This is a genomic window from Lacihabitans lacunae, from assembly GCF_042649125.1.
GTDB lineage: Bacteria > Bacteroidota > Bacteroidia > Cytophagales > Spirosomataceae > Leadbetterella > Leadbetterella lacunae.
Window position 1 is genome coordinate 3,863,989 of record NZ_JBHRYQ010000001.1, and the last position, 57,671, is coordinate 3,921,659.

Genomic DNA, 57,671 nt, shown 5'->3' on the forward strand with positions numbered 1-57,671 from the left:
ATATGAGCTTATTTCAAAAGCCTTTAAGGTAAAATATCCCAACATAAAACTGGTTTCAGGAACAGGCCCAGGTGCCGAAGGAGAACTCTTTGAGCAAGCCGAAAAGGCTTTGCCAAAACTAAACGCCGAAATAGTTGATGAGCACTACTACAAAGACCCAAAATGGTTTAGAGACAATGCAAACAGATACGACAAATACGACCGAAATCGCTATAAGATTTTTGCAGGAGAATATGCGGCTCAAAGTCATGGCGTAGTAAACCCAGACAACAAAAACAATTGGGAGTGTGCTTTGTCAGAGGCGGCTTTTATGACGGGTCTAGAACGAAACGCTGACGTGGTTTATATGACTTCTTATGCTCCGCTTTTTGCTCACGTTAACCGTTGGCAATGGACGCCCGACCTCATCTGGTTTGATAACCTAACGTCTTTTGGTACCGCTAATTATTATGTGCAAAAACTGTTTGCTAATAACCCAGGAACAAGCACATTGCCTATTAAATCAAATGGCGAGAATCTTACTGGTCAAAACGAAATTTATGCCTCATCTTCTTTTGACGAGAAAACAAATGAAGTTATTATTAAATTGGTCAATATTTCAACTGAAGCTAAAAGTATTGAATTAGACATAAAAGGCTTAGCAAAGCGTGCTTCCGGAAGAAATATTAAAATTGTTGAAAGTGACTTAAAAAAATACAATACCATAGATCAACCAAATAAAATCACGCCTTCGGAGTCTCTTTTTACGATAGAAAAAGGGAAGTCTATGCTTTCGTTGGCACCCAATTCGTTTCAGATTTTTAGAATAAAAAAATGAGTAAAAAATATACAATAGGCCTAGACTACGGCACTGACTCGGTGAGAGCACTTTTGGTCGATTCAGAAGGCAATGAAATCGCCACTTCTGTAAGTTATTATCAAAGATGGAAAGAGGGACAGTTTTGTTTACCTGCAGAATCGCAATTTAGACAACACCCTCTTGACTATTTGGAAGGATTAGAAAGTGCAATAAAAGGTGCCTTGGCGGAGGTTTCGACTGACGTTATCGAAAACATTGTCGGTATTTCAGTTGACACCACGGGTTCAACTCCAGTGGCGGTTGACCAAAACGGTACTCCCTTGGCTTTGTTGCCTGAGTTTTCTCAAAATCCCAACGGGATGTTTATCCTCTGGAAAGACCATACGGCAAATGCCGAGGCTGAAGAAATCAACACTTTGGCACATTCGTGGTCGGTAGATTATACTAAATACGTAGGAGGAATATATTCTTCGGAATGGTTTTGGGCTAAAATATTACGAACGCTACGCGTTGACCCAAGTATCAGAGAGAAGGCATTTTCGTGGGTGGAGCATTGCGATTGGATTTCGGCAGTTTTAACGGGAAATACCAATCCATTAACACTCAAAAGGAGTAGGTGTGCGGCGGGTCACAAAGCTATGTGGCATCCCGAATTTGAAGGACTGCCTTCAGAAGAATTTCTGATTACCCTAGACCCACTTTTGGCAGGTTTGCGTGAGCGATTATATTCCGAAACCTATACTTCAGATCAAGTCATGGGAACCCTTTCAACCGAATGGGCTAGTAAGCTAGGTTTGCCCGATCACGTTGTAATAGGAGTAGGTGCTTTTGATGCTCACATGGGTGGAGTGGGTGCCGAAATAGAGCCTTATTCACTGGTTAGAGTAATGGGAACCTCCACTTGCGATATGTTAATAGCACCAAATGAGGAAGTTGGGCATCTGTTAGTAAAGGGCATATGTGGTCAAGTAGACGGTTCCATAGTGCCCGGCATGTTGGGTATGGAAGCCGGCCAATCTGCTTTTGGCGATGTGTATGCTTGGTTCCAAAAAATGCTTTTGGGGCCAGTTTTTGAACTTTTAGAAAACCAAGAAGAAAAAGATAAACTATCTGAAAAACTTATTCCGCATTTATCCAAAAAAGCGAGCCATTTACCTTTATCCGAAAATGACCCGATAGCTTTAGACTGGTTTAATGGACGTAGGACTCCCGATGCCAACCATACTTTAAAAGGGGCTATTTATGGGTTGAACCTAGGATCAGATGCCGCTCAAATATTTAAAGCTTTGGTAGAAGCTACTGCTTTTGGCTCAAAGGCCATTGTGGATAGATTTATCTCAGAAGGTGTGCCAATTAAGCAAGTTATTTCGATTGGTGGGGTAGCAAAAAAATCAGCTTTTGTGATGCAAACTTTAGCCAATGTGTTGGATGTGCCCATCAAAGTCGCAAGTTCTGACCAAGCATGTGCCCTCGGTGCCGCAATGAACGCTGCCACAGCCGCAGGTATTTTTAATACCATAAACGAAGCTCAAAACGCAATGGGTTCAGGCTTTGACTCTACCTATTATCCTGAAAAAGATAAAGTTAAAATATATAAAAAAATGTATCAGAAGTACTTAGCTTTTGGTGCTTTTGTAGAAATGAAAGGGTGAGTTTTTAAGTAAAATTTTTTAAATATCGGGGATTTATTCCGAATGAAATTGATCTTAAATACTCTTCTCTCAAAATAATAAAGAAAATATACAATATATAAATACCTTAAGGCTATTTCCTTGGTTACTTTTAAAGAAAAACAATGACAAATTTAAAACAATACGAAATTTGGTTTGTGACGGGTAGTCAAGACCTGTATGGAGCGGAGACACTTAGACAAGTAGACGAGCACTCAAAAGTTATTGCGGAAACGCTAAATGCTTCCTCTGAAATACCGGTCTCAATAATTTTTAAGCCTGTTGTAAAATCTCCAGAAGAAATCCTGACGATTTGCAATGAGGCCAATTACGCTAAGAACTGTATCGGAATAATAACTTGGATGCATACATTTTCGCCCTCAAAAATGTGGATAAAAGGCCTTACAGCTTTGCAGAAGCCACTTTTGCACCTGCATACACAGTTTAATAGAGACATTCCGTATGCCGAAATTGACATGGATTTTATGAACCTCAACCAATCAGCACACGGCGATAGAGAGCATGGGTTTATTTTGACCAAAATGAAAATTAACCGCAAAACAGTAGTAGGCCACTGGGATGCTCCAAACGTAAAAGCCCAAATTGGCGTATGGGCCAGAGTATGTTTAGGACGCAACGAAATGAAAAACCTAAAAGTGGCTCGTTTTGGGGACAATATGCGTGAGGTGGCCGTTACAGACGGAAACAAAGTGACAGCAGAAGAGAAGTTTGGAATGTCTGTGAATACCTATGCAGTAGGAGATTTGGTTAAGATAATAAATCAAATTTCGGATGCAGAAATTCAGAATTTAATAAAAGAATACGAATCAACTTATCAAATGATGGCTTCGCTCAAGTCAGATGGAGCTATGCGTGCTTCACTTATAGAAGCAGCTCGGATAGAACTAGGAATCAAAGCCTTTTTAGAAGACGGAGGTTTTGGAGCATATACCAATACTTTCGAAGATTTACACGGCATGCGTCAGTTGCCCGGCATCGGCTCACAGCGTATGATGGCCGCCGGCTATGGCTATGGAGGTGAAGGAGACTGGAAAACTTCGGCCATGACACGAGTGATGAAAGTAATGGCGACTGGACTAAAAGGTGGCACCTCATTTATGGAAGACTATACCTACCACTTTGACCCCTCAAATCCTATGGTTTTGGGCTCACATATGTTAGAGATTTGTCCGACTATAGCAGATGGCAAAGTGCATTGTGAAGTACACCCATTAGGTATCGGAGGAAAAGAAGACCCAGTTAGGTTGGTGTTTAATGCCTGTGCAGGGCCTTCTATCAATGTCAGTTTGGTTGATTTAGGAAGCAGATATAGGCTTTTGGTAAATGAAGTGGAGGCGGTAGCTGTCACCGAGGCATTCCCGAAATTACCAACAGCAAGAGCCCTTTGGAAACCCCAGCCAAGTATGGAAGTAGGCCTGCAAGCATGGTTAATGGCCGGCGGAGCTCATCATACGGTATTTAGTCAAAATCTTACCACAGAATATTTGGAGGACTTCGCTGAGATGTTTGATTTGGATATTGTGGTGATAGACGCAGATACCAAAATCAGAGATTTGAAGAGACAATTGAGAGGATAATTTTAACTTTATTAAAGGAGTTGTAAGCATTAGAAAAGGAAGTTTTTAGGATTTGTTTTAAATAGCAAAAAGGTAAATTGAAATATTTATTAATCCTGATTATCACCTTTTCTAATGTCAATTTCTAAATAAGATACCACTAATAATTATGTATAAAGACCTTAGACAAGAATGTTTCGAAGCCAACATGCAGCTCCCCAAACTGGGCTTGGTACTTTTTACCTTCGGAAATGTAAGTGCGGTAGATCGGGACAAAGCTGTATTTGCCATTAAGCCGTCTGGAGTGCCCTATGAAAAACTTCGCTGGGAAGACATCGTGATTATGGATTATGACGCCAAAGTAGTGGATGGTAACATGAGGCCTTCGTCAGATACCAAAACGCACGCTTTGTTATACAAAACTTGGGATGACATTGGTGGAATTACGCATACCCATAGCACACATGCAGTAGCTTGGGCTCAGGCAGGCTTAGATATCCCGATTTTCGGGACTACCCATGCAGACCACACCCACCAAAATATACCCTGTGCACCGGCACTTTCTGATACAATGATTGAGGGGGACTATGAGCATGAAACCGGGAATCAGATTTTTGATATTTTTAAAGAAAAAAAACTTTCTCACAAAGAAGTAGAGATGGTGCTTTTACAAAATCATGGGCCATTTACTTGGGGAAAAGACGCCGAAAAGTCGGTCTACAATGCGGCGGTTTTAGAGGAAATTGCAAAGATGGCAATGCTTACTTTACAGATAAATCCTTTGACCCCTATTTTAAAAGATTCTCTTCGCAAAAAACATTATGAGCGTAAGCACGGAAAAGACGCTTATTATGGCCAGGGATGTTAATTTAACCATATTTTTTATAAAAAATCCACAAAAATAAAGCATATTTGATATTCAACCATATCTATAAAAACTATAATGAAATTAGGATTAGAATCGCTTGATTACGCCATCTTTGGCGTGTACTTTATTATCGTGTCCATGTACGGATACTGGGTTTACAAAAACAAAGGAAAACAGACCGCAGATGCCAAAGATTTCTTCCTTGCGGAGGGTTCGCTTACATGGTGGGCTATCGGAGCGTCGTTGATTGCTTCTAACATTTCTGCCGAACAATTTATCGGTATGAGCGGTCAAGCATTTCAGTTAGGACTTGCTATTTCGGTTTACGAGCTTTTGGGAGGAGTTTCGCTTATCATAGTGGCGGTATATTTTTTACCGATGTACCTCAAAAATAACATTTACACCATGCCGCAGTTTTTATCCAAAAGATATAACACGCGTTTGGCAACTATTATGGCAGTTTTTTGGTTGTTTTTATACATCACCGTTAATCTAACTTCTATCATTTATTTAGGAGCTTTGAGTCTTGAAAAAATGACAGGCTTTGGTTTTATGACCTGTGCCTTTTTCCTCACCATTTTTGCTATCATAATTACTTTAGGCGGTATGAAGGTAATCGGCTATACGGACGTTATCCAAGTGGTTTGTTTGGTTTTTGGAGGTTTAGCGACCACTTATTTGGCTTTAGATTTACTTTCTGAAAGGGTAGGGACAGGTTCAGGTGTTTTAGAAGGACTCAGTCTCATCAAAGAAAAAGCAGATAGTCATTTACACATGATTTTTAGTCCGGGTCAATATTCGGTTCATGACGGCAAAGGTGGCTTTATAGACGCTTATAAGCAACTTCCAGGTGTTATGATGTTTATTATTGGGGGGCAATTTGTAAACAACTTAAACTATTTTGGCTGTAACCAATACATCACTCAAAGGGCTCTGGGTGCAGACTTACGAACCGCCCGAAACGGTTTGTTATTTGCTTCGGGTCTAAAAATGATCATGCCGTTTATAGTGGTTTTGCCAGGACTTGCAGCTTACGTGCTTTTCCAAGAAAATGCTGATCCAGCTATCGTAAATGGTATTACTCAAAACGGCATAGTGAAACCAGACAATGCTTATCCAGTGCTATTAAATATTTTGCCAACAGGATTAAAAGGTCTTGCTTTTGCGGCACTTACTGCTGCCATAGTGGCGAGTTTGGCTGGCAAAGCAAATAGTATATCTACCATTTATGTTTTGGATATTCATCAGAAATTTTTTCAGAAAGAGATGACCCAAGCCCAAACTGTCAAAACAGGTAGAATCGCCATTTTGGTAGCTTTTGCGTTGGCTTTAATGATAAGTCCATTATTGGCTAATTTTGGTCAAGCCTTTGAATACATTCAGGTATATACGGGGTATATTTCTCCTGGCATACTTTCTATTTTCCTTTTAGGGTTTTTCTGGAAAAAAACCACCGCAAACTCGGCTTTGGTTTCTGCTATATTGAGTATTGCATTGAGCACGTTAATCGCCTTTGTTTGGCCAGAGTTTCCTTTCCTAAACAGAATGGGCGTGGTATTCTGGATATGTAGTGCAGTTATGGTAGCCATTAGTTTAGTAGAATCTCGTGGAAAAGAGAGCACAAGTGCTTTTGAAGTAAATAAAGAATGGTTTAAAGTTACGCCAGAGTTTAGATATGGAACCATAGCCATATTGGTGGTTTTCAGCGTAATCTATTATGTTTTTTGGTAAAAAATGAATTGACATCAAAACTTGAAAGAAATCAAAATGAAAAAAATACTAATTTTGGCATTGGCCATATCGATATGGTCATGCAACAACACAAAAAAAGAAGAATCGATGAATATTAAAGTAGAAGAAATGGGAGCTTTGGCTTCGGGCGATAGCGTAAAACTATATACATTAAAAAATGCCGCTGGCATGGAAGTAGCCATAATGAATCTAGGGGGAACCATAGTAAAATGGACTGCACCAGACAAAGATGGCGTTTATGCCGATATAACGCTAGGTTCAAATAACCCTGAAGACTATTTTGATAATACAAAATACTTGGGTGCATTGATTGGAAGATTTGGAAATAGAATAGCCAAAGGGAAGTTTTCGATAGATGGGCAGGAATACACGCTTGCCATAAATAACGGACCGAACGCACTTCACGGAGGGCTTAAAGGTTTCAATGCCGTTATATGGGATGTAACTCCAATAGAAGGAGCGGAGCCAGGTTTAAAGTTAACCTACGTCTCAAAAGATGGCGAAGAGGGATACCCAGGCACACTTAATGTGGAGGTTGTTTATCTGTTAAAAGCTGATAATTCATTAAGTATCACTTATACCGCCACTACCGATAAGAAAACGGTGGTAAATCTAACGAATCACGCATATTTTAATCTTAAAGGAGAGGGGAAAGGCGATATTTTGGATCATGAAATATCTATTAAAGCCGATAAGTTTTTGCCTACTGACGAAGGCTTAATACCAACTGGAGAATTAAAGTCAGTAGTAGGAACACCGTTTGATTTTCTAAGTTCGCATGTGATTGGTGAAAGAATTAACGACACCACAGATATTGACATATTACGTGGAGGTGGATATGACCATTGTTGGATTTTCGGAGACTCTTCGAACACGCTGAAATCTGTGGCGTTTGTGTTAGAGCCTGCTTCAGGTAGAACCATGGAGGTATTTACCACAGAGCCCGCCGTTCAGTTTTATACCGGCAACTTCTTGAATGGTAAAGCAACAGGGAAATCAGGCGTAAGGTATGATAAAAGATTTGGGTTTTGTTTAGAAACACAGCACTACCCAGATGCTCCTAACCAAGCGGCATTTCCAAGCACCATTTTATTACCAGGCGAGACTTATAAAACTACTACTGTCTACAAATTTGGAGTAAAGAAATAAGAATTGTAGAAATTCAATAAGGATAAAAGCGGGTTCACTTTTTTAGGAAGTGAACCCGCTTTTTTTATACAGATGCTTTATTGACGATCGGCGAAACTTTAGTTCCGATAAGTTCTATGGCATTTAATAACTGCGTATGACTCAAGCCGGCATTGTCCATTTGGAAAGTCAACCTCGCTATGCCGCCCAATGCTTGGCTATGGCGTAAAATCTTGTCTGCAACTTCTTCGGCACTTCCCACCAAAAACGCCCCCAAATAACCCGCTTGAGACTCAAAATGTGGTCGTGTTACGGGTGGCCAGCCTCTTTCTTTTCCTATTTTAGTAAACATTTCTGCGTAGCCTGGGTAATATTCTTCTTTGGCTTTGTCGGTGGTTTCGGCTACATATCCGAGTGAGTGTAATCCTACTTTTAGTTGGTCAGGAGTAAAGCCTGCTTTTTCACCTGATTTTCTATATATGTCTATCAATGGTCTAAATCTGTGGGTTTCTCCGCCTATGACTGCTACCATAAGGGGCAAGCCCATGCTTCCGGCTCTAGCAAAAGACTCTGGTGTGCCGCCTACACCCAGCCAAACAGGTATTTTTTCTTGAATGGGTCTTGGGTAAATCGCCTGATTTTTAAGTGCTGGCCTAAACTTTCCGCTCCAATTTACCACTTCGTTATCTCTGATTTGTAGAAATAGGTTTAAGTTTTCTACAAAAAGAGCATCATAGTCATTTAGATTTAAGCCAAAAAGTGGAAAAGCGTCTATAAATGAAGCTCTGCCAGCTACCATTTCGGCACGACCATTTGACACAAGGTCGAGAGTGGCTAAAGACTGGAAAGCCCTAACGGGGTCTATAGCACTTAGAATCCTTACAGCGTTGGTGAGCTTAATATTTTGTGTTCTCGAAGCTGCTGCTGCCATAATTATATCGGGTGCCGAATCTAAAAAATCACCTCGGTGATGCTCGCCTATGCCAAATACATCTAAGCCTACTTTGTCTGCAAATTCTATTCGTTCTAATAGCTCAGCTATGGATTGATAACTGCTTTTGTTTGGGTTTGCTGCCGCAAAACTATCTATACCTATTTCCATAATTTTATTTATTTAATGTATAAACATATATTGACTTATAAATAGTTGCATTATAGTTTTTTTGGACCTTCTAAATAAAAAAAACAGCCCTTTTGAGGCTGCTTCGTAGTATAATATGGGAACGGTTTAAAACTTTAGTGTCGGAGGTAAAAACTTAGCTACCAATTCTTCGTAGTAGGGTTTCAGTGCTTTTACATCAGGGGGTGTTGGTGCCTTAGAGTACAAATCATAAGGGTTAAACTTATCTACCCATTTAAACATTTCATGGTCATGAGCTGACATCAAATGGTCGTATGCTTTTTCACGATGTTGTGAATAAAACGAGTGGTATCTTAACATATAAAGACCTTCCTCAGGTAGATAGTCTTTCATGATTTGATAAATATATTCGTCGTGTCCCCAGCTCATTTTTACTTTGTCTAAACCACAATTTGGCTCGTAAACACCGTATTTGGTATTAAACTTAGGATTATGAAAATCGGGGTTTGCTTCGAAATACTCTGAATAAACGATTTTGTCAGAATGCTTACAACCCACCGGGAATGTGTCGCCCACAACGCACCACTGCGGCTCGCCAAAAAGGCAAAGGACTTTTCCTAAATCGTGTAAAAAACCAGTGAGTACAAACCAGTCTGGGTGTCCATCTTGTCTAATTGCTTCTGAAGTTTGAAGCAAGTGCTGAAGTTGGTCTAAGTCAGTATCTGGGTCACTATCATCTACTAGGGTATTCAAAAAATCCACGGCATCCCAGATGCTCATTTCTCTTTTGTCGAATTTTAAAAACTCTTTTTCTTTTTCTACCACAAAATCATAAGTTTGATACGTATGATTTAATCTATAAAACTCTTTTACTGTGGCTACACGGTCCGAGTCTACATAATTTCGGTAGTCTTCTTTGGCTTTAGTTCCAGGTTCTGGGTACCTTTTTACGATGTCATCCTCCCAGTCGTCTAAGCTGGCAAGAGGATTTTGATTGGTTTCTAATAAACTCATTATCAAATTTTTAATTATTTCCGAAATTTAGTAAATAAAGGGATAACTTTTTGGGTTATCCCTTTGAAAATATTAATACCCAGGGTTTTGTGTAAGCTTAGGATTGATGTTTAGGATATTTCTAGGAATTGGAAATAATCTTTTGTTAACGTCAGTGTCTGTTTTAAGACCCCACTTACCTTCAAATTTTCCAAATCTAATCATATCGTTACGTCTCCAGTTTTCATTACAAAACTCACGAGCTCTTTCTGCATATATGGTTTCAAGATTTACAGTTGCTAACTCAGTAGCGTTTCTAATTTTCCTAAGGTTGTTTACTAAAGCTAGTGGAGTACTTCCTGAGGTGGCAGCTGCCCCTCTTAATATTGCCTCAGCTTTCATTAACAAAACATCCGAATATCTTAAGAACGGAAAATCGTTTCCTTGATTACGTGTCGTAGAAGTTTTGTCAGGGAAAAATTTCGCATACCTAAATCCTTGTGCCCACGCTTTTTCGTCGTTTCCAAGATCAAAAGCCGCCACGTTTCTAAATTCTAATTTAGGCATAAGTTCTAAATGGTAGTCAATACTCGCTGAACCGTCAGCTCCTGTGTAATCAGTATCGAAACCTTTTTTGGTTGTCTTAACAGTTATCGGTAGGCCAGAGTCTAAATATTGCTTTCCTCCAAGTAGCATTTTTGCTCTTACGTCTGCTGGTTCATTAAAGTTAGCCAAATATTCTTCTTGTACACTTATGGCTCCTGACGGCGTAAATGGCAGCTCATATTTAGCTCGCATAGCTCTGTGTAAGTAGTATCTAGCAAGGAATTGGCCACCCGAGATATTGTCAAACGGTACAGAGAAAATGAATTCTTTGATTTGTGGGCCGTTGTCAATATCAAACATTTTAGCAAAGTTTGTTTCTAAAGCAAACTTGTTTGAACTGATTACATTGTCACACATTTTTACTACATCGTCATATCTTTTTTGACCCGTATATACTTCGGAGTTTAAGTACAATTTAGCTAACAATGCATAAGCCGTAAACTTAGTTGGTCTACCGTAGGTGGTAGCATCCACATTGCTACTTAGGTTTGGTATCACTTCCAACAATTCTTTCTCTATGAAAGCAAAGATGTCTTTTCTTGGAGTGGTAGTAGGCGTAGTTGTTTCTCCAAATTTGGTTAGTAAAGGCACATTGCCCCATAGGTCACACATGATGAAATACGAGATAGCACGCATGGCTCTTAGTTCTGCAAGCCCTTGTGCTTTTGCAGGCGTTTCTGGTGCTGTTTCTACCACAGCCAAGTTTTGGTTGATAGTCGTGATGGTGCCTGATATCCAGTTCCATGTTCCATCTATTTGGGCATTGTCAGGATTCCAGTTATGTTGATGAAGTTGAAAATATCTTGCTCCGTCATACCAGTTTCCGCCACGTGCTGGCAATATAGACTCATCTGAGCTTAGTGACTGAAGAAACCAATATGAAAGTGCTATACTTCCTCTAAATGAAGTATAAGTAGGGCCAGAGGCTTGAATAAAGTGCTCTGTTCTTGTCGGGAAGTTTGCCTGCGTTAGAGCATTTTCAACAGGCACCTCTAAGTCGTGACATGCAAAGAGCAGTCCTGCAAAAAGGCTGATAATTATGTATTTTATATTTTTCATTTCTTTGAATTTTTTTAATTAAAAGCTTACGTTTACACCGAACATAACAGTTCTTGTTTTTGGATAAAAACCGCCTCCAAATCTGTTCCAGTCTATACCAGGAGTCAAACCTCCAAGGTTAACTTCAGGGTCGATGCCTTTGTATTTTGTAATCACAAAAAGGTTGTTTGCTGAAGTATATAGTCTTAGGTTTTTAATGTAATTGCCTTTAGTTTTTACAGTATAACCAAACGTAGCATTGTCCATTCTTAAGTAACTACCGCTTTCAATATATCGGTCTGAATACTTAAATGCATTGTAGTCAGTGATAGGCTCTGTGCCAGTTTCTACCAATACATTGTACGAACCAGCTTCTTGAGGTCGGTTATAATCTGCTCGGATAGAGTTCATGATTTTGTTTCCAAATACCCCTCTAAAGAAGAAGTTTAGATCAAATTGCTTGTAGGTAAAGCTGTTGTTCCAACCCAATAATAGTTTTGGCTGGGCACTTCCTGCTAAGTAATAATCTCTCTTGTTTTGTGGCACAAGCGTAAGTTTGCCTGTATTGTCATAAAACTGAGAAACTCCGTTTTCGTCTCTACCTGCATATTTAAAGGTATAAAACTGTCCAACAGGCTGACCGCTTACTAGCATTTGTACTGTAGAGCCAGTTTGACCACCACCGTTAGGGTTTCCTATTAATAAACTATCAACAACTAGACCTTGACCAGTAAGTGAAACCAAGAGGTTTTTGTTGTGAGCAAAGTTTACGCTGCTGTTCCAGTTGAAATTTTTGTTTTTAATTGGGTTAAAATTAAGTGACAATTCCACTCCTTTATTGCTCATTTCACCTGCATTGGCAGTCAATTGACGATAAAGATAAACTGAAGGGTCTACGTCGTATGTCCAGATAAGGTCTGTTGTCTTTTTGCTATAAATATCTAACGTACCTTTTACTTTTCCGTTTAATATTCCAAAGTCAATACCTACGTTTGACATAATGGTTTTTTCCCATTTAAGGTCTGGATTAGGATTTTGAACTACACCAATTGCCGATGTTTGACTACCATTAAATGAGAAAGTTCCGACATTACCGTATCTAAGTAGCGAGATTAATGGGTTAAAGCCGAGTGAGTTACCTGTTTGGCCATAACTTAATCTTAGTTTTAACTCACTAAAAAAATCTTGGTTTTTCATAAAGTCTTCGCTTTCTATACCCCAAGCTGCCGATATAGAAGGGAAATAACCCCATCTGTTGTTAGCACCAAATGCCGAAGAACCGTCTCTACGTAACGAAGCCTGTAAGAAATATTTACCTGCTAAGCCGTAGTTTATTCTCGCATAGTCAGATATTAATCTAAGTTTTGCAAAGTTGTTTGGTCCATATCCAACCAAGAAACCAGAAACAGCCTGATAGTTACCTAGTCCAAGATAATTTCCTTGGGTATCATCCGTAGGGAAGTTAGTATTGGTTGCCTGAAAACCGTCACCGTTTAAAGTTTGTTGCCACGAATATCCAACTATCGCATTGATATTGTGCTGACCTATTACTTTGCTGTAGTTTAAATAATTCTCAAAAAGAGCATTCTTGTTTTCGTAGGTGTTTCTTACAGCCAAGCCACTTCTACCTGCTACTACCGTGTAGTCAGTAGTAAAAGCGATGTTGTTATAGTTTGTAGTATAATAGTTGTTATAATACTCAGAACCGTTCGTTTGGTTGTTTTGAAGCGAAGCACTCACATTGTAAGAGAAACCAAATGGAAGTTTTAAGTTAGCTGTAATGTTTCCAAGTGTTGTTTTAGAGTTGCTTTTAATAGTTGCGTTGTCAATAATACTCAATGGGTTGTAGTAGTTTGAGCGGGCAAGGTTTTCAGTGTAATTACCGTTGGCATCAAAAGGTGCTACGGTAGGTAAAAATCTAAGTCTGTTGGTCAATACTACATCTTGGAAAGGCACAAAGTTTGAGTTGGTTTGTGTAGTCGCCAATGTGAATCCTAACTTTAGTTTATCTTTCAGTGCATATTGCTCAATCGATAGTCTTCCTATTGATCTTTCTATTCCGCTACTTTTTATTATACCGTCTTGACTGAAATAGTTAACACTTGCCGTATAATTTGTAGATTTGCTTCCACCACCAAAGGTTAGGTTGTGGTTTTGAGAAAATCCTTTTTGAGCTATAACATCCTGCCAGTTTGTGTTAGCACCCGTGTCATCATCTGGCCCTAAAGCCTTATTGTTTGCTTTCAGATAGGCTCTCAATTGGTCCGCAGACATCATGTCAATCGAATTTGAAACCGTTTCAGACGCTATGTAGGCTTTGTAAGTAGCTGTAGTTTGACCTTCTTTTGGTCTGTTTGTAGTTACTATAATTACACCATTAGCTGCTCTTGATCCGTAGATTGCCGTTGCAGCAGCATCTTTAAGTACGTCCATTCCTACTATGTTATCAGGTGCTACAGTAGCGATGTCAGCACCTATAACGCCATCAATTACAAATAAAGGTTGGGCTGCCTCGCCTTCTCTAAGGGTAGATGCACCTCTTAATATTATCGAAGGTTTTGCGTTAGGATCACCACTTCTTGTAATGTTAAGACCGGCTACTTTTCCTTGTAGAAGTTGAGCCGCGTTGCTGATTGCTCCTACGTTTAAGTCTTCTGACTTGATAGAGGTAATTGAACTCGTAAGCGACTTTCTGGTTTGCTGTCCATATCCTACTACTACTATTTCGCTAAGGTTTTGGTCAGAAGTTTTTAGTGTAATATTAATAATGTTTCGGTTGTTTATGGGCACTTTTAAAGTCTCAAAACCGATATAACTGAGTACCAATGTGCCATTAGAAGGGGCAGTCAATTTAAACTTTCCGTTTTGGTCAGTTAAAGTACCGTTTTTAGTGTTTTCTACAGAAACCGTTACTCCTGGTAGAGCTTCTCCGTCTGAAGATTGTACCACACCTTCGAGCGAAATGCTCTGGGCAAAGGCACCATTCAGGCCCAATGCAAATAGCAAAGTGCAGAATAGAAGTTTAAGGGAAGGGTAAATTTTTTGCATAAGATTGATTTTTAAAATTATTATGCAACAATAATAGAATTGGAATATTGTAATAAAAAATATAACGATTGCGAATTTTTATGCAAACGTTTGAAATAGATTTTCAAAAAAATATGGGATTGAAAATACGAAGTTTTTTGTCAAAAGTTAGTTATGAAACCGTTGACTTTCTGATAATCAATTCGGGATTAAAAACCGTACGGTAATCTTTAACTCTGTTGTCCATGTCGCTGAGTTGGTCGGTCAAAAAAGAAGCGGCTTGTTCGCCCAAAAGGAAACTTTTACGCTCAATACTACTAAGTGGAGGGTAGAAAAACTCGGAAATAGGGCAGTTGTCAAAGCCAATAATGGCCACATCTTCGGGAATCCGCAGATTTTTTTCTTGTAAAACTTTCATTGCTCCTAAGCAAACGTAGTCGTTTGAACAGAATATGGCATCTGGTTTGTTTTCTGATTCAAAAAGTTGGGAGGTAGGCAAAAGTGCACTTTCAATGTCAAAATCGGCCTGTTTGATAAAGTTTGGGTTTATTTCTATGTTATGGTCTTTCAAACATTTCAAATATCCCATCAAACGCATTTCTGACACATTAAGACCTTCAGGGCCTTTGATGTGTGCAATTTTTTTTCTTCCTAAATCTATTAAGTGTTTAGTGGCTAAATAGGCACCTTTAAAGTCATTTACCGTAAAACTTATACTCTCTTCAAGGTGTACATTTCTATCGATAAAAATCAAAGGCACGTTTCTTTTTTGAATGTCTTTGAAGTGGCTAAAATCGCCAAGTTTAGAGGTTTCAAAGGCTACTGAAACAAAAATGGCGTCCACCCTATTTGCCATAAAACGTTTCAAATGCTCTTTCTCAAGTTGGTGTTTTTCGTTAGTGATACCAAAGTTTAGCATATAGCCCATTTTGTTTATCACAGACTGTATACCGTTTATCATTAATGTTTCGTGTGAGTGACTAATACTTGGTATTATTACGCCTATAGTTTTAGTAGACTTCTGAAGTAGGCTAAGCGAAATGGTATTTTTTTCGTATCCCATTTTCTGGGCATATTCCTGAATAGTTTTACGGGTTTCTATATTTATTAAGGCATTGTTATTCAAAGCCCTCGACACTGTAGAGGGCGAGCATTTAAATTTTCGGGCGATATCTTTTATTGTGATATTTTGATTCATTTATCAAAAAAAGATTGTTTTAGTCTTTGAGAATAATTGCCTAAAATTAACCAGATTAGTAAGTATTGATACTTTATTAATAAAATTTGTGCATTTTTTTATTAAAATATGTCTAAAAGACACTTATTGAAGAGGTATTTTATTCGGAAAAAAATAAATAATTTTAACCCAGTTTTTAATTATTGCTATAATTTTTGTTTCTATTTTTACACCTTAAGAATGAGGTCAGTTCCTTTTAAAATAAATAAACTACGTTTTTTTTAGTTTTTATTTTTCAAAAAAAAGTGATTTTAACCCCTCATTTTGCCATGAATATAAATCTATAAATGCCTTTAATAAGAATACAAAAGTGGCTAAAAAACGCCGAAAAATATTTTTTTAAATATAAAGACGGTTTTTTTATTTTGCCATATCTCGCAAATACTCCAAAACTCATGTTGGAAAGTTGGAAAAGCATGCCTTTTACAGCTGTTGATGAGTTCAAGCAATGTGTATCTATGAGCAATCCTTTTATCAAAGGGAAGCTGTATTATGAGGAGGTAGAAACTGGACTTTGGATGATAGTGGCCGATGTGGCTTTTAAGGCTAACGTACATACCCAAACTGAATTTGACGAAGGAGTTTCAGATTACTACTTTCTAGCATTTTCTATTTTTGATAATCCAGATACTAAACAGCACAACATTAGAATAAATGGTGACTCTCTTGCCAGCAATTCGTGGGCCATTTATGGACCAGACGTATCAGTAGATGCTTTTTTTGACAAAGGCACCAAAGGCCTTTTTTATAGTTTTAGTTTTCATAAAAACTGGCTTTTTGAAAATTTGCTTCAAAACCATTCAGATAAAGACAATTTTCTCTCAAGTTTAACTAATACTGAAACCAAATATTTAAATCTAGAATTTGTAACACCAGAGTTAATTGAGCTATCAAAGGAAATCTGGATAAAACTAAGTAAGCAAGACAATGATCCGCTTAGAAAACTCCATTTGAAAATTAAATCACTAGAGATAATTGATATTTTCTTCTCAAAACTTTCAGAAAAAAACCAGAGTGGAGACTCTCCAATAAATAGCAAATTAGATATTCAATCTGTTCAGAAAACGGTAGATTATTTAATTCACAATCTTCAAGGTCCATTTTGTGGCATAGACTTTTTGGCGGCAAATGTTAATATGTCTTCTTCAAAGCTGAAAAACATTTTTAAGTTAGAAATGGGAAGTTCTATATATAAGTACTTTAAAGACAAGCAAATGGACCACGCCATGAGCTTGCTTCTCAAAAATGAGTATCAAGTAAAAAACTTAGCGAATCTTTTAGGATACGAAAATACAAGTAAGTTTTCGGCTGCATTTAAAAAGCATCACAACAAACTTCCATCTGAAGTGATGAAAGAAAACAAGTTTTAAACACTTTCGGGCTATCATAAAGTCTTATCGGGCTATCTTTGTCCTTGCCTTTTTTATAATTTTGTGGCGTTCTTAATAGCCATGAAAGTGTGTTTAAGAGGGGAGAAGGTAGCAGCTTTATTACAGGCGGCTAAGCAGTATCCCCTCTTTTTTTATTTTACAAGATGAACCGTTCTCTGCGGAAACGGAATTTCGATATTTTCGGCATCAAACGCTTTTTTAACATGCTCCTGCATGAAGAAAAACAAAGTCCAATAGTGTTCACTTTCGGTCCAAGCTCTAAACACCAAGTTTACAGAATTGTCGGCTAGTTCTTTTACAAAAACTTCAGGTTTAGGGTCGAGATGAAAAAGATCGTTTTTTGCGGCTACTGCTAAAATGGTTTCTCTGGCCTTATCTATACTACTTGTGTAACCTATTCCAAAAACGATATCTACTCTACGTGTAGTTTGGCCTGTTATGTTAGTGATGGTGTCGCTTGTTACTACGCCATTTGGTATGATTATACGTTTGTTATCAAATGTTTTTAAAACCGTGTTGAAAATTTGAATGCTTTCTACTTCTCCTGTTTTTCCACTTATTTCTACCACGTCCCCCACTTTATAAGGTTTAAATATCAAAAGTAGTACCCCACTAGCAAAATGTCCGAGACTGCCTTGTAAGGCTAAACCCACACTCAGTGCCAATGCACTCATAACGGCTATAAAAGAGGTGGTTTCTACTCCGAACATACCCGCCACACTAAAAACCAACAGTATCTTGAGTCCAACACTAGCAAGCGAAACCAAAAAAGGTTCTATAGTAGGGTCTATGTCATATTTCTCTAATGTTTTCTTTAGAAGCTTTACGATTCGTTTTATTATCCAAAAACCTACTACTAGGGTTATTAGGGCTAATAAAACTTTCGGGGCGTATTGTATGGCTAGTTCAATTATTTGATCAATGTATTTTTGCATAAAATATTTTAATGGTGTTATTAAAAAAGAAATTTAATGAGAGTTTGAAGTGATTTTCTTCGATGTAAACAAACGTTTAGCATATCTACCAACGTCTATTTTTTATAAAATGTTCTTTGTTAGTTACGTATTTTTATCCTTTTTGGATGGCTTTTGCTGCTTTTTTGGAATAAAACTATGGGTATAGCTTTTTATTTAGAAGAATTATCTTAGCCATATTTCGCCATTTATTTATTCTTATTTCAATGTTTTAACAGATTCATTCGGGCTTTTATCTCCTAGTCCAATTTTTTTACGTAGTAATTACTTAATTTTGCGAACAATAGCTGTCAAAGAGCTTGTTTTTATACGTATTTAAAGCGGTCAACAATAATATCAAATGGAAATCTCAAAAACCTACAGTCCAAAAGAAATAGAAGAGAAATGGTACGCATATTGGGAAGAAAACAAATTCTTCAAGTCTACCCCTAATCCAGAAAAGAAACCTTACACCATTGTAATACCACCACCAAACGTAACAGGTGTATTGCACATGGGGCACATGCTTAATAACACCATTCAAGACGTGTTAGTCCGCAAAGCTCGTATGGAAGGTAAAGAGGCTTGTTGGGTGCCTGGTACCGACCATGCGTCTATAGCTACTGAAGCTAAAGTAGTGGCTATGCTCAAAGAGCAAGGCATTAACAAAGCGGACCTTACGAGAGATGAGTTTTTGAAATATTGTTGGGAATGGACCGAAAAATACGGAGGTATTATTCTTAAACAACTTCGTAAATTAGGTGCTTCGTGCGACTGGGACAGAACCCGATTCACGATGGAAGATAGTTTATATGATGCCGTGATTGAGGTTTTTGTTGACTTACATAACAAAGGCGATATATACAGAGGATACCGAATGGTAAACTGGGATCCACAGGCCAAAACCACCGTTTCTGACGAAGAGGTGATCACTAAAGAAATGCCTTCTAAGTTGGTTTATATTAAATATGAAGGAGACGAAGGCGAGGTAATTATAGCAACCACACGTCCTGAAACCATTATGGCGGATGCTGCTATATGTGTGCATCCTGATGATGAGCGTTACAAAAATTTGATAGGTAAAAAAGTACGTATTCCGCTGATCGGAAGAGAAATAGAAGTTATAGCGGATGAGTATGTTGAAATGGAGTTCGGTACGGGTTGTTTAAAAGTAACACCCGCTCACGATCAAAACGATTTTGCTTTAGGTGAAAAACATAAACTGGAGGTAATAGATATCCTGACAGACGATGGTAAACTTAACGAGAAAGCTCAAATTTTAGTAGGGGAGGATCGTTTTGTGGCCAGAAAAATGATTATTAAAAAACTGGACGCTGCAGGAAGTTTAGTAAAAGTAGAAGACTACACCAGCAATGTGGGTACTTCAGAGCGTACGGGTGCGGTTATTGAGCCGAAAATTTCATTGCAATGGTTCCTTAAAATGGACAGACTGAGTAAGCCTGCTTTGGAAAATGTAATGAACGATACCATTAAACTTATTCCTCCAAAGTTTAAAAACACCTACAGCCATTGGATGGAAAATGTTCGCGATTGGTGTATCAGTCGTCAGCTTTGGTGGGGACACCGTATCCCGGCTTTTTATATGGAAGACGGTACCTGTATTGTGGCAAAATCAAAACAAGAAGCACTTAAGATAGCAAGAGAAAAATATCAACTTTTTGCGTTAAGTGAAAAAGACCTAACTCAAGATGAAGACGTATTGGATACGTGGTTTAGCTCTTGGTTGTGGCCAATTTCGGTATTTGACGGGTTCAAAGACCCCAAAAATGCAGATATTAATTATTACTATCCGACGAATGACTTAGTAACTGCACCCGAAATTCTGTTTTTCTGGGTGGCGAGAATGATTATTTCTGGGTATGAGTATAAAGGAACGATGCCTTTCAAAAACGTATACTTAACAGGTATTGTGAGAGATAAACAAGGCCGCAAAATGTCGAAGTCGCTTGGTAACTCTCCTGATCCTTTAGACTTGATTGAAAAATTTGGAGCAGACAGTGTTCGGACCGGTATGCTTTTTAGTTCTCCTGCAGGTAATGACCTTCCTTATGATGAAAAATTGGTAGAGCAAGGAAGAAATTTCTCAAACAAAATGTGGAATGCCTTCCGGTTAGTTAAAGGATGGAATGTGTCAGACTCTCAAAATACACCACAAGTAAATGTGGTTGCAGTGCAGTGGTTTGAGTCAAAACTAAATGCCGCCATAGCCGAAGCACTTGATCATTACGATAAATTCAGGATGTCTGACTCCCTTTTGGTTACCTATAACCTTATCTGGAATGACTTCTGTTCGCAATATCTCGAAATGGTAAAACCTGCCTACGTAAATGGGGAGAGTCTACCTATTGATGCTCAAACCTATGAGGCAACGTTGTCATTTATAGATGTGCTCATGCGTTTGGTTCATCCATGGACACCGTTTATATCAGAAGAGATCTGGCAGAATATTCAAGCCAGAGCAGACAAAGCCACTATCTGTACCCAAGATTTTCCTAAAGGCGGAGCGGTAAATGCTGAGCTGTTAGCCGATTTCGAGATTGTATTTGAGTTGGTTTCTTGGGTTAGAAACACACGTCAGTCTAAGCAATTGTCTCCCAAAGATGCACTGCCACTAAGTATAAAAACTACAAACGCAAGTAGATACGATTCTTTGGTGGATTTAATCAAAAAGATGGCCAATATTTCAGATGTGACATTCACTTCTGAAAGTAATAATTCTATTAGTTTGGTTCTTAAAGGAGATGAATTCGGTATAGACTTGGGTGAAAGCTTAGATGTAGAAGCAGAAATTGAAAACCTTCAAAAGGAATTAGAATATACCCTAGGGTTCAAAAAGTCAGTTGAAGCGAAACTTTCAAACGAACGTTTTGTGGCAAATGCCAAAGGCGATATAGTAGAAAGAGAGAAAGCAAAATTAGAAGATGCTTTGGCTAAAATCAAGGCCATTGAGGACTCATTGGCAAAATTAAAATAAACATTACAAATGACGTTATTTAAAGTTTTAGTTCCGGTATTAATATTTTGCTCAATGGAAAGTTTCAGTCAAGACTCTTACTATAATATACCAAAAGCACCAGAAACATATTCAGCCCAAAATATGGTGGTTCGAATGATTGACGGACTTGGTTTTAGATATTATTGGGCTACCAGCGGTTTAAAAGAAACGGATTTGGCTTATCATCCTAACAATGATGCACGTACCAGTCGCGAAACTTTGGAGCATATCGATGGTTTAGTTTCGGTGATTCTCAATACGGTTTCAGGAAAAGATGTGGCGATAAAGCAAAACTATAAAGAATTGAGCTTTGAAGGCTTGAGAGCAAACACTTTAAAAAATATAGCATCAGCGGCCTTGATTTTAAAAGAAAGCAAAGAAGACTTAAAAGATCTTAACTTAGTGTTGGGAGGAAAAAAGTCCAGTTATGATTTTTGGTACTTGATAAATGGCCCCTTAGAGGATGCCGTTTGGCATGTTGGTCAGTTAGTAAGTTTTAGACGCTCATCGGGCAATCCACTACCAGAAGGTGTGAATGTGTTGAGTGGCCAAAAGAAGGATTGATTTTAAAGTAAGAAAATTTATTGAAAGTGAGTGAGGGCATTTGCCTTTACTCACTTTTTTTTATTCAGACCACGTTTTTTTCCTATTTCACCGTATAATAAATTATGGGCCACATTATAAGCTTTGGTTGATTATCTAAGTCTTTTATGTTCTATTTTCGTTTTAAATAACCTTTGTTCTAAATATAAATGTCACGAAATTCACCTGTTTTTATAGCAGTTTTATCTGGTATGATAGGATTTTTCTATCAATCTTATTCAAGTTCACTTCCTCATGAACCTAATATTTCATTTCTGAAAACTGAGACTGATAATTTTTTACTTTTAAAAAAAGCTCACACGGTTAGTCAAAAATCTCCCAATATTAGAACCTTATTCCCTTCGGGTATATTTATCAACGAAGTTATGGCTTCAAATGATACTACTATTCTGGATTCAAACGGCCAGGCTAGTGATTGGTTCGAAATATTCAATAATACCTCACAAACTATCGACCTAGCCAATTATTATGTTACGGATGACCCTTCGAATTTAAAAAAGTTTAGATTCACTGAACAAGCTGGCCAAGTGCAAATCCCAGCTTTCGGGTATAAAATCATTTGGGCTGGCAGTGAAGCTAATAGTCTTTTTAACAACACCACATTTTCATTGTCTGCAAATGGTGAGTACATCGGTCTTGTTGCTCCTGATGGCGTAACTTTAATAGATGGTTTTAGTTTTAATAAACAATATAAAGACGTTTCGTTTGGGCGTCTTTTTGAAAACAGCGACTCATTAGCTTATTTTTCTCCAGCTACTCCCAATGCTCAAAATGTCAGTCAAAGTGCATTTTTAGGAGTACTTGAGCCGCCTACTTTTTCTCAAAATGGTGGATATTTCAGTAATTCATTCGATTTAAATTTGAGTCATTCCGTAGCAGATATCTATTATACATTTGACTCTTCAGAACCAGACTCAAACCTTTCCAATACTAATTCATATACTCTCAAAAACTATTATCCTCAAGATCTAGGTGATGACTTGTATGATTTGGAAAGTAGAAATTTGCAAAGCTTTAAATATACAACTGCCCTAAGTATAGAAGACCCGAGTGGAGATCCAAATAATATATCTAGGTTATCTTTGCATAATTTTAGACATCCTTTTCAGCCTTCTGCTGTTATCCCCAAAGCCAAGGTTGTAAGAGCTCGTGCTTTTAAGCCCGGGTATTTGTCAAGTGATATTGTGACGCAAACCTATTTTTTTACTTCAGATGGCTTAAATCCACATCAAATCCCTGTTTTTATTTTATCTACTTCAGAAGAAAACCTGTATCAATATGAAACGGGAATAGGTACTGCTGGCCAAACGTATGATAACACTTTTTTAAGTTATGGAAGAGTTACAGAGGCTGGGAATTTCGCCAATAGTGGTAAACTCTGGGAAAGAGCAGCTAATTTTGAAGCTTTTGAGGGAAATCTCCAAAAGGTTAATCAAAATATTGATTTAAGGGTTCACGGAAAAGCTTCAAGGCAATCATCAAAAAAACCTTTTCGGGTTTATTTAGCAGAAAAAACTGCTTTATACCCTAATGATTTAACTCTTTTTACTGAGAAAACAACATTGAAGAATCCAGGAATATATCCAAGTCACGACATATCCTCAAAGATCCCCACAGGACTTAACTTTAATGTGCAAACCAGTTATCCAAGCCTATTGTATTTAAACGGAGAATATTGGGGTATTTACAACTTGAATGAATATTTCGATGATGATTATTTGGCGTCTAAGTATAATTTAGATGCTGGCAATCTAGACATTTACAAAGATGAACTTCTAGACGAAGGTGACGATCAAGACTATAATAAGCTTATGGCTTTTTTAGATAGTAAAACCACACTAAACGCTGCTGATTACGATTCGTTAAAATCTTACATTGATATTGATAATTTTACGGACTACTTTATCTCTGAAATCTTCTTAAACAACACAGATTGGCCGTATAATAATACGTTTATGTGGCGTAATAAAAAAGAAAGAAATTCTAACACCCAAAACTCATACTCCGACGGCAGGTGGAGGTGTGAAATGGTAGATTTGGACTATACGCTTCGAAACCCACTGGAAAATGGAATTAGCTTCCCTATTGGCTCTTCGGGAACCACAAAAATATACACCAAATTAATTTTTTGCCCTGAATTCCGAAAACTATTTATTAATCGATACGCAGATTTATTGAATACATATTTCAATTCAAATCGTACTTCAGGAATACTTGCAGATGTAAAAAGTTTATATGTACCCGAACTTCCTAATGAAATCCTGAGATGGGAAGCGACAGATGTTTCTAATTGGAATTACCATTTGGATATTATGAATGATTTTTTACTGCAAAGACCTGCTTATCTAAGAAATAACATAAAGTCTTTCTTTAATTTAAATGGAAACTTTGACTTGTCTGTAAAATCTTCCGACCTAAACCAAGGATATGTAAAAGTGAATTCGATAGATATTAATAGCACTACGCCGGGGGTAACTATTGATGTTAACAATACATGGACAGGTATGTACTTTAAAAATGTAGAATTTAATATTACAGCCAAGTCTATGACTGGTTATAAGTTTAGTCATTGGTTAATAAATGGTGTCATAAATACAGACTCCGTTCTTACTATAAATTCCTCCATAAACATGTTTTGCGAAGCATTTTTTGAGAGTAACATTCTGTCAGATAACCCAATTCCAGAAGCGTATGTGCTTAGAAATTGCACATATTCTGTGTCAGAATGGTCAAAAAGTGCAGTGGCTAACACAAGTCCTAAAAACATGAAGTTCGTTTATTTCGTAAATAGAGATCCATTGCTAAATGAAAATATACAAGGTTTTACTTCTGGCGGATTTAATAGTTCCTCTAAATCGCGAATAAATGGTTTGGACAATCTCGGGATTTCTTTTATTAACACGGGTAGCAACGCCCCATATAACACAGGATATGGTGACGGAACGCTCGGCGGGGCCTTGTTAGCTATTAACACAACCAATGCTGACAGCATAGTCGTTAGTTGGACTGGGAGAACTATTAAGGCCGGCACACGTAAGTATGCGTTACGTTTACAGTACAGAGTAGGTGATATTCAGGCATTCAATGATTTTAGCCCAGTTGTTGAATATACGGGTTCATCCACAGACGGAAGTTATCAGGAGTTTCACAGCATTAAACTTCCTTCGGAAATATTAAATAAACCGTATGTGCAATTGTTATGGAGGTATTATTTTACTGAATCAGGAAGTTCAGGTTCGAGAGATCAATTAGCTATAGACGATATACAAGTTAAAGTCAAAATAAATGAAAACAGTATGTTTACTAATCAGACCATAGGGATAGAAAATCCTGCTAACTTATATCTAGAACTAAAGGCTAGCAATAGCTCTAAAATTAGCAGTTCGGCTTCAGAATCTATACTCTTAACGCCAGGCTTTATTGTAGATCAAGGAAGTGTGTTTGAAGCAAAAATAGTAGGGTGTGAAAACAACTAGAGGCCATTTTGATACAAAATAGCCTCTAATTATTGTTTTTTGTTTTCTCTTTAAAGATTTAATGCCCACCCTTTACATTGGCAACTTCTTTATCAAAATCAATATTTTGGTTTCTTAATACTTTCTGAACTTTTATTCCGAACCAGAACAAATAGCCAAAGCAAGCAGCCGCTAAAATATATGAAAATTGAATTCCAATTTTATCAGCCAATATTCCTTGTAAAACAGGGATAATAGCTCCTCCTAAAATCATCATAATCATAAATGCAGAGCCTTGGTTTGTGTATTTCCCTAGTCCTGCAGTACCTAATGAAAATATACTTGGCCAAAGGATAGAACAAAAAAGACCGCCACTGATTAAACTAAATAACGCAACTTGTCCGGTTGAAAATACGCCAATCAAAGTCATAATAGCTCCTACACCCGTGTATATCAAAAGTGTTTTTACTGGCTTTTCTTTTGACATAAAAAACGAAACAATCATAATGATTACACAGAAACCATAAGGATATAAGTCACTTACATCTCCACTCAATAACGAGTTAGCAAACAAAACTAAGCCGAAAGCTAAAAATGGAACTACCACCCAAAGGATTTTTTTAGTAGTTTCTGACAGACTAAAGTTTCCTACAGAGGCCGTCCAACGACCAACCATCATACTACCCCAAAATAAGGATACATATTTAGAAACCTGTGAAGAAACCAAGCCTTGGGTCTCTTTTAAATACTCGGGCAAATTACTTCCAATTGTTACCTCTACGCCTACATATACAAAAATAGCCGTCATACCCAAAACCAATTGTGGGTATTTTAATGCACCAAAACCAGTTTCTACTGTCTCGTCATTTGTAATTCTTGGAAGTTTTGATACCCAGAAAAATATCGCAACTAACACAAATAAGACTCCGAGTAGGAGGTAAGGCACTTTTACGGACTCAATAGTAGCTGAAAGAGCTGCTTCAGGGTCTATCGAGCCAAAAATGGCGAAGGACACAATCAAAGGCCCGAATGTGCCACCTAGGTTATTTACCGCTCCTCCAAGGTTGATTCTTGTAGCACCAGTTTCTGGAGGCCCCAAAGCTATCATAAATGGCTGCGTAGCAGTTTGTTGAAGCGAAAACCCCAAGCCAACCACAAAAAGTGCAGTAAGTAGTAAAAAATAAGACTTAGTTTCTGCGGCCGGATAAAAGATCAATGAGCCAATAGCCGAAATAATAAGTCCGTAAATGATACCGTTTTTGTAACCAATTTTGTTTAAGATATCAGTTTTCATATATCTAGAGAGTAATAGATATATAACCGAACCTACAAAATATGCAGCGTAAAATGCAAAGTCCACCAATTGGGCTTGCCACTGCTGTAATTCAAATTTCTCTTTAAATAGCGGTATTAAAATACCATTTGAAGCTGCCACGAAGCTCCAGAAAAACCATACCGTCATTAGTGTGTACAATGCAGGTAAATTGGTTTGGTTAGGTTGATTGTTCATATATAAGGTTTAGTTAAATTTCTCCTTGCCAGTCGTACATAGGGTTTTGCGAGGCATCCCAGTTTGGGTAAATCTGAAAATGCCTTTCTTGTACCAGTTTCACTAATACTTCTCTTAGTTCCGCGATATTTTGATTTTCGGTAGCCGAAATAAATACCACATTTTCCGTATTTTTTTGTAGATAGCTATTCCTGAATCTTTCCAGGTTTATTTTTAAATCTTCTTCCGTAGCCAAATGTTTATCTAATCCTTCGTTTGATTCCGGCTCGTATTGGTCTAGTTTATTAAACACCAATAAGGTAGGTTTATCATTTGCTCCTATATCAGCCAGAGTAGTATTTACTATTTCAATGTGCTCTTCAAAAGACACATGTGAAATATCCACCACATGAATTAATATATCTGCTTCTCTGATTTCGTCGAGGGTAGACTTAAAAGATTCAATAAGGGTTGTCGGGAGCTTTCTTATAAAACCAACGGTATCTGTCAATAAAAACGGTATACGTGCCAACACTACTTTTCTTACAGTTGAGTCTATAGTGGCAAATAGTTTGTTCTCGGCAAATACATCAGTTTTGGCTATACGCTGCATCAAAGTTGATTTACCAACGTTTGTATATCCTACTAATGAGACCCGAACTATTCTGTCTCTTTCTTTTCTTCGTGTGGCCGACTGTTTGTCTATTTTAAGCAATTTTTCCTTAAGTAAGGAAATTCTGTCTTGTACTATCCTTTTATCAGTCTCAAGTTCTTTCTCTCCTGGTCCACGCATACCAATACCTCCTTTTTGTTTACTGAGGTGAGTCCACATACGAGTTAGTCTGGGTAGTAAGTATTTGTACTGAGCCAATTCCACCTGCCTTTTGGCTTGGTCTGATTGTGCTCTTTGAGAAAAAATATTCAATATCAATAAGCTTCTGTCTAAGACCTTTATGTTTTCAAAAGCTCTTTCTAGGTTTCTTACTTGTGAAGGACTAAGCTCATCATCAAATATGATGGTATCCACCGGGTTTATTGTAATCCAAGTAAGTATCTCCTCAAGTTTTCCTTTTCCCACAAATGTCTTTTGATCAGGAGTGGTTAATCTTTGCACAAATACCTTTTTAGTTTGCACACCAGAAGTTTCGGCAAGAAAAGCCAATTCATCCAGATATTCTTTCGTTTTGTCAGCGTTTTGCTTTTGTGATATCACCCCAACCAAGATCGCTGTCTCTTGGGGCTTGGCGGTAGATTGTAATGATGTATTTAACAATTTGTTCAGTTTAATTAAAAATCAAAGGCAATATTGACATTTTTTTTCACTTTTTAAGCCAAATAGTTTTGGCATAAGTATGTTTTAAATATAAAATTAATACAAAATCCATTCATTTCTTATTTAAAATATTTTATTTACTAGTATTAAGTCTTTTAATTTCAGTCGGTTATTGTTATTTGTTAAATGCAGAAAAATATTATTTTAAAAAGCGTATTTTTTTGGCATAGAATTGGCAAAGCTACTAAACGAGAATTTAATTATTAAACGGATACATATTGATTCTTTCAATATTTATTTAGATAAAATTTATAAATTGATTGGAATTTTGTAGAAGACAACATATTTTTGTTAGCTGATAACACGCCACTTAAAGATATTTGAACTTCGGTTCATGAAAATTTAATCCTTCGTAGACTTCGGTCAGCACATGGATTATTAGGAAAGCACGTAAGTCGGAATCCCTGCCACTATAATTGAGGCGGGGATTTTTTTTGTATACCTTTGTGTTCCTTTTATAATTGTTATAGAAAATGAATTTCGCCAAAAAAATAGATATTCCGAATAAGAAAGCAAAATTTGAATATGCTTTCATTGATACTTACTTGGCTGGGATGGTGCTGACAGGTACCGAAATCAAGTCAATCCGATTAGGTAAAGTAAACATATCAGATGCTTTTTGTATTTTCAAAGAAGATGGACTTTATGTGAAAAATCTAAATATTTCAAAATACGAACAAGGTACACACTATAACCACGAACCACTTAGAGATAGGAAATTGCTACTTACCAAAAAGGAACTTAAAAAGTTGGCAAGTAAATTGACCGACAAAGGTCTTACAATAATTCCCACCCGATTGTATATTAACGAAACTGGCTTGGCCAAATTAGACATTGCTCTTGCAAAAGGAAAAAAACTATTTGACAAAAGAGATAGTATCAAAGAAAGAGATGTAAGCAGAGATTTAGAAAGAGGGTAGTAATTGATTTTTATTCTCGAAATTATGCTTTTGTAAAATCTGCAAAATTAGTTTTAATCTAAAGTTTATTTCATTAAATTGCCTGACAGTTAATTACTTAAAAAAAATTTAATTGTTTATGGGGCAGAAAGTATTAATCTTAAATGCAGACTATAGTGTTATAAGTATCTGTAATGTTCCTAAAGCATTTTTGCTTGTTTATCTCAACAAAGCCGAATTAGTAGCTGATATTCCCTTTCAAAACCTTAAATCTGTAAATTCCACCTATCCATTTCCTTCAATTATTCGCCTATATCATTACGTAAAAGTGCCTTACAAAGGTGTGGTTATGACCAGGCAAAACCTGTTTAGGAGAGACTCAAACGCCTGTGTGTATTGTGGAAGTAAAAGTGACCTGACCATTGACCATGTATATCCAAAGTCACGTGGGGGTAAAACCAATTGGGAAAACTTAGTAACAGCTTGTAGGCGTTGCAATTCAAAGAAAGGTCATTTGACTCCTGATGAGGCTAAAATGCCTATGCAAACTCCGCCATTTAAGCCTTCTTTTATCATGTTTGTAAGGGATTGTTCGGGCTCACTTCAAGAGACTTGGCTCCCGTTTCTCAACAAAAGAAGATAAAAAATTGAAAAAGAGTACTTTAGGCTAAAAAAAAGCTTCACAACATTTTTATTTATTTCTACTTTTCTTACCTTTGCAGTCCTTTTTATAAGGGTATTATAATTTTTTAATCAAATTCAATAGTATTGCTCGAGCTATTGATGTAATTATGAGCACTTTACAAATATATATGGCAAATCATACATTTCCTGATTTCGATTGGGACAAAGTAACAAAAAAAGGCATTGGTGCCGGTTATTCTATTGCAGAGAAAGAAGAATTAGAAAAAGTTTACGGTGATACTTTTTCAGCAATCGAAGAAAAAGACGTTGTAGATGCTCTAGTTGTGGGTATTTCTGACAGAGAAGTTTTGTTAAACATTGGTTTTAAATCTGACGGTATTGTTTCTCGTTCTGAGTTTCGTGACCTTCCAGATCTAAAGGTTGGAGACAAAGTTGAAGTATTTATCGAGAAACAAGAAGATGCTCTAGGTCAACTAGTAATTTCACGTAAGAAAGCTAGAATCCTTACTGCTTGGACTAAAATTGAAGCTGCTCTTGAGACAGACATCATTGTAGATGCTCTTATCAAGCGTCGTACTAAAGGTGGTCTTATTGTAGACATCTACGGAATTGAAGCCTTTTTGCCAGGATCTCAAATTGACGTTAAGCCAATCAGAGATTTCGATGTATTTGTAGGTAAAAGAATGGAAGTTAAAGTGGTTAAAATTAACCATGCAAACGATAACGTGGTTGTTTCTCACAAAGTTCTTATCGAAAAAGACCTTGAGACTCAGCGTCAACAAATTCTTACAAACCTTGAGAAAGGTCAAGTACTTGAAGGTGTGGTTAAAAATATCACAAACTTCGGTGTGTTTATTGACTTAGGTGGTGTTGATGGTTTACTTCACATTACGGATATCTCATGGGGTAGAGTTAATCATCCGAATGAAGTTCTTAATCTTGATGACAAAATCAAGGTCGTGGTACTTGACTTCGATGATGATAAAAAACGTATTTCTCTTGGTATGAAGCAACTTGAGGCTCATCCTTGGGATTCATTAGCTGAAGGCCTTGAAGTAGGTTCTAAAGTAACAGGTAAAATCGTAAACATTGCGGATTACGGTGCATTCCTTGAGCTTAAGCCAGGTGTTGAAGGTCTAATTCACGTTTCAGAGATGTCTTGGTCGCAGCACCTAAGAAATCCATCTGACTTCCTTCAAATAGGAGATGAGATTGCAGCTGTGATCTTAACTCTTGACAAAGAAGAAAGAAAAATGTCATTAGGTATTAAGCAATTGACAGAAGATCCTTGGACAAAACAAGATCTTTTAGCTAAATATGCTATCGGTACAAAACACAAAGGAACAGTTCGTAACCTTACCAACTTCGGTTTATTCCTTGAATTAGAAGAAGGTATCGACGGCCTTGTTCACGTTTCAGATCTTTCTTGGACTAAGAAAATCAAACATCCATCTGATTTCGTTAAAATCGGTGATGAGCTTGAAGTTGTAGTTCTTGAACTTGATGGCGAAAACAGAAGATTAGCACTTTCTCATAAGCACCTAGAAGAAAACCCTTGGGATACTTTCGAAACAGTATTCGAAATCGGTTCAGTACACGAGTGTACAATCGTAGGTAAGACAGATAAGCAAGTGAATCTTGAGCTTCCGTACGGAATCGAAGGATATGCTGCCCTTAAAGCTGTTGCTAAAGAAGACGGTACTTTAGGTGAAGTAGGTGACAAACTTGCTTTCGAAGTAATTGAATTTAGCAAAGAAGAGAAGAAGATTGTTCTTTCTCACTCTAAAATCTGGGAAGCACCTTCTGCTGAAGAGCCTAAAGCTGATAAGAAGAAAGCGGCTACCACAAAGACCGAGAAAACTAAGTTACCAGAAGCAGAGAAATCTACCTTAGGTGACCTTTCAGCTCTTGCAGCTTTGAAAGATCAAATGGAGAGCGGTGAAGCTCCAAAGAAAAAAGCAACAAAAAAGAAAGGTTCTGACGAAGAAGCTTAATCTTTTTGATTGAATATTTAAGAAGGGTTACGTTATACGTAGCCCTTTTTTTATGTTTTGAAATTTATTTTTGAATGATATTTACTTGATATTCAGTTTGATGCCTTGTGTTTTTGGCTGGATTTATGAATGACCAACTTTTATTTTGCAATTATTTTTGGGAATAACTCTTTTTGGTAGTAAATTTGCACTCCCATAAGGGAAACAGAGAAAAGGTCCTGTGGCCGAGCGGCTAGGCAGAGCTCTGCAAAAGCTTCTACAGCGGTTCGAATCCGCTCGGGACCTCTGAAAAAAAAGTTCAATGAACTTAATTTAATACCATTTGTGACGCTCCTTGAGTTTGTTTTACAAATGGTATTTTTATTTATTAACCTTCACGTTTTCAGGCATTTATATTCTTATTTAAAATCATTCTAAATTTTAAGTGCCTAGGAAAAAATATATACCATATTTTTGATAAAAACTATTCCTAGCTTAGCTTTGCAATCTGAAAAATGGCATTATTCTATATTGAAAATGATTAATAAAATTTACAAAAAATTAAGCGTTCTTGTTATTGGCTTCATGTTAATGACAAATGGTGTTTTTGCTCAAGACGCTGATGCAGCGGCTGGGGAAAAATTATTTAAAAATAACTGTGCTCAGTGTCACGCATCTGATGCGTCTGTTGTGGTGGGTCCTGGATTAAAAGGAATTGAGGAAAGACGTGATTTTGCATGGTTGAAGAAATGGATTAATAATCCAGCTTCAGTAATCGCTTCTGGCGATAAATATGCAGTTGAGTTGTATGAGAAATATAACAAAACACAAATGACCGCCTTCCCTTCATTTGGTGACGCGGAAATTAAGAATATCCTAGCTTACGTTAAAGCTTCAAATGAAGCTCCTGTTGCATCTGCTGCTCCAGCAGACGGTGCTGCTCAGGATGCTCCTCAAGAAACTGGCGGAGGTAAATTTTTCAACATCGTTTTAGTAGCTTTACTTGCCATCATGGCATTGGTATTGGTTGCTTTATTAGCGGTGTTAAATCTACTTAGCAAAATTTCTGGTCAAGGAGAGCAAACTGGTGGAGGTATTTCACTTGAATCTTTAAAGGAAAACTTTAAAGTGCTATCTGCAAACAAAACTATTCGCTCAGCAGTGATTTGGTTATTTATTATCTTAGGTACCAAAGCAACTCTTGACGGACTTTACGGCATTGGTGTTCACCAAGGCTATGCTCCAAAGCAGCCAATTAATTTCTCTCACAAGTTACACGCTGGTGAAATGGAGATTAACTGTGCATATTGCCATACAGGAGTTTACAAAGGCAAGCAAGCGGGTATCCCTTCTGCAAGTATCTGTATGAACTGTCACAATGCTATAAAAAGAGAATCTCCTGAGATTCAGAAAATTTATACTGCATTAGAAAAAGATCAACCGATTGAGTGGGTAAGAGTTCATAATTTGCCAGACTTGGCATACTTTAATCACTCACAGCATACCAATGTTGCGGGCTTAGAATGTCAAAACTGTCACGGTGAAATTCCAAAAATGGAAGTTGTACAACAAAGACACACCTTGACAATGGGATGGTGTATTGACTGTCACAGAAAGACAGATGTAAATGCTAAAGGGAATGCTTACTATGATGCTTTGTTAACAGCACATAATAGCACTTCAAAAGAAAGTATGAAAGTGGAAGACATAGGTGGACTTGAGTGTGCTAAATGTCATTATTAATATTTATAAACCTCGAAATTAAGAAGTAATCAACTCATGGAGAATACTAATAAAAGGTATTGGAAAGGTATTGAAGAGTTAAAAAACGATATCGATGTCGTTAAAAACGCTGATAAAGAATTTAACCTTGAAGGTCTTGAAGGAGGTACTTATAGAAGGGACTTCCTTAAAATGTTAGGTTTTGGGGTAGCTGCGGTTTCTTTAGCAGCATGTGATGCTCCTGTAAGAAAAACCATCCCTTACTTAAACAAACCAGAAGAGGTTGAGCCAGGTATACCAAACTACTACGCTTCCACTTTTGCACAAGCAGGTCAATATTGTTCTATTTTAGTTAAAACTAGAGAAGGGCGTCCTGTAAAAATTGAAGGAAATAAGTTGTCAGGTGTAACTAAAGGTGGTGTAAGTGCTGCTGTTCACGCGTCGCTTCTTTCACTTTATGATAATGAAAAATTAAAAAGCCCTACTAAGGGTGGAAAAGATATCACTTGGGATATTTTAGACAAAGAAGTGACCAAAGGTCTTTCTTCTTCATCTAACATTAGAATTGTTTCAAACACAATCCTCTCTCCAACCACAAAGGCTGTAATTGCAGACTTTAAGTCGAAGTACCCAAGCACGCAACACGTATCTTATGATACAAACTCTGCTTCTGGTTTGATCGCAGCCAATGCGTCGTCATTCGGTAAAGCGGCTATTCCATCTTACTTATTCAACAAAGCAAATGTAATAGTTGGTATTAACTGTGATTTCTTAGGAACATGGTTGTCTCCAATTGAATATGCTTCGCAATGGGCTGAAGGAAGAAGACTTTCGAGTGAAAAAGGGGGTAAAAAAACAATGTCTCGCCATTTTCAGTTTGAGACAGGGATGTCTGTAACTGGTGCAAATGCGGATTATAGGGGTATGTTCAAACCTTCTGAAGAAGGAGCTTTCGTTGCTGCATTATACAACAAAGTAGCTTCGCTGCTTGGCTCTACTTCATCTGTAAGTGCTTCTAAAGTTTCAACTGAATATTTAGATAAGTGTGCTTCTGACCTGGTTAAAGCCAAAGGTACTGGTTTAGTTGTTTGTGGTTCTAACAATCCAAATGTGCAGACATTGGTGAATGGAATCAACAGTTTATTAGGAAATATTGGTTCTACCATTGATTTTGGTACAACTGTAAATTATAAGCAAGGAAATGATGCCGAGATGGCACAGTTTGTAAAAGATCTTAATTCGGGTCTAGTTGATGCTGTTATTTTCCTTAATTCAAATCCTGTATATGATTTTGTAGGAGGTTCTGCAATTTCTTCTGGTTTAAAGAAGGCTAAACTTAGCGTAGCAATTTCTGAAAGAGCAGATGAAACAGCTTCTCAGTGTCAATATGTTGCTTTAAGTGCTCACTACCTAGAATCGTGGGGTGATGCCTCTCCAAAAACTGGATACTATTCATTGACTCAGCCGGTTATTTCAAATATATTTAGCTCAAGACAAGCAGAATCTAGTTTATTAACATGGGCTGGAGCTGCTTCTGACTATCAAGCATATTTGAAAAACTATTGGAACTCTAATATCCTAAACGGTAAGACTTGGGTTCAAGCTTTACATGATGGTGTTTACGAAGCTCCAAATGCAAATATTGTAGGTGCTTCATTTGCTGGTAATTTGGCTGCTGCTGCTGCTGCAATTTCATCTACTAAATCAACTGGAATTGAGCTTTCAGTATTTGAAAGTGTAACATTGGGGACTGGTCTTCAGGCTAATAACCCTTGGTTACTTGAAACTCCAGATCCTGTTTCAAAGGTTACCTGGGAAAATACAGCAGCTTTCTCTGCCAAAACAGCAGAAGAGCTACATATTGCTCAAGGTGATATTATTAAATTAACAGTTGGAAGTAAAAGTGTTGAGCTTCCTGTATTAATTCAACCAGGCCAAGCTCATGGAACTGTTTCAGTAGCTATGGGATTTGGTAGAACTGCTGCAGGTAAAGCAGGAAATACTGGTGCTGATATTTTAGCACTTTTATCAAACCCAAGCACGCTAAGTGCAAGTGGAGTTACGATTGAAAAAGTAAACTCTGGATATACTTTGGCACAAACACAAACGCATGAGACTGTAATGGGTCGTCAGGCAGTTGTGCAAGAGTCAGTCCTTGGCGAATATGTTAAGAATGTAAAGGCTGGTAGATTTGAGCCAATGATTACTACTTCAGAAGGACTTAAAAAGCCGTATTCAATTACGCTTTGGAACGGTCACGAGAAGAAGAATCACAGTTGGGGAATGGTAATTGACCTTAACACTTGTACAGGTTGTGCATCGTGTTTAGTGAGTTGCCAATCTGAAAACAACGTTTCTGTAGTAGGTAAAGCTGAAGTGGCTAGAGCTAGAGAGATGCACTGGTTAAGAATTGATCGTTACTATAGCTCAGATGCTCCTCATGAAGAAGGATACAGTGTAGATGGATTTAAAGCAATGGAAATTGCTTCTGAAAATCCTGAAGTTGTATTCCAACCGATGATGTGTCAGCATTGTTCTAATGCACCGTGTGAGACAGTTTGTCCAGTATTGGCAACTACACACAGTTCAGAAGGACTTAACCAAATGACATATAACAGATGTGTGGGTACAAGATATTGTGCAAACAACTGTCCGTATAAAGTAAGAAGATTTAACTGGTTCAAATACTTTGATAATGATAACTTTGATTATCACTTTAATAACGAACTTGGTAGAATGGTCATCAATCCTGATGTAACTGTTAGATCAAGAGGAGTTATTGAGAAATGTTCAATGTGTGTTCAGCGTATTCAGTCAGGAAAATTGACTGCTAAAAGAGAGAAGCGTCGTCCGGTAGATGGAGAAATCGAAACGGCATGTTCGCAATCTTGTCCTACAAATGCAATAACATTCGGAGATATGTTAGATCCAGAATCTAAAATTTCTAGATTGTTAAAAGCTGAAGATGAAGGTAGAGCATTCCAAGTATTAGAGGAAATAAACGTTAGACCTCAAGTTAGTTATTTAGTAAAAATCAGAAATAAAGACGAAAGTATAGCGAAAGCTGAGGTTGCACACACTGCACCAGCAGAACACGCTCATTAATCTTTTGTATTTAAAATATTTATTAACTTAAAAAATAGTTCCTAACATAAATTTAGGATAGAATTATGTCAGTAGTTTCACCTATAAGAGAACATCTAGTAACTGGAGGTAAAACCTACCACGATGTTACTGAGGATATTTGCAGACATGTAGAATCCAAGCCTACAAAAGAATGGAAAGTAGCATTTTCCATTTCAGTACTAGTACTACTTTATGGTGGTGGCTGGGTGTTATGGACTTGGTGGGAAGGCCTTGGTGTTTGGGGTCTTAACAAAACAGTAGGTTGGGCATGGGATATTACCAACTTTGTATGGTGGGTAGGTATTGGTCACGCTGGTACACTTATTTCCGCTATTCTTTTATTGTTCCGTCAAAAATGGAGAACATCTATTAACAGAGCTGCAGAGGCAATGACCATTTTCGCTGTACTTTGTGCTGCGTCCTTTATTTTGATGCACATGGGTCGTCCTTGGTTAGCTTATTGGGCACTTCCGTTACCTAACACATTTGGCTCACTTTGGGTTAACTTTAACTCGCCACTTGTATGGGACGTTTTTGCAATCTCTACATATTTCTCAGTATCATGCTTGTTCTGGTTTATCGGAATGGTTCCAGATTTAGCTACTATTAGAGATAGAGCTACTGGGGTTCGTAAAACTATATACGGTGCTTTATCACTAGGATGGACTGGTGGAGCTAAATCTTGGGCTAGATATGAAGACGTTTCTTTAATATTAGCTGGTCTTTCTACTCCTTTGGTACTTTCAGTTCACACTATTGTATCATTTGACTTTGCGACTTCAGTAATACCGGGATGGCACACTACTATTTTCCCTCCATATTTCGTAGCCGGTGCAATTTTCTCAGGCTTTGCGATGGTTCAAAATCTTATGTTAGTTACTAGAGTAGTTTATAAATTAGAAGACTATATTACTTTAGAGCACATTAGTTTGATGAATAAAATTATTACACTTACTGGTTCTATTGTAGGTGTTGCTTATATCACTGAGTTTTTCATTGCTGCTTATTCTGGTGTTGAATATGAAAAGTATGCTTTCTTAAACCGTGCTACTGGTCCATTATGGTGGTCGTATGCAGCTATGATGACATGTAACGTATTATCACCGCAGGTATTCTGGTTTAGAAAAATGCGTGAAAATATAGTGGTTTCGTTTGTGATAGCTGTAGTGGTAAATATCGGTATGTGGTTTGAGCGTTTCGTTATTATTGTAACCTCATTACATAGAGATTACCTTCCTTCTAGTTGGACGTACTTTACGCCAAGAATGGGTGATATTGGAGATTATATTTTCTCATTTGGTTTCTTTTTCACATGTTTCTTCTTGTTCTCTAAGTTCTTGCCAGTTATTAATATGGCGGAAGTTAAATCTGTATTGAAGTCGTCTTCTGAAAAGACAAGTGAAGGATCAAAAGTTTCGTCTCATTAATTAATTCAAGAAATTTAAAATAAAATGGCAGATAAAAAATATATTGTTGGCATTTTTGATGACGAAGACGTTGTTATGGATGCTGTTACCAAAGTAAGAGGTAGCAATATTAAAATTCACGAAGTATTTTGTCCTTATCCTGTTCATGGTTTAGACCATGTATTAGGATATGAAAGACCAAGAATGGGGGTTCCTGCTTTCTTGTTTGGTATCACTGGTACTACGTTAGCATTCCTACTTACTTTTTGGACTTTAGGTGTTGACTGGCCAATGAATATAGGTGGAAAGAACTTTTTCCCTTTTCCTACGAATATTCCAATCGTTTTTGAATTAACAGTTTTGTTAGCTGCTTTTGGTATGTCGTTTACCTTTTTCTTCATGGAAGGTTTAGGGCCATCAAATAAGCCTGTAATTTTTGACCCAAGAAGTACAGATGATAAGTTTGTTATGGCAATTGATACAGATAAGAACTCAGTTTCTGAAGTAGATATTACTGAAATGTTAAAATCAGTTGGTGCTTCTGAAGTTAATATAAAAGAAATTTGATCGAATTAATAATTAAGCAAGATGAAAAATAAAAGCTTACGTATTTATATTTTACTTCTTTCTGTTGGTGCGTTTTTGAGCTCATGTAGTGGACCAAACGATACAGGATGGGAGTATGCTCCGAATATGTATAACTCAATAGGTTATGAGTCTCAATCTCAGATTGAGAAAAATGCAATAAATCCACTTGGATTAAATATGAGAGAACCTGTTAAAGGTACAATCTCAAGAAGAAATTACAAGACATCATTTGTGCAAGATGACAGTTCTGTAGTTAATGACTTAATGATTTATAATATTGATCAGAATGGTTTACAAGTGGCAGAAGCTACTTTAAAAAATCCTATTCCTTGGTCAGAAAGCGTGGAAGATCAAGGTAAAGTTTTATATGAAAAGAATTGTCAGCATTGTCATGGTGCTGGTGGTGCCGGAGATGGTAAAGTAGGTGCGGTTTATAAAGGTGTTCCTAACTATGCTTCAGATGCATATAAAAATATGAATGATGGGCATATTTTCCATGTTATTACTTTTGGTAAAGGTAGAATGTGGCCTCATGGTGCTCAAGTTACACCTGAAGAAAGATGGAAGATTGTGCACTATGTACATAGACTGCAACTTGGTAGTTAATTTTAGTTAATGTTTTTTAATAGAAGAAATCGTAAATAATAATATAATGGCTCATAAGCACGAAATACCTTCACTAGATGAATCATTTGAATTTAGTCCTGAACTTAAAAAGAAGCTGATTTTTTCGGCTATTTTGGGAGTTGTACTTGTTGCTCTTGGAGCTTTTCTAATCACGAATCATTGGAGCATTGGTGTTTGGGAATCAGCAGCTCATGGTGCTTCACATTCGGGAGGTGAACATGGTGGTGAGCACCATGGAGCTACACTCATGTCTAGAATTGTGGCTAATATTTGGATGAATAGTGTTTACTTTTTAGGAATATCTGTTGTCGGAGTATTTTTCATGGCGTATAATTATGTTGCTAAGGCTGGTTGGTATGCTTCCTTTAAAAGGGTACCTGAAGCTTTTCCATCATTTATAATTGTGCCAGCAGTTATCATGCTTGCACTTTATTTAATTCCAGATACGAAACACATTATATTTCACTGGACGCATGAAGGTATCATGACTGAAGGTAGTGCAAATTATGATAAAATAATTGCGGGTAAATCGTGGTATTTAAATGATATTTTCTTTTTGATTAGAATGGTTTCATATTTTGCGATATGGTACTACTTATGGACTCAAATTAGAAAAAATTCCCTACTAGAAGATGAACACAATGACCTACTTTATTATACAAAAAGTAGAAATTATTCGAAAGCATTTTTGATTTTTTTCGCTGTTACTTCTTCTACTGCCGCTTGGGATTTTTCAATGTCAATTGATCCACACTGGTTCTCAACTATGTTTGGTTGGTATCATTTAGCTTCTTGGCATGTTGCAGGTTTAGCTGCAATTATGCTTACTATCATTTTGCTTAAAGAACAAGGCTATTTAAAAGCTGTTAAATTTAGTTCTATTCATGACCTTGGTAAATTGATGTTTGGGTTTTCAGTTTTCTGGACGTATGTTTGGTTTAGTCAGTTTTTATTGATTTTTTATGCCAACCTTCCGGAAGAGACTATTTATTTCAGAGAACGTTTTAGTGGTTTCGATGGTAGATATTTTGCTCCGTTTATAATAAATTTAATTTTAAACTTTGTATTTCCTTTCTTGATTTTAATGGCTCGTGAGTCAAAGAGAAACTATACATTCTTAAAATTAGCTTGTGGATCAATTTTGATGGGACATTGGTTTGATTTTTATCAAATGCAAATGCCTGGAATTGCTAAAGAGCAAGGTGGCATTGGTATCATAGAGTGGGGAACTACTTTAACATTTGCATCATTATTTATTTATTTTGTTGCAAATCAACTTTCAAAAGCTAATTTGATTGCTAAGAATCATCCATTCTTAGAAGAAAGTTTACATCACGATATTTAATTTTAAACAATTTGGTTTAACATTTTGATTTACTTTTAAGAATATAATTTAAATAAAATGACGATTTTAATTTCAATTTTAGCTTTAATATTTATAGTACTTACGGTTCTTGTTGTTAATCGTACTCAGTCTATAATGAAGGGTATTAAGGGTGCAGAAGCTGAGTCTGAATCGGAGTATTTAGGTGCTCCAGATAAAAGCAACTCGGCAAACGGTGCTGGTTTGTTTGTGTTTTGGTTGCTTAGTATTGTAGGTATTTTTTGGTCTTATTTCGATGCTAAACAATATTTTTTACCTGAATCTTCATCTATTCATGGTAAAGAGACTGACTTTTGGTTTTGGCTATCAATGGCAGTTATCATGATTGCGTTTTTTGTTGTTAACTCAGTTCTATTTTACTTTTCTTATAAATACAGATATCAGAAAGGTAGAAAAGCGACTTTTTATACCCACAATAATAATTTAGAAGTTATTTGGACTGCTGTTCCTGCGGTTATCATGGCTGGTCTTGTATTTTCTGGTTTGCGAGTTTGGACTAAAATAACTGCGGAAGCTCCTGCTGATTCCGAAGTTATTGAAATTATGGGAAAACAGTTTGCATGGACAGTACGTTATCCTGGAGTTGATAATAATAAGTTAGGTAATTACAATTACAAGCTTATGGACGATGCTGGTGGTAACCCAATGGGTGTTGATTTTTCAGATGAAAATTCATTCGATGATTTTTCAAATACCTCAGAACTTCATATTCCTAAAGGTAAACCAGTACTTTTGAAAATTAGAGCAAGGGATGTATTGCACAGTGTATTTATTCCTCACATGAGAGTAAAAATGGATGCTGTTCCTGGAATGCCTACTAAGTTTTGGTTTACTGCAGATAAATCTACTGCGGATATGAGAGCCGATTTAGCTAATCCTGAATTCAATTACGAAATTGCTTGTACGGAGATTTGTGGTCGTTCTCACTTTGGTATGAAGTTATTATTAGTGGTTGATGAGCCTGCGGATTACGAAAAATGGAAGAAGGATCAAAAGCCTTTACTAACAGAAAATGCAGCATTACTTGAAAAAGTACCTGCTAATTTAAAAGCGAAAGCAATGAAGTATTTACCACAAGACGAGGCTTCTGTTGAAGTTGCTGTTGATCAAACGAGTGGTTTAGGTAATACAAGTACAATTCTAAAATAATATATATATGTCAGCTGTTTCTCAAGTAGATTTACATTCACATGATGCTCATGGTCATGAAGAACATCATGAACTTGGATTTATCAGAAAATATATTTTCTCTGAAGATCACAAGGTTATAGCGAAGCAATATTTAATATCAGGTATTGTTTGGGCGGTTATTGGTGGTTTATTATCACTTGTTTTCCGTTTACAATTAGGTTTTCCTGATATGGACCTTAGTTGGTTGAAATTTATGTTTGGTGACTGGATCAATGAATCTGGTAAACTTGATCCTAATTTCTATTTGGCTTTGGTTACTATGCACGGTACCATTATGGTATTCTTTGTGTTAACTGCTGGTTTAAGTGGTACATTCTCTAATTTTTTGATTCCTTTACAAATTGGAGCTAGAGACATGGCATCTGGTTTTATGAACATGTTATCTTATTGGATATTTTTCCTTTCAAGTGTAATTATGTTTGTATCTCTTTTTATACAAACTGGTCCTGCTGGAGGTGGTTGGGTTATTTATCCGCCCCTTAGTGCATTGAAGGAGGCTAACCCTGGTTCGGGTGATGGTATGACTTTATGGTTAGTTGCCATGGCTTTGTTTATAGTTTCAAGTTTATTGGGTGGTATTAATTATGTTACTACGGTAATAAATTTAAGAACCAAGGGTATGTCAATGGACAAAATGCCTTTAACTATATGGGCGTTTACATTTACTGCTATATTGGGAATATTATCATTCCCTGTATTATTATCAGCTGCTTTGCTCTTAATTTTTGACAGAAGTTTTGGTACGTCGTTTTACCTTTCTGATATTTATATAAATGGTCAAGCACTTCCAAATCAAGGTGGTTCGCCTATTTTATTCCAACACCTTTTCTGGTTCCTTGGTCACCCTGAAGTTTATATTGTAATTCTTCCTGCATTAGGTTTAACTTCAGAAATTATTGCTACGAATTCTAGAAAACCAATTTTTGGTTACAAAGCGATGATATTCTCGATGGCGGGTATTATGTTCCTTGCGTTTATTGTATGGGCTCACCACATGTTTATTACGGGTATGAATCCATTCCTTGGTTCAGTATTTATGTTATTAACGCTTATTATCGCGGTTCCATCTGCTGTAAAAGGATTTAACTATATTACGACACTTTGGAAAGGCAATATAATCTTTACTCCTGCGATGTTATTTGCCATAGGTTTAGTATCCTTCTTTATCTCTGGAGGTTTAACGGGTATTATATTAGGTAATAGTGCATTAGATATTCAGTTGCATGATACCTATTTCGTTGTAGCTCATTTTCACTTGGTTATGGGTTCCGCTGCATTCTTCGGTATGATCGCTGGTGTTTACCATTGGTTCCCTAAGATGTTTGGTAAGATGATGAACAATACAATGGGATATGTTCATTTCTGGCTAACGTTTATAGGTGTATATCTTGTGTTTTTCCCTATGCACTACATCGGTATAGCAGGTTTCCCAAGAAGATATTACCAGTGGTCAGGTTTTGAAACATTTAGTTCATACGCTGATTTAAATAGTTTCATTTCGATTGCAGCTATCGTGACATTCTTTGCTCAGTTTATTTTCATAGCAAACTTTATTTATTCTATTTTCTGGGGTAAGAAGGCAACTGCCAATCCTTGGAAGTCAAATACTTTAGAGTGGACTACGCCAATTGAGCCTGGTCATGGAAACTGGCCTGGAGAAATCCCTACGGTATATAGATGGCCATATGATTATTCAAAGCCAGGTGCTTCGGATGATTTCATACCTCAAAACGTTCCGTTCTCTGCAACTCCTGAGTCTAATTTGCCTGAGGAAAATGAGTTGATTAAAACAGAGAAAGAAGTAGAAGCAATCAAGTTCGATACTTCAATTCACGATTAATATTTACGATGTAATATATAAAGTACAATGGAGTGACTCAGTCTATTTCATTGTACTTTTTTTTATTTAAAGGTGGCTAAATTATTTAGAAGGTTCGGTATACTGACCATCATTACGGTAATTGTTTTAATTTTCGTAGGTGGTATCGTTAGGGCTACAGGCTCCGGAATGGGATGCCCTGATTGGCCAAAATGCTTCGGTATGTGGGTTCCGCCAACTCATGTGGACCAATTACCTCAAAACTACCAACAAGTTTTTGGAGCAAAACTTAAAGGAGAGGTTGTTTTTAACGCAGTTAAAACATGGATTGAATATGTAAATAGGCTCTTGGGAGTACTTACAGGTTTCTTTATTTTTTTGACTTTCATCTTTTCCTTTATAGCCTATAGGTTTTCTCAACCTAAAATTGTCATTCTCTCATTTGTTTCTTTTTTGTTAGTTGCTTTTGAAGGCTGGCTAGGCTCCAAAGTTGTTTCTTCGGAATTGCATCCTGTTTTAATTACAGTGCACATGCTTGTCTCGTTATTACTTTTGGGTATTTTGATAATGGTGATTTTGAAATCATACCAAATTCAGTTTAATAGGAAAAAGCCAGAAAAGCTATCCGCTATTTCATTTTTACTTATTATTAGTTTGATACTTTCTATAGGTCAAATAATTTTTGGTACTCAAATAAGAGAAGGTATAGATTTAATTCAAAAAGCGTTGGGGTATGAGCTTAGAAATGAATGGATACAATCTGTAAAGGGTAAGGTTGTTTTTCATGCAATTTTGGCATTTGTTTTACTTGGTTTGCAATTGTTTATTGCTAAAAACATTAGGAAAAAAGACGCTACTGACTTTGTTAATAAATGGATCCGATTTATCACCTTTTCAATTTTAGTTAGTATATGTAGTGGCGGAGTTTTGAGTCTTTTAGGATTTCCGGCTTTTGTGCAACCCATTCACCTCGGTTTCTCTGTGATAATTGTCTCGTTACAATTCGTAGTTTATTTTTTACTTGAACCAGATCTTATCTAAAGGGTTTTAATTAACAATATAGTTTTGAACAAATTTAAGGCATATTTTGATCTTACTAAGTTTAGGCTTTCTATGACAGTGGTATTTTCTAGCTGTTTTGGTTTTGGTCTTGCTAGTACACATATAAATTATCTCGATTTATTGATTTTTGGCACCTGTGCTTTTTTTGTTACTGCAGGGGCTAATATTATCAATCAGGTAAAAGAAGTTGAGTTGGATAAATTAATGGATAGAACCGTCAATAGGCCACTTCCTTCTGGAAGGTTAACAAAAAAGGAGGCTATTATTTTTGGTGCTATTGTTTCCATTTCCGCATTGTTAATTTTACTTTTTAAATTTAACTGGCAGGCTTCTTTGTTGTCGCTAATCTCACTAATTCTTTATGGGTTTGTATATACACCTTTAAAGCGTGTGGGACCAATTGCTGTTGCAGTAGGGGCACTTCCGGGTGCATTTCCGCCTATGATTGGATGGTTGGCATCTTCAGGCCATTTTGGTCTTGAGCCGGGTATTTTATTTGCAATTCAGTTTTTCTGGCAATTCCCTCATTTTTGGGCCATTGCCTGGGTATTAGATGATGATTATGCAAAAGCGGGTTTTAAGCTTTTGCCATCTTCCGGAGGTAAAAATTTAAACTCTGCGATTCAGATAACCATATACACTTTGTTTTTGTTACCCTTGTGTTGGGTTCCGTATTACTTAAATATGACAGGGATTAATTCCGGTTTTATAGCCTTAGTCTGTGGAATATTATTTTTAGTACAAACCCTACACCTTATGAGGCAAAGAAGTAAAAAAGCCGCTCTGCAATTGATGTTTGGCTCTTTCCTTTATTTGCCTATTGTTCAAATTGCGTATTTAATGGATAAATTATAAAATGAAAAATAAAAGTTTAGTTCAAGAACCTAAGCCAATTCTTACCGTAAATAAATGGAAATTTATTGTTTGGCTTTTTATTATAACTATCGTAATGTTGTTTGCCTCTCAAACTAGTGCATACCTTGTGCGTAGGGCTGAAGGAAACTGGACGGAGTTTCAAATTCCGATGATTTTCTGGTATTCTACTGGTGTTTTGCTATTGAGTAGCGTATTTATGCATTTTGCTGTTAGGTCAACAAAAAAAGATAATTTTGCCGCTTTGAAAATAAATATAAGTGCAGCTTTTGCACTTGGTATGATTTTTCTAGTAATGCAATATATAGGATGGCAAGAATTGCAAGCCCAAGGAATATATTTAAAGGGTAATCCTGCAGGGTCGTTTTATTATATTTTAACGGGTTTACACGGTTTTCACTTAATTACAGGTTTGGTGGTTATGCTTTTTGCATTTTGGGCCAGTATGAAAATGACTATTCATTCCAAAAACTTGATTAGAATTCAGGTTTGTGCCACCTATTGGCACTTTTTGGATTTACTTTGGCTGTATCTTTTTGTATTTTTATTGTTTTTTAGATAAAATTTCATTCTCAACCAATATTTTTAAGGCAAATACAAAATCATTTTTTAAATTTGTCACGAAATTATAATTAGTTAACATTTATGGCAGTAGCAAAACCTTCTTTAAATCCTGAACATCTGCTTTGGCAGGGTGGTACTCAACCTATGAAAGTTGGATATGGTAAATTAATGATGTGGATATTTCTCCTATCAGATACCTTTACTTTTTCAGCATTATTAATTTCATACGGATTAGTTCGCTACAGTTTTCCAAGTTTTAAAGATATTGTGCCCGACATGACACATAAAACCTTTGAACTGTCTCAAACTTATTGGCCAGTACCAGAAAAGGTTTTTGAAGCAGTACCTTTCCTACACGGTATCTCCCTTCCGTTAGTGTTTGTGGGTTTGATGACTTTTATTCTTATTTTTAGTTCTGTTACTATGGTGTTAGCGGTAGAAGCGGGCCACAGAAGAGATAAGGCGGATGTGGAAAAATGGATGCTTTGGACAATCTTAGGTGGATTTACTTTCCTAGGTTCTCAGGCTTGGGAATGGTCTCATTTTATTCATGGTTCAGCTGAAGGCTTTACAATGGCGAATGGACTTAAAGTATTTGGAGCTAATCTAACCCAAAATGAATATGGCCCTGCAGCGTTCGCAGATTTCTTTTTCTTCATAACAGGTTTTCATGGTACTCACGTACTTTCCGGTGTTATTCTCAATATTATTATATTTTATAATGCTTCAAATGGGGTTTATGAAAAAAGAGGACACTATGAAATGTTAGAAAAAGTTGGTTTATACTGGCACTTTGTAGATCTTGTTTGGGTATTCGTATTTACATTCTTTTATTTGGTTTAGAATTTTTTAAAAATATTATATTATGAGCGATCATACAGTTAGCAACGGAGAAAAACAAAAGCCACAGACCAAAGCTCTTTGGCGTGTATTTTGGATTCTATTGGCTTTGACGGCAGTTGAATTTGCAATTGCATTTGGACTTGATACGGACACTTTCAAATGGACTAAGATTATTATATTTATTATAATGACAATTGTCAAAGCTTACTTTATTGTAGGGAACTTTATGCACCTTAGGGATGAGGTTAAATCTCTAATTTGGACGGTTATTTTGCCTGCAATGTTTGTAGTTTGGTTACTGGTAGCACTTATTGTAGAAGGCGGTTATATAGGCCTTGTAAGATAAAAAAAACATGTTTAAAAATATATCGAAGACCGGAATACTCCTTGCAATATTGGGTGTTCCGGCTTTTGTTTTTATATTCCTTAAGATTTTCGGGAAAAATAATTTTGACTTACCTTACTATTTCCCCAAAATTGGTGATAATGGACAGGTGGTTATTTCAAAAGGGGATACTTTATTTAATCAGGTGCCTGATTTTGAATTATTAGATCAAGATAGTTTACAATACTCGAGTAAAACTAACAGTGGGAAAATTAGAGTGGTGAGTTTTTTCTTTTCTCGTTGTGGTACTATTTGCCCTACGACCAATGAAAACCTCAACCGAATTCTAGAAAATTTCAAAGCTATTCCTGAGTTTGAAGTTGAGTCTATAACGGTAGATCCTATTTATGACACACCTTCGGTATTGAAAAAGTATGCTTCTCAGTTTGATAATAGTAAAGGAAATTGGCATTTTTTAACTGGCGATAAATCATACATTTATGATTTGGCAATCAAAGGCTTTAAATTACCTGTAGCAGATGCCACTGAATATGATTCAAATATTACCAACATCGACGAAACCTTTATTCATTCTGATAAGTTATTATTAGTAGATCAGGATGGTTTTTTTAGGGGGATTTATTCGGGGACGGATAAGTTTGAAATAGATAGGCTAATGGTTGAGGTAAAGGTTTTAATTACAAAATTAGATGATGGAAAAAGTAGGCAATAAGGCTTCTTTAAAAGTAATAAATATTCTTTCAATAGTTATTCCAGTTGTGGTTGCTGTTTTGTTGGGAATTCAAAATAAGGTAAATCTTGGCGATTGGACAAAGGCTTTACCAAAGCTTAATGCTATAATAAATACCATAACTGCCATTTTGTTGATTTTGGGCTTAGTATTGATTAAGCAACGTAAAATTGCACTACACAAACGAGTTATGACTTTAGCGTTTACTTTTGGTGGCTTTTTTCTAGTATTTTATGTGCTTTATCATTTATCAAATGCTTCCACGCCGTTTGGTGGACAAGGAGCTATTCGCTATTTCTATTATTTTAATTTAATAACGCATATTGTTTGTTCATTGGTAGTACTACCTTTTGTGTTACGAGCATTTTATTTTGGATTAAATAGAATGGATGCACAACATATGAAAGTTACTAAAATTGCGTTTCCTTTATGGTTGTATGTTTCAATCACCGGTGTAATCGCCTATTTGATGATTTCACCTTATTACATGTTTTGATATGAAAAAAATAGTTGTTTTAACTTTGGGTTTTATAATGTTGGTTTCGGTATCAACCTTTGCTCAATGTGCCATGTGTCAAGCATCTGTAACGAGTAACTTGAGTGAAGGTAGGGGAGGCGTTATTGGAACTGGACTTAACTTTGGTATACTATACCTTTTATTAACGCCCTATTTTTTGATCGGAGCCTTAATATTTATGTGGTACCGTACCGGAAAAAAAGAATTAAGAGAAAGGCTTGCAATAGAATCAAGACTGAAAGAAATTTTCAGAAAGTAATAGTAAAGTTTTTAAATAGATATTGAAGAGAAGTTAGAGATAGCTTCTCTTTTTTTTATTTACAATCTGAATGCGGTGTTTGTTATTTGACTTAACTTTGAAGCGATAGAAATCTTAAGATCGGACGACAAAAACGTAGTCAAAACGCTTATTGACGCTCTTATTACTAAAAGTCAAGTGCAAGCATTAGTTGATTGAGATTATGGATATTATAATGGATAATCGCACCTCCATGGGTATGTGAAGTTTATTAGGGGAATGTTTAATTCACCTAATAAAGAAATTAATTCTTCCTTATTTTTAACATAAAATCCTTTCTGATTTAATTTATCCTCTTCCGAAAAATATTCGTTTGTAAGTTCTATTTTTAGTTCAAACTGTAATACGGTAAATTTATACATTGAAGTTTTATCCGATTTTAAAGGATAAATTGCAATCCATTTTCTTAAACCTTTATTTGAGGTTTTTAACTCTGCAGCTATGTAATTACCTTGTAAATACAGGCTATTCCAAACATCTATTTTAAACTCTTGCATAGTTATTCAAAGAAAATTCTAATTATGTTACCAATTTCGTCATGAATCTGTAAATGCTTTGTTGCATCATGAGCATTGGAAGCAGAATGGTTCAAGGTTCTTCCAGAAGAATCAACTGCATCATCCCAATTGTATGTACCAGCCTTGCCAGAAAAGTCTTTTGTTTCCTTAGCTGACTTCTCTGTAGTATTTTTAAATCCCTTACCTTGGAATATTCTTAAAAACAATTCTTCAGCTTCGGCTCTAGAGGCTACTCTAACAACTTTTTTGCCATTCTGTAATTCACCAGCAATCCTAGATAATTTTAGACTTGACCAAGAAATAAGTTTTACCCCTTTGCTAATACCTATATCAGGGGGAGTTCCCATTACAGAATTATAATAATCTTGAAGAACTCCTTTGTAATTTACGGATCGACCATCATAATAGGTTCTGTTTCCATTCCAGACTTGGTCAAACCAGCCCCAAAAGCCTGAAACTTGATTCATAACTTGGGTTCCAGAATTTGAATTGCTACTTGCTCTTACAACGACAGGATTTAATAAAACATCATCACTGTTTGGATTAAAGCTATTCCAATTCAAATCATCTACATGAACGGTGCTATCACCATTCGGATCAACGTACATGATAGGATTATTTAAGGCGTAAGAATAAGAAGTAGTGTATTCAAAAACATCCGCCAACGGATCCACCCAATTAAATTACTAACCCCAAAACCGTCAGTCCACAAAAAAAGCGACTCAAGGTCGCTTTTTTTATTTTATGATCGATAATGTTATTTCAACAAGAACTCTGTTCTAGAGCCTGATTTCTTGCCATCTGGAGTCATGTATGAAGAGTTTGGATCTTCGTCTCCATATCCTTTGTATGACATTCTAAATTTAGAGATACATTTTTTCTTTAAGAAGTAAGAATATATCGCACAAGCTCTAAGAGAAGCTAGTCTTACGTTTTGAGCACTGCTTCCGTTATCGTTGTAAGTGTTGATTACCAATTTGGCATCTTTACATCTAGAAAGTACATCACATACCCTTTGTAGAGATTTGTATGACGATGGCTTAATTTTGTTGGTTCCTGTATAAAACTCAATTCCTTGAGCGGCATAGTTAAGTTGATCTAATTCAGCAGCAGATATTACACAACCACTTGCAGATTTGTAACCCATAAATGGAGCTACACCGTTTATATATCCTTCTGGACAACCGCCGTTGCTCATCAATCCAGGAATAGAAGGGCAAAGGTCTTTGTTATCAGGCACACCGTCACCGTCGCTATCTGGACATCCATTTGCTGAAGCCAAACCTTTTACGTTAAGGCAATCGTCATCTTTGTCAGCTACTCCATCTCCGTCTGAATCAGGGCAGCCGTTAAGTGCCGCAGGGCCAGGTGAGTTTGGACATGCATCATCTTTATCTGCTATTCCATCTCCGTCAGTATCAGGACAACCTTTAAGTTCTTTAACACCTGCAACGTCTGGACAAGCGTCGTCTTTATCTGCAACACCATCAAAATCTCTATCTGGACAACCGTTTAAGTAAGCTGGGCCAACCAAAGTAGGGCATGCATCGTCTTTGTCAGGAATGCCGTCACCGTCGGAATCTGGACAGCCCTTCAGGCCAATTGGTCCAGCTACAGTAGGACAAGCATCGTCTTTGTCAGGCACGCCGTCACCGTCGGTATCAGGGCATCCTTGGAATTTAGGCAAACCAACTTCGTTTACACAAAGGTCGCATTTGTCAACAACTCCATCTTTATCAGAGTCTTTATCACCAAATCTATATGAAGCTAATATGTTAGCTAAGAAATAACCATCTTTTCTTGAAGAGTTACCTGCCATACTGATACCGTCAAGGTAATCTGACATAGAGAATCTGTAACCAGCTTCAGCTCCAAGTGTTAATCTTCTTGTTGCGTTATATTTTACACCTACTCCAACTGGAATAACCGCTGCTATTCTGTTACCGAACTTTTTAAGATAATCTCTATCTGCTTGTAAGTCTCTTGGTATAACCGGAGCAACAGCACCTGCTTCTTGATAAACTGTTGGGTTTGAGTAAGTAGCACCAATACCTCCAAACAAATAAGGAGTTAGTGTCTTTTTCATAAAGCCATCACAAGTAAACCTTCTTTCTCTAAGTGGATAAAACTCCCCTAGAACAGCGGCCTCTATAAATGGAGTTGATCTAAACTTCAATCTTCTGTAATCCCACTGGTCTATTGGGCTGTCTAAGTCTCTACCACCCATACGACCAACCAATACTTGGGGTCTTATTGTGAAATAATCATTAATATGTCTTCTTACGAAAACCCCAATAACAGGATTAACTTGAGATGCATAAGGTTTACTACAGTGCATATCACCAAAATACTGGTTGATACCAAGGGGAATACCAACTTCCCACTTATATGGCTTGCAAACACTGCATGTATCTTGAGCTTGCGTGGTTAAGCTTCCAAAAGTCAAGAGAGTTAATAAAAGAAATGTGACCTTCTTCATTTTGTATTTTTTTTTGAATAATAAAGATTTAATTAAAAAGCATTAATCTTTGTGAAACTAGGCGTTTAAATATAGTTTTTAAGCCCATGCAAAAATATAATAAAATAAATTTAAAAAAAACTATTCATTCAATTATTGGACCATAAACTTATTTAGTAGACAAATCTAAGATGAAACTGTACATAAGTGCGGTGTCTTTTAATGCAGAGAACCTTCCAGATGCTCCACCATGACCCGCAGTCATATTTGTATGTAATAACAATAAGTTTTTGTCTGTTTTGTATTGTCTAAGTTTGGCCACCCATTTTGCTGGTTCCCAATACTGTACTTGACTGTCATGAAGGCCAGTGGTCACTAATAAATTCGGATATTTTTTATGTTCTACGTTGTCATAAGGCGAATAAGACAACATATACTTATAAGAATCTTCATTTTTAGGATTTCCCCATTCTTCAAACTCTCCTGTGGTAAGTGGAATACTCTCGTCTAACATAGTAGTAACTACATCTACAAAAGGCACTGCTGCTACCACACCTTCATAAAGTTCGGGAGCTTGGTTTATTACTGCTCCCATCAACAATCCTCCTGCACTTCCTCCCATGGCGAAAAGCTTTTTTGGATTCGCATATTTTTTTTCTGTTAAATATCTCGAGCAATCCACAAAATCATTGAATGTATTTATTTTTTTGAACATTTTTCCGTCTTCGTACCATTGTCTGCCCATTTCTTGGCCGCCCCTAATGTGCGTAATAGCATATACGAAGCCGCGGTCTAAAAGGCTTAAACGTGTGGAGCTAAATGTGGCATCCATAGATGCACCATAAGACCCATAGGCGTATTGGAGCAAAGGAGCCGATCCGTCAATTTTGGTGTTTTTGTGGTAAACTAGAGATACTGGAACCTTGGCTCCATCTCGTGCAGTTACGAAAAAACGCTCTGATTTGTAATTTGACTTATTAAAACCACCGAGTATTTCCTGCTCTTTCTTCAAGACTTTTTCACGGGTGTCCATGTTATAGTCAAAAGTTGAATTTGGAGTAGTTAATGAGGTATATCCAAATCTGAGTATGTTGGTTTCAAAGTTTGGATTTACACTTACGTAGGTATCATATGCAGGTTCTCCAAAGTTTAGATAATGCTCTTTTTTTTCTTTTTGGTCAATGATTCTTATATGCATTAATCCATCTTTTCGTTCTTGAATAACGAGGTGGTTTTTAAATACTTCCATTCCCTCCAGAAAAACATCAGCCCTATGTGCTATCAATGTTTTCCAGTTTTTAAGGTCGCCTTGTTTTTGCTCCGAAACCTCCATTAACTGGTAATTGGGAGCGTTTTGGTAATTTGTACGGATTAAAAAATTGTCTTTATAATGATCAATGAAATATTCTAAGCCTTTTTCTCTAGGGAAAAAAGTTTTGAAACTACCACTTGGTTCAGAGGCATTTAACAATTGAAACTCAGTAGAGACCCCGTTTTGACCCGAATATATGGCAATATATTTTTTAGATTTCGTACGTCCTAGTCCCATATAAAATTGATTATCTTTCTCATGGTAAACCAAAACGTCTGCTTCAGGTTTGGTACCTAAAACATGCCTATAAACTCGGTCACCCAAAAGGGTTTGTTGGTCGCGAATAATGTAAAAAATGGTTTTATTATCTGCTGCCCAAGCATAACTTCCGCCTTCTGTCAGCTCTATTTTATCAGCTAATATTTCGCCAGTTTGGAGATTTTTAAAACCTAAAACGTAGTTTCTACGGCTTACGGTATCCACACCAAAAGCAAGGATTTGCTCATTATCAGAAACTTCAAAACCACCGATGTTAAAATAGCTTTGGTCTTTGGCCATTTCGTTTCCATCCAGAATTATTTCTTCCTTCGCATCGAGGCTTCCTTTTTTTCTACAATAGACCGGATACTCTCCACCTTGTACGTATTTCGAATAGTAATAATAGTTTCCGTCTAAATAAGGAACAGATTCGTCTTGTTCCTTTATTCTGCTCTTCATTTCCTCAAAAAGTTGCTCTTTAAAGTCAGATATGGGGGCCATTACATTGTCTAAATACGTATTTTCTGCGTTTAGATAGTCAAGTACTTCTTGGTCTTCTCTCTGATTTAACCAATAATAAGGGTCATTTCGGGAGTGGTTGTGGATTTTTAATTCGTGGTTTTTCTGAGCTGCTATCGGAGCTGTTTGTCCATCTGCACTCATTTTTTGTCCGTATGTCATGTTTAACGCAATAATATTTAGTGAAAAAATCAAGGCTTTTTTCATAGTTCGTTTGTTTGATTACAACAAATAAAAATAAAATATTCTATATTTAGGGTGATTTCTTGTCAAACGTAAAATATTCTGTTGTTTTTAATCTGTCAATAAACTAACCATAATCCTTCGATCCATGTTTAAGCGTAGTGTTATTTTAACGGCCATCTTTGGCATTTTGGTATTTCCATCATTTGTGACTTTAAAACCCGAAAGTCTGGAGCAAATTTTTAATTTGATTAATAAAGATGTTTTAGAAAACGGAAATGCTTATGCTTCGCTTGGTGAGGCTACCTCCACCATAGGGCATAGGTTAACGGGCAGTATTAACGGAAAAAAAGGGGAAGAGTTTGCGTATAACCTATTGAAAAGTTATGGCTACAAAAACCTAAATTATCAGCCGTTTACAGTTGAGTCGTGGTCGAGAGATACAGTTAGTTTAACTTTGGTGCCTGCCGAAAGCGATAATTTTGTAGATGTAGAGGTTGTGGCTTTGGCTCACTCACCGGTTAGCTCGCATGTATCGGCTCAGATAGTAGACTGTGGAGACGGCTTAGAAGGGGATTTTGAAAAAGTTAAAAATGAGATAAAAGGGAAGGTCGCTTTATTTAATATTAATATTCAAAATCCGGACAACAAATCTCTTAAAAATCTACATCGATCTGAAAAAACTGCCTTGGCTATAGAGCATGGAGCGGCCGCGGTAATTATTGCAAATGCTGTGGAAGGTGGTGTGCTTTTAACAGGTACAGCCTCCGTTACGGGCGAATTGATTCCAATACCTGCAGTTTGTGTTTCAGTAGAAACGGGAAAAGCAATTAGAAGATGGATAAGAGATGAGAAGAATATATTGGGCGTAATAGACATGCGTAACTTTAGTAGGCCTATTAAAGCTAGAAACGTGATAGCCACGATAGAGGGAACTTCTAAAAAGCTAAAAAAGGAGAAAATAATAATTGGAGGCCACTTAGATTCGTGGGATTTGGCTACTGGGGCGATGGATAACGGAATCGGTTCATTTTCGGTGTTAGATATAGCGAGAGTGTTTAAAAAACTTAACTTAAAAACATCGAGAACCATAGAGTTTGTGATGTTTATGGGAGAAGAGCAGGGGCTTTTAGGTTCTAGAAACATGGTGAAACAATATCTGGATGCAAATAAACTAGAAGATGTAAAACTGATGATGAACCTCGACATGGTAAACAATACGATGGGTTTCAACGCAATGGGCAATGATAAACTCAAAGCTGAAATGGATAAGATAGGAGAATTGATGGCCAAAATAGATCCCGCATATAAAAATATGAACAGAAACGCTGCGGGACTTCATTCAGATCATCAGCCATTTATGATACATGGAGTGCCGGTTTGTTCGCCTTCAGGAAGTTTTCCGGTTAAAGCATATAACTGTTACCATGCCAATTGCGATAGATTTGACCTAATTGATAAAGACCAGATAAATAACAATGTTCGTTTTACGGCCATGATGCTATACGCATTAGCCAATATGAATGAACTTCCAGTAAAAAAATTAAACGATTCAGAAACCAAAGAGTTTTTAATAAAACAAAACCTAAAACAAGAGCTAGTTATTGGAAAAGACTGGCGTTGGGATCTATAATAAAAAAGAAAGAAATATGTTATCCACAACAAATGGTGCTGCAGTATATGGAGTAAGTGCCACTTTAATAACCGTAGAAGTTAGTGTACTTAAAGGCGGGTTCGGTTTAAGTGTAGTTGGTTTGCCTGACAATGCTGTAAGAGAAAGTTTGCAGCGAATAGATGCTGCTCTAAAAAATGGCGGCTTTGAGTTATCTAGATATAAAACAATCGTAAACTTAGCACCAGCTGATATCAGGAAAGAAGGCTCTGCCTATGACCTGCCGATTGCATTATGTTTGCTTTCTTCGGCAGGGAATATTGTGTTTGAAAAAGAACTGAAAGATTACGTAATACTAGGAGAACTTGCTCTCGATGGAAAGTTACGGCCTATAAAAGGTGTATTGCCGATAGCTATAGAAGCACGTTCAAAGAAGCTAAAGGGTTTTATATTGCCCAAAGAAAATGCCGCAGAAGCTTCTATTGTAAATAACCTAGATGTTATAGGCGTGGAAACGTTGGATGAGGCAGTAGGGTATTTGACAGGTGAGTTAGAAATAAAGCCGCTCATAACAGACACAAGAGACGTGTTTTACCATTCGGTAAATGAGTACGATGCGGATTTCTCACATGTGCAAGGACAAGAAAACATAAAAAGAGCCCTAGAGATAGCAGCCGCAGGCGGTCATAATGCCATCATGATAGGACCTCCGGGTGCCGGAAAAACCATGTTAGCCAAAAGGCTACCTTCTATCTTGCCTCCTTTGACGTTAATGGAGGCTTTAGAAACAACTAAAATACATTCGGTGGCTGGTAAGCTAGATGCTGTTTCATCGTTGGTTTCACGAAGGCCATTCCGTAATCCTCACCATACTATTTCAGATGCTGCTTTGGTAGGAGGCGGTAGTTTTCCGCAACCCGGTGAAATCTCGCTGGCACACAATGGCGTTTTGTTTTTAGACGAATTGCCGGAGTTTAAACGTACGGTTTTAGAGGTAATGAGGCAGCCTTTGGAAGAGCGAAAAGTAGTGATTTCTAGAACCAGGTTGGCAGTGGAATTTCCTTCAAGTTTTATGTTGATTGCCAGTATGAACCCGTGTCCATGTGGCTATTACAACCATCCCGAAAAAGACTGTACTTGCCCTCCTGGTGCTGTTGAGAAGTATTTAAATAAGATTTCAGGGCCGTTGTTAGACCGAATAGATTTACATGTAGAGGTAACGCCGGTGAGTTTTGATGAAATATCTTCAACAAGAAAAAATGAGACATCATCAGAAATAAGAATGCGAGTGGTGAAAGCACGTGAAATTCAAATAGAAAGGTTTAAAGCGTTTGAAGATATACATTCCAATGCCATGATGCCAGCCGAAATGGTAAAGAAAATTTGTGAAATAAGTGATCCGGGTAAAGCACTTCTCAAAAAAGCAATGGAAAGGTTAGGCTTGTCTGCGAGGGCATACGATCGTATATTGAAAGTTTCGCGAACTATAGCTGACCTTGCGGGGACAGAAGATATCCGAATTGAGCATTTGGCAGAAGCTATACAATACCGTAGTTTAGATAGAGAAAACTGGGCGGGATAATATTGAAGATAAGACATTTGAACTAAAAGTGTTTAAAACTCATTGGAAGGACTATATCGTTTTGTGTTCTTTTTTTAAAAAATATGGAAATTAAACCGCTTAGTTCGTACCAAAAGTTCGTCATGTTTCTTTTGGCTGTTACCCAATTTACGGTTGTTTTAGATTTTATGGTTATGTCTCCGCTAGGGGATATTTTGATGAAATCACTAGAGATTAATCCTACAAAATTTGGTATCACGGTTTCTAGTTACGCATTTAGTGCAGGCTTCTCAGGCTTGTTAGCTGCTGGTTTTGCAGATAAATTTGACCGTAAAAAAATATTAATTTTCTTTTATTCAGGCTTCATCATCGGTACATTTTTATGTGGTCTTGCCGAAACCTACGTGACCTTAGTGGCAGCACGAATATTTACTGGCATATTTGGTGGCGTGATGGGCTCAGTAAGCTTGGCTATTGTGACTGATTTGTTTGAACTAAACCAGCGAGGCAGAGTGATGGGAATCGTTCAAATGGGATTTGCGGCCAGTCAAGTACTCGGCATTCCAGTAGGCTTATATTTGGCTAATCTTTGGGGCTGGCATGCTCCTTTTCTTATGATTG

At 36.9% G+C, this 57,671-nt stretch carries 44 protein-coding genes and 1 tRNA gene (2 of these 45 only partly in view); 33 read left to right on the forward strand and 12 right to left on the reverse strand.

Going from position 1 to position 57,671, the window contains the following annotated elements:
* The 6 genes from ACFOOI_RS16615 to ACFOOI_RS16640 all read left to right on the forward strand — a co-directional run.
* A protein-coding gene (locus tag ACFOOI_RS16615) for an alpha-L-arabinofuranosidase C-terminal domain-containing protein (protein WP_379839152.1) crosses the window boundary here: on the forward strand, positions 1-817 show its 3' end. It extends 1,157 nt beyond the left edge of the window; 817 of the gene's 1,974 nt are visible here — the last part of the coding sequence; the start codon falls outside the window, past its left edge; its stop codon occupies positions 815-817.
* Positions 814-2,451, forward strand: coding sequence for a ribulokinase (locus ACFOOI_RS16620; protein WP_379839153.1), 1,638 nt, complete (start codon positions 814-816; stop codon positions 2,449-2,451). The genes ACFOOI_RS16615 and ACFOOI_RS16620 overlap by 4 nt, the downstream gene beginning before the upstream one ends.
* Before the next feature lie 143 nt (positions 2,452-2,594).
* Positions 2,595-4,067 carry an L-arabinose isomerase gene (gene araA, locus ACFOOI_RS16625; RefSeq protein ID WP_379839154.1) on the forward strand — a complete coding sequence of 491 codons (1,473 nt, stop codon included), beginning with the start codon at positions 2,595-2,597 and terminating at the stop codon, positions 4,065-4,067.
* 148 nt (positions 4,068-4,215) lie between these two features.
* A complete protein-coding gene (locus ACFOOI_RS16630; RefSeq protein WP_379839155.1) occupies positions 4,216-4,914 on the forward strand; it encodes an L-ribulose-5-phosphate 4-epimerase in 699 nt (232 codons plus the stop codon).
* A 75-nt stretch (positions 4,915-4,989) separates the two neighbouring features.
* Positions 4,990-6,645 (forward strand): sodium/sugar symporter, encoded by a 1,656-nt coding sequence (locus ACFOOI_RS16635; protein WP_379839156.1) that lies wholly within the window; start codon positions 4,990-4,992, stop codon positions 6,643-6,645.
* A 36-nt stretch (positions 6,646-6,681) separates the two neighbouring features.
* Positions 6,682-7,815, forward strand: a complete 1,134-nt coding sequence (locus ACFOOI_RS16640) for an aldose epimerase family protein (RefSeq protein WP_379839157.1) — start codon at positions 6,682-6,684, stop codon at positions 7,813-7,815.
* Between the two features lie 64 nt (positions 7,816-7,879).
* On the opposite strand, the gene ACFOOI_RS16645 is transcribed toward ACFOOI_RS16640, so the two are convergent.
* The 5 genes from ACFOOI_RS16645 to ACFOOI_RS16665 all read right to left on the reverse strand — a co-directional run bounded on the left by ACFOOI_RS16645 (position 7,880) and on the right by ACFOOI_RS16665 (position 15,737).
* The gene (locus ACFOOI_RS16645) at positions 7,880-8,896 is read right to left on the reverse strand and encodes an LLM class flavin-dependent oxidoreductase (protein ID WP_379839158.1); all 1,017 of its coding nucleotides are present in this window, start codon (positions 8,894-8,896) and stop codon (positions 7,880-7,882) included.
* Between the two features lie 126 nt (positions 8,897-9,022).
* Entirely contained in the window at positions 9,023-9,889 is an 867-nt protein-coding gene (locus ACFOOI_RS16650) for an inositol oxygenase family protein (protein WP_379839159.1), read from the reverse strand.
* 72 nt (positions 9,890-9,961) lie between these two features.
* A complete protein-coding gene (locus ACFOOI_RS16655; protein ID WP_379839160.1) occupies positions 9,962-11,533 on the reverse strand; it encodes a RagB/SusD family nutrient uptake outer membrane protein in 1,572 nt (523 codons plus the stop codon).
* Positions 11,534-11,551: 18 nt separating this feature from the next.
* The gene (locus ACFOOI_RS16660; RefSeq protein ID WP_379839161.1) at positions 11,552-14,560 is read right to left on the reverse strand and encodes a SusC/RagA family TonB-linked outer membrane protein; all 3,009 of its coding nucleotides are present in this window, start codon (positions 14,558-14,560) and stop codon (positions 11,552-11,554) included.
* A gap of 151 nt (positions 14,561-14,711) precedes the next feature.
* Entirely contained in the window at positions 14,712-15,737 is a 1,026-nt protein-coding gene (locus ACFOOI_RS16665) for a LacI family DNA-binding transcriptional regulator (RefSeq protein ID WP_379839162.1), read from the reverse strand.
* Positions 15,738-16,063: 326 nt separating this feature from the next.
* On the opposite strand from ACFOOI_RS16665, the gene ACFOOI_RS16670 reads away from it, so the two are divergent.
* On the forward strand, positions 16,064-17,146 hold the full coding sequence (locus ACFOOI_RS16670; RefSeq protein ID WP_379839163.1) for a helix-turn-helix domain-containing protein: 1,083 nt from the start codon (positions 16,064-16,066) through the stop codon (positions 17,144-17,146).
* 152 nt (positions 17,147-17,298) lie between these two features.
* Here the strand turns inward: ACFOOI_RS16670 and ACFOOI_RS16675 are convergent, their stop codons facing one another.
* Positions 17,299-18,102 (reverse strand): mechanosensitive ion channel family protein, encoded by an 804-nt coding sequence (locus ACFOOI_RS16675; protein ID WP_379839164.1) that lies wholly within the window; start codon positions 18,100-18,102, stop codon positions 17,299-17,301.
* Positions 18,103-18,481: 379 nt separating this feature from the next.
* Between ACFOOI_RS16675 and ACFOOI_RS16680 the strand changes: the two genes are divergently transcribed.
* The 3 genes from ACFOOI_RS16680 to ACFOOI_RS16690 all read left to right on the forward strand — a co-directional run bounded on the left by ACFOOI_RS16680 (position 18,482) and on the right by ACFOOI_RS16690 (position 25,215).
* A complete protein-coding gene (locus tag ACFOOI_RS16680; RefSeq protein ID WP_379839165.1) occupies positions 18,482-21,115 on the forward strand; it encodes a valine--tRNA ligase in 2,634 nt (877 codons plus the stop codon).
* Positions 21,116-21,124: 9 nt separating this feature from the next.
* Positions 21,125-21,700 carry a hypothetical protein gene (locus ACFOOI_RS16685; RefSeq protein ID WP_379839166.1) on the forward strand — a complete coding sequence of 192 codons (576 nt, stop codon included), beginning with the start codon at positions 21,125-21,127 and terminating at the stop codon, positions 21,698-21,700.
* Between the two features lie 188 nt (positions 21,701-21,888).
* The gene (locus tag ACFOOI_RS16690; RefSeq protein WP_379839167.1) at positions 21,889-25,215 is read left to right on the forward strand and encodes a CotH kinase family protein; all 3,327 of its coding nucleotides are present in this window, start codon (positions 21,889-21,891) and stop codon (positions 25,213-25,215) included.
* A gap of 58 nt (positions 25,216-25,273) precedes the next feature.
* Here ACFOOI_RS16690 and ACFOOI_RS16695 read toward each other — a convergent pair whose 3' ends face one another.
* Positions 25,274-26,704: an MFS transporter gene (locus ACFOOI_RS16695; protein ID WP_379839168.1), complete on the reverse strand. Its 1,431-nt coding sequence runs from the start codon at positions 26,702-26,704 to the stop codon at positions 25,274-25,276.
* A 13-nt stretch (positions 26,705-26,717) separates the two neighbouring features.
* On the reverse strand, positions 26,718-27,956 hold the full coding sequence (gene hflX, locus ACFOOI_RS16700) for a GTPase HflX (protein ID WP_379839169.1): 1,239 nt from the start codon (positions 27,954-27,956) through the stop codon (positions 26,718-26,720).
* A gap of 533 nt (positions 27,957-28,489) precedes the next feature.
* Here hflX and smpB point away from each other — a divergent pair.
* The 20 genes from smpB (at position 28,490) to ACFOOI_RS16800 (ending at position 48,590) form a co-directional block, all read left to right on the forward strand.
* Positions 28,490-28,936, forward strand: coding sequence for an SsrA-binding protein SmpB (smpB, locus tag ACFOOI_RS16705; RefSeq protein ID WP_379839170.1), 447 nt, complete (start codon positions 28,490-28,492; stop codon positions 28,934-28,936).
* 118 nt (positions 28,937-29,054) lie between these two features.
* Complete coding sequence (locus ACFOOI_RS16710) at positions 29,055-29,558, forward strand: HNH endonuclease (protein WP_379839171.1); 504 nt, start codon at positions 29,055-29,057, stop codon at positions 29,556-29,558.
* A 169-nt stretch (positions 29,559-29,727) separates the two neighbouring features.
* Entirely contained in the window at positions 29,728-31,554 is a 1,827-nt protein-coding gene (gene rpsA / locus ACFOOI_RS16715; protein ID WP_379839172.1) for a 30S ribosomal protein S1, read from the forward strand.
* Between the two features lie 214 nt (positions 31,555-31,768).
* A tRNA-Cys gene (locus ACFOOI_RS16720) sits at positions 31,769-31,839 on the forward strand.
* 279 nt (positions 31,840-32,118) lie between these two features.
* On the forward strand, positions 32,119-33,276 hold the full coding sequence (locus ACFOOI_RS16725; RefSeq protein WP_379839173.1) for a cytochrome c3 family protein: 1,158 nt from the start codon (positions 32,119-32,121) through the stop codon (positions 33,274-33,276).
* A 36-nt stretch (positions 33,277-33,312) separates the two neighbouring features.
* Complete coding sequence (locus tag ACFOOI_RS16730) at positions 33,313-36,360, forward strand: TAT-variant-translocated molybdopterin oxidoreductase (protein WP_379839175.1); 3,048 nt, start codon at positions 33,313-33,315, stop codon at positions 36,358-36,360.
* Positions 36,361-36,425: 65 nt separating this feature from the next.
* Positions 36,426-37,808 (forward strand): NrfD/PsrC family molybdoenzyme membrane anchor subunit, encoded by a 1,383-nt coding sequence (nrfD, locus tag ACFOOI_RS16735; RefSeq protein ID WP_379839177.1) that lies wholly within the window; start codon positions 36,426-36,428, stop codon positions 37,806-37,808.
* A 24-nt stretch (positions 37,809-37,832) separates the two neighbouring features.
* Positions 37,833-38,354: a DUF3341 domain-containing protein gene (locus ACFOOI_RS16740; protein WP_379839179.1), complete on the forward strand. Its 522-nt coding sequence runs from the start codon at positions 37,833-37,835 to the stop codon at positions 38,352-38,354.
* A gap of 21 nt (positions 38,355-38,375) precedes the next feature.
* Complete coding sequence (locus tag ACFOOI_RS16745) at positions 38,376-38,981, forward strand: c-type cytochrome (protein WP_379839180.1); 606 nt, start codon at positions 38,376-38,378, stop codon at positions 38,979-38,981.
* A gap of 46 nt (positions 38,982-39,027) precedes the next feature.
* Positions 39,028-40,347, forward strand: a complete 1,320-nt coding sequence (locus ACFOOI_RS16750; RefSeq protein ID WP_379839181.1) for a quinol:cytochrome C oxidoreductase — start codon at positions 39,028-39,030, stop codon at positions 40,345-40,347.
* A 57-nt stretch (positions 40,348-40,404) separates the two neighbouring features.
* On the forward strand, positions 40,405-41,535 hold the full coding sequence (locus ACFOOI_RS16755; RefSeq protein ID WP_379839182.1) for a cytochrome c oxidase subunit II: 1,131 nt from the start codon (positions 40,405-40,407) through the stop codon (positions 41,533-41,535).
* A gap of 7 nt (positions 41,536-41,542) precedes the next feature.
* A complete protein-coding gene (locus ACFOOI_RS16760; RefSeq protein ID WP_379839183.1) occupies positions 41,543-43,417 on the forward strand; it encodes a cytochrome c oxidase subunit I in 1,875 nt (624 codons plus the stop codon).
* A gap of 72 nt (positions 43,418-43,489) precedes the next feature.
* Entirely contained in the window at positions 43,490-44,437 is a 948-nt protein-coding gene (locus ACFOOI_RS16765; protein ID WP_379839184.1) for a COX15/CtaA family protein, read from the forward strand.
* 9 nt (positions 44,438-44,446) lie between these two features.
* On the forward strand, positions 44,447-45,313 hold the full coding sequence (gene cyoE, locus ACFOOI_RS16770; RefSeq protein WP_379840228.1) for a heme o synthase: 867 nt from the start codon (positions 44,447-44,449) through the stop codon (positions 45,311-45,313).
* Between the two features lies 1 nt (position 45,314).
* Positions 45,315-45,893: a cytochrome c oxidase subunit 3 gene (locus ACFOOI_RS16775; RefSeq protein WP_379839185.1), complete on the forward strand. Its 579-nt coding sequence runs from the start codon at positions 45,315-45,317 to the stop codon at positions 45,891-45,893.
* Positions 45,894-45,976: 83 nt separating this feature from the next.
* The gene (locus ACFOOI_RS16780) at positions 45,977-46,738 is read left to right on the forward strand and encodes a cytochrome c oxidase subunit 3 (protein ID WP_379839186.1); all 762 of its coding nucleotides are present in this window, start codon (positions 45,977-45,979) and stop codon (positions 46,736-46,738) included.
* Positions 46,739-46,760: 22 nt separating this feature from the next.
* Positions 46,761-47,084, forward strand: coding sequence for a cytochrome C oxidase subunit IV family protein (locus ACFOOI_RS16785; protein ID WP_379839187.1), 324 nt, complete (start codon positions 46,761-46,763; stop codon positions 47,082-47,084).
* A gap of 7 nt (positions 47,085-47,091) precedes the next feature.
* Positions 47,092-47,796 (forward strand): SCO family protein, encoded by a 705-nt coding sequence (locus tag ACFOOI_RS16790; RefSeq protein ID WP_379839188.1) that lies wholly within the window; start codon positions 47,092-47,094, stop codon positions 47,794-47,796.
* The gene (locus ACFOOI_RS16795) at positions 47,774-48,310 is read left to right on the forward strand and encodes a DUF420 domain-containing protein (protein ID WP_379839189.1); all 537 of its coding nucleotides are present in this window, start codon (positions 47,774-47,776) and stop codon (positions 48,308-48,310) included. The genes ACFOOI_RS16790 and ACFOOI_RS16795 overlap by 23 nt, the downstream gene beginning before the upstream one ends.
* A 1-nt stretch (position 48,311) precedes the next feature.
* Entirely contained in the window at positions 48,312-48,590 is a 279-nt protein-coding gene (locus ACFOOI_RS16800; RefSeq protein WP_379839190.1) for a hypothetical protein, read from the forward strand.
* 209 nt (positions 48,591-48,799) lie between these two features.
* Here the strand turns inward: ACFOOI_RS16800 and ACFOOI_RS16805 are convergent, their stop codons facing one another.
* The 4 genes from ACFOOI_RS16805 to ACFOOI_RS16820 form a co-directional block, all read right to left on the reverse strand.
* Positions 48,800-49,126, reverse strand: a complete 327-nt coding sequence (locus ACFOOI_RS16805; protein WP_379839191.1) for a hypothetical protein — start codon at positions 49,124-49,126, stop codon at positions 48,800-48,802.
* 2 nt (positions 49,127-49,128) lie between these two features.
* Positions 49,129-49,755 carry a hypothetical protein gene (locus ACFOOI_RS16810; protein ID WP_379839193.1) on the reverse strand — a complete coding sequence of 209 codons (627 nt, stop codon included), beginning with the start codon at positions 49,753-49,755 and terminating at the stop codon, positions 49,129-49,131.
* A 149-nt stretch (positions 49,756-49,904) separates the two neighbouring features.
* Positions 49,905-51,626 carry a DUF6089 family protein gene (locus ACFOOI_RS16815; RefSeq protein ID WP_379839194.1) on the reverse strand — a complete coding sequence of 574 codons (1,722 nt, stop codon included), beginning with the start codon at positions 51,624-51,626 and terminating at the stop codon, positions 49,905-49,907.
* A gap of 148 nt (positions 51,627-51,774) precedes the next feature.
* Positions 51,775-53,901 (reverse strand): S9 family peptidase, encoded by a 2,127-nt coding sequence (locus ACFOOI_RS16820; RefSeq protein ID WP_379839196.1) that lies wholly within the window; start codon positions 53,899-53,901, stop codon positions 51,775-51,777.
* A gap of 124 nt (positions 53,902-54,025) precedes the next feature.
* On the opposite strand from ACFOOI_RS16820, the gene ACFOOI_RS16825 reads away from it, so the two are divergent.
* From ACFOOI_RS16825 to ACFOOI_RS16835, 3 genes are all read left to right on the forward strand, one after another.
* The gene (locus ACFOOI_RS16825; RefSeq protein WP_379839197.1) at positions 54,026-55,510 is read left to right on the forward strand and encodes a M28 family peptidase; all 1,485 of its coding nucleotides are present in this window, start codon (positions 54,026-54,028) and stop codon (positions 55,508-55,510) included.
* A 16-nt stretch (positions 55,511-55,526) separates the two neighbouring features.
* Positions 55,527-57,071, forward strand: a complete 1,545-nt coding sequence (locus tag ACFOOI_RS16830) for a YifB family Mg chelatase-like AAA ATPase (protein WP_379839198.1) — start codon at positions 55,527-55,529, stop codon at positions 57,069-57,071.
* An 83-nt stretch (positions 57,072-57,154) separates the two neighbouring features.
* Positions 57,155-57,671: the beginning of an MFS transporter gene (locus ACFOOI_RS16835; protein ID WP_379839199.1), read on the forward strand. It continues 701 nt past the right edge of the window; the window shows 517 of its 1,218 coding nt (coding positions 1-517); its start codon is at positions 57,155-57,157; its stop codon lies beyond the right edge, outside the window.

Excerpts from the sequence above, each read along its gene's own strand:
- ACFOOI_RS16620 (WP_379839153.1), top strand. The coding sequence starts at position 814 with ATGAGTAAAAAATATACAATAGGCCTAGACTACGGCACTGACTCGGTG.
- araA (WP_379839154.1), top strand. The coding sequence starts at position 2,595 with ATGACAAATTTAAAACAATACGAAATTTGGTTTGTGACGGGTAGTCAA.
- ACFOOI_RS16630 (WP_379839155.1), top strand. The coding sequence starts at position 4,216 with ATGTATAAAGACCTTAGACAAGAATGTTTCGAAGCCAACATGCAGCTC.
- ACFOOI_RS16635 (WP_379839156.1), top strand. The coding sequence starts at position 4,990 with ATGAAATTAGGATTAGAATCGCTTGATTACGCCATCTTTGGCGTGTAC.
- ACFOOI_RS16640 (WP_379839157.1), top strand. The coding sequence starts at position 6,682 with ATGAAAAAAATACTAATTTTGGCATTGGCCATATCGATATGGTCATGC.
- ACFOOI_RS16645 (WP_379839158.1), bottom strand. The coding sequence starts at position 8,896 with ATGGAAATAGGTATAGATAGTTTTGCGGCAGCAAACCCAAACAAAAGC.
- ACFOOI_RS16650 (WP_379839159.1), bottom strand. The coding sequence starts at position 9,889 with ATGAGTTTATTAGAAACCAATCAAAATCCTCTTGCCAGCTTAGACGAC.
- ACFOOI_RS16655 (WP_379839160.1), bottom strand. The coding sequence starts at position 11,533 with ATGAAAAATATAAAATACATAATTATCAGCCTTTTTGCAGGACTGCTC.
- ACFOOI_RS16660 (WP_379839161.1), bottom strand. The coding sequence starts at position 14,560 with ATGCAAAAAATTTACCCTTCCCTTAAACTTCTATTCTGCACTTTGCTA.
- ACFOOI_RS16665 (WP_379839162.1), bottom strand. The coding sequence starts at position 15,737 with ATGAATCAAAATATCACAATAAAAGATATCGCCCGAAAATTTAAATGC.
- ACFOOI_RS16670 (WP_379839163.1), top strand. The coding sequence starts at position 16,064 with ATGCCTTTAATAAGAATACAAAAGTGGCTAAAAAACGCCGAAAAATAT.
- ACFOOI_RS16675 (WP_379839164.1), bottom strand. The coding sequence starts at position 18,102 with ATGCAAAAATACATTGATCAAATAATTGAACTAGCCATACAATACGCC.
- ACFOOI_RS16680 (WP_379839165.1), top strand. The coding sequence starts at position 18,482 with ATGGAAATCTCAAAAACCTACAGTCCAAAAGAAATAGAAGAGAAATGG.
- ACFOOI_RS16685 (WP_379839166.1), top strand. The coding sequence starts at position 21,125 with ATGACGTTATTTAAAGTTTTAGTTCCGGTATTAATATTTTGCTCAATG.
- ACFOOI_RS16690 (WP_379839167.1), top strand. The coding sequence starts at position 21,889 with ATGTCACGAAATTCACCTGTTTTTATAGCAGTTTTATCTGGTATGATA.
- ACFOOI_RS16695 (WP_379839168.1), bottom strand. The coding sequence starts at position 26,704 with ATGAACAATCAACCTAACCAAACCAATTTACCTGCATTGTACACACTA.
- smpB (WP_379839170.1), top strand. The coding sequence starts at position 28,490 with ATGAATTTCGCCAAAAAAATAGATATTCCGAATAAGAAAGCAAAATTT.
- ACFOOI_RS16710 (WP_379839171.1), top strand. The coding sequence starts at position 29,055 with ATGGGGCAGAAAGTATTAATCTTAAATGCAGACTATAGTGTTATAAGT.
- rpsA (WP_379839172.1), top strand. The coding sequence starts at position 29,728 with ATGGCAAATCATACATTTCCTGATTTCGATTGGGACAAAGTAACAAAA.
- ACFOOI_RS16725 (WP_379839173.1), top strand. The coding sequence starts at position 32,119 with ATGTTAATGACAAATGGTGTTTTTGCTCAAGACGCTGATGCAGCGGCT.
- ACFOOI_RS16730 (WP_379839175.1), top strand. The coding sequence starts at position 33,313 with ATGGAGAATACTAATAAAAGGTATTGGAAAGGTATTGAAGAGTTAAAA.
- nrfD (WP_379839177.1), top strand. The coding sequence starts at position 36,426 with ATGTCAGTAGTTTCACCTATAAGAGAACATCTAGTAACTGGAGGTAAA.
- ACFOOI_RS16740 (WP_379839179.1), top strand. The coding sequence starts at position 37,833 with ATGGCAGATAAAAAATATATTGTTGGCATTTTTGATGACGAAGACGTT.
- ACFOOI_RS16745 (WP_379839180.1), top strand. The coding sequence starts at position 38,376 with ATGAAAAATAAAAGCTTACGTATTTATATTTTACTTCTTTCTGTTGGT.
- ACFOOI_RS16750 (WP_379839181.1), top strand. The coding sequence starts at position 39,028 with ATGGCTCATAAGCACGAAATACCTTCACTAGATGAATCATTTGAATTT.
- ACFOOI_RS16755 (WP_379839182.1), top strand. The coding sequence starts at position 40,405 with ATGACGATTTTAATTTCAATTTTAGCTTTAATATTTATAGTACTTACG.
- ACFOOI_RS16760 (WP_379839183.1), top strand. The coding sequence starts at position 41,543 with ATGTCAGCTGTTTCTCAAGTAGATTTACATTCACATGATGCTCATGGT.
- ACFOOI_RS16775 (WP_379839185.1), top strand. The coding sequence starts at position 45,315 with ATGAAAAATAAAAGTTTAGTTCAAGAACCTAAGCCAATTCTTACCGTA.
- ACFOOI_RS16780 (WP_379839186.1), top strand. The coding sequence starts at position 45,977 with ATGGCAGTAGCAAAACCTTCTTTAAATCCTGAACATCTGCTTTGGCAG.
- ACFOOI_RS16785 (WP_379839187.1), top strand. The coding sequence starts at position 46,761 with ATGAGCGATCATACAGTTAGCAACGGAGAAAAACAAAAGCCACAGACC.
- ACFOOI_RS16790 (WP_379839188.1), top strand. The coding sequence starts at position 47,092 with ATGTTTAAAAATATATCGAAGACCGGAATACTCCTTGCAATATTGGGT.
- ACFOOI_RS16795 (WP_379839189.1), top strand. The coding sequence starts at position 47,774 with ATGATGGAAAAAGTAGGCAATAAGGCTTCTTTAAAAGTAATAAATATT.
- ACFOOI_RS16800 (WP_379839190.1), top strand. The coding sequence starts at position 48,312 with ATGAAAAAAATAGTTGTTTTAACTTTGGGTTTTATAATGTTGGTTTCG.
- ACFOOI_RS16805 (WP_379839191.1), bottom strand. The coding sequence starts at position 49,126 with ATGCAAGAGTTTAAAATAGATGTTTGGAATAGCCTGTATTTACAAGGT.
- ACFOOI_RS16810 (WP_379839193.1), bottom strand. The coding sequence starts at position 49,755 with ATGTACGTTGATCCGAATGGTGATAGCACCGTTCATGTAGATGATTTG.
- ACFOOI_RS16815 (WP_379839194.1), bottom strand. The coding sequence starts at position 51,626 with ATGAAGAAGGTCACATTTCTTTTATTAACTCTCTTGACTTTTGGAAGC.
- ACFOOI_RS16820 (WP_379839196.1), bottom strand. The coding sequence starts at position 53,901 with ATGAAAAAAGCCTTGATTTTTTCACTAAATATTATTGCGTTAAACATG.
- ACFOOI_RS16825 (WP_379839197.1), top strand. The coding sequence starts at position 54,026 with ATGTTTAAGCGTAGTGTTATTTTAACGGCCATCTTTGGCATTTTGGTA.
- ACFOOI_RS16830 (WP_379839198.1), top strand. The coding sequence starts at position 55,527 with ATGTTATCCACAACAAATGGTGCTGCAGTATATGGAGTAAGTGCCACT.